At 62.6% G+C, this 57,671-nt stretch carries 46 protein-coding genes (2 of these 46 only partly in view); 3 read left to right on the forward strand and 43 right to left on the reverse strand.

Features of this window, described 5'->3' with window-relative positions; genetic code table 11:
• The 38 genes from ileS to H582_RS0101230 all read right to left on the reverse strand — a co-directional run.
• Nucleotides 1-3,016 carry the 5' portion of an isoleucine--tRNA ligase gene (ileS, locus tag H582_RS0101040; protein WP_028596993.1) on the reverse strand. Its footprint begins 89 nt before the window's first position, so 3,016 of the gene's 3,105 nt are visible here — the first part of the coding sequence; its start codon is at nt 3,014-3,016; the stop codon falls past the left edge of the window.
• 455 nt (nt 3,017-3,471) lie between these two features.
• Complete coding sequence (locus tag H582_RS31545) at nt 3,472-8,859, reverse strand: PKD domain-containing protein (RefSeq protein ID WP_156876685.1); 5,388 nt, start codon at nt 8,857-8,859, stop codon at nt 3,472-3,474.
• 703 nt (nt 8,860-9,562) lie between these two features.
• Nucleotides 9,563-10,561, reverse strand: coding sequence for a copper amine oxidase N-terminal domain-containing protein (locus tag H582_RS29675; RefSeq protein WP_240478908.1), 999 nt, complete (start codon nt 10,559-10,561; stop codon nt 9,563-9,565).
• A 235-nt stretch (nt 10,562-10,796) separates the two neighbouring features.
• Nucleotides 10,797-11,294: a DivIVA domain-containing protein gene (locus H582_RS0101060; RefSeq protein WP_028596996.1), complete on the reverse strand. Its 498-nt coding sequence runs from the start codon at nt 11,292-11,294 to the stop codon at nt 10,797-10,799.
• 252 nt (nt 11,295-11,546) lie between these two features.
• Nucleotides 11,547-12,329 carry a YlmH family RNA-binding protein gene (locus H582_RS0101065; RefSeq protein WP_028596997.1) on the reverse strand — a complete coding sequence of 261 codons (783 nt, stop codon included), beginning with the start codon at nt 12,327-12,329 and terminating at the stop codon, nt 11,547-11,549.
• 1 nt (nt 12,330) lies between these two features.
• Nucleotides 12,331-12,606, reverse strand: coding sequence for a YggT family protein (locus H582_RS0101070; protein WP_028596998.1), 276 nt, complete (start codon nt 12,604-12,606; stop codon nt 12,331-12,333).
• Nucleotides 12,607-12,619: 13 nt separating this feature from the next.
• Nucleotides 12,620-13,063 (reverse strand): cell division protein SepF, encoded by a 444-nt coding sequence (locus H582_RS0101075; protein ID WP_028596999.1) that lies wholly within the window; start codon nt 13,061-13,063, stop codon nt 12,620-12,622.
• Nucleotides 13,060-13,782, reverse strand: a complete 723-nt coding sequence (locus H582_RS0101080; RefSeq protein ID WP_028597000.1) for a YggS family pyridoxal phosphate-dependent enzyme — start codon at nt 13,780-13,782, stop codon at nt 13,060-13,062. Before H582_RS0101080 ends, H582_RS0101075 begins: the two co-directional genes overlap by 4 nt.
• Before the next feature lie 5 nt (nt 13,783-13,787).
• On the reverse strand, nt 13,788-14,651 hold the full coding sequence (gene pgeF, locus H582_RS0101085; RefSeq protein ID WP_028597001.1) for a peptidoglycan editing factor PgeF: 864 nt from the start codon (nt 14,649-14,651) through the stop codon (nt 13,788-13,790).
• Between the two features lie 48 nt (nt 14,652-14,699).
• Nucleotides 14,700-14,999 carry a YlmC/YmxH family sporulation protein gene (locus tag H582_RS0101090; protein WP_028597002.1) on the reverse strand — a complete coding sequence of 100 codons (300 nt, stop codon included), beginning with the start codon at nt 14,997-14,999 and terminating at the stop codon, nt 14,700-14,702.
• Nucleotides 15,000-15,132: 133 nt separating this feature from the next.
• A complete protein-coding gene (gene sigG, locus H582_RS0101095; RefSeq protein ID WP_028597003.1) occupies nt 15,133-15,915 on the reverse strand; it encodes an RNA polymerase sporulation sigma factor SigG in 783 nt (260 codons plus the stop codon).
• Between the two features lie 201 nt (nt 15,916-16,116).
• Nucleotides 16,117-17,319, reverse strand: a complete 1,203-nt coding sequence (locus H582_RS0101100; RefSeq protein WP_028597004.1) for a hypothetical protein — start codon at nt 17,317-17,319, stop codon at nt 16,117-16,119.
• 9 nt (nt 17,320-17,328) lie between these two features.
• Nucleotides 17,329-18,174 carry a hypothetical protein gene (locus tag H582_RS0101105; protein ID WP_028597005.1) on the reverse strand — a complete coding sequence of 282 codons (846 nt, stop codon included), beginning with the start codon at nt 18,172-18,174 and terminating at the stop codon, nt 17,329-17,331.
• Entirely contained in the window at nt 18,171-18,860 is a 690-nt protein-coding gene (locus tag H582_RS0101110; RefSeq protein ID WP_028597006.1) for an ABC transporter ATP-binding protein, read from the reverse strand. Before H582_RS0101110 ends, H582_RS0101105 begins: the two co-directional genes overlap by 4 nt.
• The gene (locus tag H582_RS0101115) at nt 18,857-19,279 is read right to left on the reverse strand and encodes a GntR family transcriptional regulator (protein WP_028597007.1); all 423 of its coding nucleotides are present in this window, start codon (nt 19,277-19,279) and stop codon (nt 18,857-18,859) included. Before H582_RS0101115 ends, H582_RS0101110 begins: the two co-directional genes overlap by 4 nt.
• Nucleotides 19,280-19,430: 151 nt before the next feature.
• The gene (locus H582_RS0101120) at nt 19,431-21,149 is read right to left on the reverse strand and encodes an ABC transporter ATP-binding protein (RefSeq protein ID WP_028597008.1); all 1,719 of its coding nucleotides are present in this window, start codon (nt 21,147-21,149) and stop codon (nt 19,431-19,433) included.
• Between the two features lie 200 nt (nt 21,150-21,349).
• Complete coding sequence (gene sigE / locus H582_RS0101125) at nt 21,350-22,072, reverse strand: RNA polymerase sporulation sigma factor SigE (protein WP_028597009.1); 723 nt, start codon at nt 22,070-22,072, stop codon at nt 21,350-21,352.
• Nucleotides 22,073-22,107: 35 nt separating this feature from the next.
• On the reverse strand, nt 22,108-23,034 hold the full coding sequence (spoIIGA, locus tag H582_RS0101130; protein WP_028597010.1) for a sigma-E processing peptidase SpoIIGA: 927 nt from the start codon (nt 23,032-23,034) through the stop codon (nt 22,108-22,110).
• A 202-nt stretch (nt 23,035-23,236) separates the two neighbouring features.
• Nucleotides 23,237-24,355 (reverse strand): cell division protein FtsZ, encoded by a 1,119-nt coding sequence (gene ftsZ, locus H582_RS0101135; RefSeq protein WP_028597011.1) that lies wholly within the window; start codon nt 24,353-24,355, stop codon nt 23,237-23,239.
• Nucleotides 24,356-24,369: 14 nt separating this feature from the next.
• A complete protein-coding gene (gene ftsA, locus H582_RS0101140) occupies nt 24,370-25,611 on the reverse strand; it encodes a cell division protein FtsA (RefSeq protein WP_028597012.1) in 1,242 nt (413 codons plus the stop codon).
• A gap of 237 nt (nt 25,612-25,848) precedes the next feature.
• A complete protein-coding gene (locus H582_RS0101145; RefSeq protein WP_028597013.1) occupies nt 25,849-26,613 on the reverse strand; it encodes a cell division protein FtsQ/DivIB in 765 nt (254 codons plus the stop codon).
• Nucleotides 26,614-26,711: 98 nt separating this feature from the next.
• Complete coding sequence (gene murA / locus H582_RS32310) at nt 26,712-27,995, reverse strand: UDP-N-acetylglucosamine 1-carboxyvinyltransferase (protein WP_028597014.1); 1,284 nt, start codon at nt 27,993-27,995, stop codon at nt 26,712-26,714.
• Nucleotides 27,996-28,010: 15 nt separating this feature from the next.
• Complete coding sequence (murB, locus tag H582_RS32315) at nt 28,011-28,922, reverse strand: UDP-N-acetylmuramate dehydrogenase (RefSeq protein ID WP_028597015.1); 912 nt, start codon at nt 28,920-28,922, stop codon at nt 28,011-28,013.
• A 428-nt stretch (nt 28,923-29,350) separates the two neighbouring features.
• Entirely contained in the window at nt 29,351-30,448 is a 1,098-nt protein-coding gene (gene spoVE / locus H582_RS0101160; protein ID WP_028597016.1) for a stage V sporulation protein E, read from the reverse strand.
• Nucleotides 30,449-30,492: 44 nt separating this feature from the next.
• On the reverse strand, nt 30,493-31,929 hold the full coding sequence (gene murD, locus H582_RS0101165) for a UDP-N-acetylmuramoyl-L-alanine--D-glutamate ligase (protein ID WP_028597017.1): 1,437 nt from the start codon (nt 31,927-31,929) through the stop codon (nt 30,493-30,495).
• Nucleotides 31,930-32,003: 74 nt separating this feature from the next.
• On the reverse strand, nt 32,004-32,972 hold the full coding sequence (gene mraY / locus H582_RS0101170; RefSeq protein ID WP_028597018.1) for a phospho-N-acetylmuramoyl-pentapeptide-transferase: 969 nt from the start codon (nt 32,970-32,972) through the stop codon (nt 32,004-32,006).
• Nucleotides 32,973-32,990: 18 nt separating this feature from the next.
• On the reverse strand, nt 32,991-34,541 hold the full coding sequence (locus H582_RS25445; RefSeq protein WP_101809355.1) for a UDP-N-acetylmuramoyl-tripeptide--D-alanyl-D-alanine ligase: 1,551 nt from the start codon (nt 34,539-34,541) through the stop codon (nt 32,991-32,993).
• Nucleotides 34,538-36,019 (reverse strand): UDP-N-acetylmuramoyl-L-alanyl-D-glutamate--2,6-diaminopimelate ligase, encoded by a 1,482-nt coding sequence (locus H582_RS0101180; RefSeq protein ID WP_028597019.1) that lies wholly within the window; start codon nt 36,017-36,019, stop codon nt 34,538-34,540. The genes H582_RS25445 and H582_RS0101180 overlap by 4 nt, the downstream gene beginning before the upstream one ends.
• A gap of 25 nt (nt 36,020-36,044) precedes the next feature.
• Nucleotides 36,045-38,000 carry a stage V sporulation protein D gene (locus H582_RS0101185; protein WP_028597020.1) on the reverse strand — a complete coding sequence of 652 codons (1,956 nt, stop codon included), beginning with the start codon at nt 37,998-38,000 and terminating at the stop codon, nt 36,045-36,047.
• Nucleotides 38,001-38,138: 138 nt separating this feature from the next.
• On the reverse strand, nt 38,139-40,397 hold the full coding sequence (locus tag H582_RS0101190) for a penicillin-binding transpeptidase domain-containing protein (protein ID WP_240478897.1): 2,259 nt from the start codon (nt 40,395-40,397) through the stop codon (nt 38,139-38,141).
• A 45-nt stretch (nt 40,398-40,442) separates the two neighbouring features.
• Nucleotides 40,443-40,820 carry a septum formation initiator family protein gene (locus H582_RS30630; protein WP_164820119.1) on the reverse strand — a complete coding sequence of 126 codons (378 nt, stop codon included), beginning with the start codon at nt 40,818-40,820 and terminating at the stop codon, nt 40,443-40,445.
• Nucleotides 40,821-40,926: 106 nt separating this feature from the next.
• The gene (gene rsmH, locus H582_RS0101200; RefSeq protein ID WP_028597022.1) at nt 40,927-41,886 is read right to left on the reverse strand and encodes a 16S rRNA (cytosine(1402)-N(4))-methyltransferase RsmH; all 960 of its coding nucleotides are present in this window, start codon (nt 41,884-41,886) and stop codon (nt 40,927-40,929) included.
• Nucleotides 41,887-41,961: 75 nt separating this feature from the next.
• Nucleotides 41,962-42,399 (reverse strand): division/cell wall cluster transcriptional repressor MraZ, encoded by a 438-nt coding sequence (gene mraZ, locus H582_RS0101205; RefSeq protein ID WP_028597023.1) that lies wholly within the window; start codon nt 42,397-42,399, stop codon nt 41,962-41,964.
• A gap of 256 nt (nt 42,400-42,655) precedes the next feature.
• Nucleotides 42,656-43,921 (reverse strand): adenosylhomocysteinase, encoded by a 1,266-nt coding sequence (locus H582_RS0101210; protein ID WP_028597024.1) that lies wholly within the window; start codon nt 43,919-43,921, stop codon nt 42,656-42,658.
• A gap of 34 nt (nt 43,922-43,955) precedes the next feature.
• Nucleotides 43,956-45,605: a bacillithiol biosynthesis cysteine-adding enzyme BshC gene (gene bshC / locus H582_RS0101215; RefSeq protein ID WP_028597025.1), complete on the reverse strand. Its 1,650-nt coding sequence runs from the start codon at nt 45,603-45,605 to the stop codon at nt 43,956-43,958.
• Nucleotides 45,606-45,717: 112 nt separating this feature from the next.
• Complete coding sequence (locus tag H582_RS0101220) at nt 45,718-46,110, reverse strand: DUF3397 domain-containing protein (protein ID WP_028597026.1); 393 nt, start codon at nt 46,108-46,110, stop codon at nt 45,718-45,720.
• Between the two features lie 26 nt (nt 46,111-46,136).
• Nucleotides 46,137-47,237, reverse strand: a complete 1,101-nt coding sequence (locus tag H582_RS0101225) for a ketopantoate reductase family protein (RefSeq protein WP_028597027.1) — start codon at nt 47,235-47,237, stop codon at nt 46,137-46,139.
• 1,146 nt (nt 47,238-48,383) lie between these two features.
• Nucleotides 48,384-49,028, reverse strand: coding sequence for an RsfA family transcriptional regulator (locus H582_RS0101230; RefSeq protein ID WP_028597028.1), 645 nt, complete (start codon nt 49,026-49,028; stop codon nt 48,384-48,386).
• Between the two features lie 266 nt (nt 49,029-49,294).
• Here H582_RS0101230 and H582_RS0101235 point away from each other — a divergent pair, with 266 nt between their 5' ends.
• Together H582_RS0101235 and H582_RS0101240 are read left to right on the forward strand one after the other, a co-directional pair.
• Complete coding sequence (locus H582_RS0101235; protein ID WP_028597029.1) at nt 49,295-49,531, forward strand: DUF2626 family protein; 237 nt, start codon at nt 49,295-49,297, stop codon at nt 49,529-49,531.
• A gap of 121 nt (nt 49,532-49,652) precedes the next feature.
• Entirely contained in the window at nt 49,653-50,759 is a 1,107-nt protein-coding gene (locus H582_RS0101240; protein ID WP_028597030.1) for a hypothetical protein, read from the forward strand.
• 129 nt (nt 50,760-50,888) lie between these two features.
• Here the strand turns inward: H582_RS0101240 and H582_RS0101245 are convergent, their stop codons facing one another.
• Nucleotides 50,889-52,121: an extracellular solute-binding protein gene (locus H582_RS0101245; RefSeq protein ID WP_028597031.1), complete on the reverse strand. Its 1,233-nt coding sequence runs from the start codon at nt 52,119-52,121 to the stop codon at nt 50,889-50,891.
• 161 nt (nt 52,122-52,282) lie between these two features.
• Nucleotides 52,283-53,614 (reverse strand): PhoH family protein, encoded by a 1,332-nt coding sequence (locus H582_RS0101250; RefSeq protein WP_028597032.1) that lies wholly within the window; start codon nt 53,612-53,614, stop codon nt 52,283-52,285.
• Between the two features lie 121 nt (nt 53,615-53,735).
• On the opposite strand from H582_RS0101250, the gene H582_RS25455 reads away from it, so the two are divergent.
• Nucleotides 53,736-54,281 (forward strand): YhcN/YlaJ family sporulation lipoprotein, encoded by a 546-nt coding sequence (locus H582_RS25455; RefSeq protein WP_043110736.1) that lies wholly within the window; start codon nt 53,736-53,738, stop codon nt 54,279-54,281.
• A gap of 303 nt (nt 54,282-54,584) precedes the next feature.
• Here H582_RS25455 and H582_RS0101265 read toward each other — a convergent pair whose 3' ends face one another.
• From H582_RS0101265 to typA, 3 genes are all read right to left on the reverse strand, one after another.
• Entirely contained in the window at nt 54,585-55,652 is a 1,068-nt protein-coding gene (locus tag H582_RS0101265) for an LCP family protein (RefSeq protein ID WP_028597034.1), read from the reverse strand.
• Nucleotides 55,653-55,715: 63 nt separating this feature from the next.
• Entirely contained in the window at nt 55,716-56,018 is a 303-nt protein-coding gene (locus H582_RS0101270; protein WP_028597035.1) for a YlaH-like family protein, read from the reverse strand.
• A 130-nt stretch (nt 56,019-56,148) separates the two neighbouring features.
• Nucleotides 56,149-57,671, reverse strand: partial view of a translational GTPase TypA gene (gene typA, locus H582_RS0101275; protein ID WP_028597036.1) — the 3' portion only. It continues 319 nt past the right edge of the window; 1,523 of the gene's 1,842 nt are visible here — the last part of the coding sequence; its start codon lies off the right edge, out of view; its stop codon occupies nt 56,149-56,151.

A 57,671-nucleotide genomic window follows, 5' to 3' on the forward strand; every position in this document is an offset into this window, starting at 1 on the left:
GCACGCTGCTCTGAAGCAGCTCGTCGTTCTCCTGCAGCGCCGCCGTCAGCTCGGCGTCGGCGTCCAGCACGAGCTCGACCCGCTTCTCGATCGGCAGGTCGAGCTTTTTGCGGGTATCCTGCACGGCGCGGATGACCTCGCGTACCCAGCCTTCCCGCTCGAGCTCCGGCGTGATGTCGGTATTGAGCGCCACGGTCACGCCGCCGCCGGAAGCGGAGGCGAAGCCCGCCTTGGCCTGCTTCTCGACGAGCAGCTCTTCGAGCGCGACCGTCGCTTCCTCGCCGTCCGGCGAGGCGAAGACGAAGCTGCCGCCCGTCACGATCGCGCGAGCGCCATCGACGTCCAATCCTTTGAGGTAGGCTTGGATCGGACCGACGTTTTTGCCGAACTTCTTGCCCGCGACCTTGAGGTTCAGCTTGAGGGCGAAGTCGACGAAGCCGCTGTCGCTCGTCTCGACCCGGATCGCCTTGACGTTGATCTCGTCCTTGACGATCTCCTCGTAGTCCGTCAGCGCGAACTCGCCGCTCAGCGAGACGATGAGCTCGGACAGCGGCTGACGCGTCTTGATGCCGGTCTCGTTGCGCACGTTGCGCGCCAGCTCGACGATCGTGCGGGCCGTCTCCATGTCGCGCTCGAGCTCGGCGTCGATCGCCGATTCGTCGACAGTCGGATAGTCGGCCAGATGGACGCTGCCTTTGCCGCCGAGGTTGCCGTAAACATCCTCCGCCAGCAGCGGCGCATACGGCGCGATGAGGCGGGAGAGCGTCAGCAGCACGTCGCGCAGCGTCGCGTACGCGTTCAGCTTGTCGTCGGTCAGGCCGCTGCCCCAGAAGCGGTCGCGCGAGCGGCGGATGTACCAGTTGCTGAGCTCGTCGACGAACGCCTCGATCGCTTTGGCCGAGTTGAGGAAGTCCCAGCTTTCCAGGCCGGTCACGACCGTGCGGACGAGCGTGTTGAGGCGGGAGACGATCCAGCGGTCCAGCTTGGCCGCGGAGACGCGTCCTTGATGCTCGGACGGATCGAAGCCGTCGATGCTCGCGTACAGCGCGAAGAACGCATGCGTGTTGACGATCGTATCGATGACCTTGGACTTCGCTTCGCCGACGATGCCGCGCGAGAACTTCTTGCTGTTCCACGGCGCGCTGTCCGCGAGCAGCGCCCAGCGGAACGCGTCGGTGCCGTACTCGTCGATGATTTCCCAAGGGTCGATGACATTGCCCTTGGACTTGCTCATCTTCTGGCCGTTCTCGTCGAGCACATGGCCGGTCGAGATGACCGCCTTGTACGGAGCTTGCCCGTTGTACAGCGTCGAGACCGCCAGCAGGCTGAAGAACCAGCCGCGCGTCTGGTCGATGCCCTCGCAGATGATGTCGGCCGGATACTGCTCGGCGAAGCGGCCTTCGTTCTCAAACGGATAATGCTGCTGCGCGAACGGCATCGAGCCGCTGTCGAACCAGACGTCGATGACCTCCGGCGTGCGGGTCATGACCGCGCCTTCGGCGAACGGACTGCGCAGCTTCACTTCGTCCACATACGGCTTGTGCAGCTCGAAGTCCTCCGGCAGCTCCGTCACGGAGCGCTCGCGCAGGTCGGCCAGGCTGGACGGCGCGTACTCCTTGCCCGTCGCCTCGCACACCCAGACGTTGAGCGGCGTGCCCCAGTAGCGGTTGCGGCTGATGTTCCAGTCGACGAGGTCCTCGAGGAACTTGCCGAAGCGGCCCTCGCGGATATGGCCCGGGTACCAGTCGACGCCGCTGTTGTTCGCGATCAGCTGCTCCTTGACGGCGGTCGTCTCGATGAACCAGCTCTCGGTCGCGTAATAGATGAGCGGCGATTTGCAGCGCCAGCAGAACGGATAGCTATGCTCGTATTTCTCTTTGGAGAAGAGCAGCCCTTTCTCGCTCAGCATCTTGACGATCTCGATGTCGACCTCGCCGTCCTTGACGAAGCGTCCGGCCAGATCCGTCACCTCGTCGACATAGCGGCCCTGGTTGTTGACGACGGCCAGCAGGCTGATGCCGTTTTTGCGGGCGGTCTTATAGTCGTCGTCGCCGTGCGCCGGCGCGATGTGGACCATGCCCGTGCCGCTCGTGTCGCTGACGAAGTCCGCGCCGATGACGACATGGCCCTTATCGACCGGAACATAGTCGAACGGAGCGCGGTAGGCGAGGCCGACAAGCTCGGCGCCCTTCACGCTGCCGACGATTTCCGGCTTGTCGTCGCCCTTGAACACGCTGTCCACGAGCGCCTCGGCGACGAAGTATACCTCGCCGTCTTTTTTCGCCTTGACGTAGGTCAAATCCGGGTTGACCGCGATCGCCGTATTGGCCGGCAGCGTCCATGGCGTCGTCGTCCAGGCGAGCAGATGGCCTTCGCCGTTCTCCAGCGGGAACTTGACCGTGGCGCTGAGATCCTTGACGTCCTCGTAGCCTTGGGCGACCTCATGCGAGCTGAGCGTCGTCTGGCAGCACGGGCAGTACGGACTGACGCGGTGGCCGCGGTACAGCAGCCCTTTGCCATGGATCGTCGAGAGGATATGCCAGACGCTCTCGATATAGCTGTTCTTGAGCGTGATGTACGGATCGTCCATGTCGGTCCAGTAGCCGATCGCTTCGGTCAGCTCGCGCCATTGGCGCTCGTATTCGAACACGCTCGCCTGGCACTTTTTGACGAATGCCTCGACGCCGTAGTTCTCGATCTCCTGCTTGCCGGAGATGCCGAGCTCCTTCTCCACGCCGAGCTCGACCGGGAGGCCGTGCGTATCCCAGCCGGCCTTGCGCACGACGCGGTAGCCGGACATCGTCTTGTAGCGGCCGATGAAGTCCTTGATGACGCGGCCGAGCACATGCCCGATATGCGGCTTGCCGTTCGCCGTCGGCGGTCCCTCGTAGAACACGAAGTTCGGCTTGCCTGCGCGGTTGTCGATGGAAGCCTTGAACGTCTCCTCCGTCTTCCACTTGTCCAGCACGCGCAGCTCGCGCGCGCGGGCCTTCTCCTTCACATCCACTCTTTGCATCGCTCAACACTCCTCTTGGAAAATAAGCTCTTGAAAATAAAAAAGCCCGCCCCTTGGAAAGGGACGAGCGTAAACTCGCGATACCACCCTGATTCGAACGCATCGACAGCGGCCTGTCGATCCCGACAGCCGTCAGCGCGAGCGCTCCTCGGCAGCGGATCGAACCTGCGCAATCCGCGTTCCCTGTAACGGAGGACATCCGGCGGCGCTTACTGGGACCGTCCAGCCCTGGGGGCCGAAGCGGCCGATTCGGCGGCGCTTCTCGGAGAGGATGCACGTCTGGGTTCCGAACGCCGGCTTGCAGCTCTGGGCCGGCTCTCTGGGGATCTTCCCCGCAGGGCGCGTGTTCTCGTCAATGAAGTTGCTATAGTTACGGTCGGTCTATCATCGGCATTTCTATACTAGGTTATACCTCATACCGGCAAAAGGTGTCAACCGTCCGTCTGCGGCTGCCGCTATTGCTTGCGGTGCACGCCCGCGGCGCCGAGCGCCGAGCCGATGATGCGGATCGGCACGTCCGCCGTCTTGCGGGTGCCGTTGCGGTACACAACCTCGAAGCGGATCGTATAGTCGCCCTTGGACAGTCCATCCGTCAGATGCGCCCACCGCTCGTGATGCAGCTCGCCCGCATAATGGCGATCGGCCGTCACCGGCTTCAGGATGGAGCGTGCGTCCAGCCCGCCTCCGGCCGTCAAGCTTGCCGTCACCTGCAGCACCGGAGCCGGGACCGGATAGCCTTGCACGATCAGCTTCTCCCCGGCATAAAACTCCTTCGGATGCTGCGCCGTCTCGTGGCCGAGCCGGTCATGGATTTCCTTCCAGTCCGCCGTATGGCCGACATCGGCGCTCAGTCCAAGCGGCACGACCGGGATCGGCTTCGCCGCCGTCGCTTCCGCCTTGCCGTCGCTGACCGTCAGCGTCACCTGATAGGTGCCGGGCAAGGACCGTTCAAGGAGCGGCGGAGCCGCATGCAAGCTCGTCCGGCCCGACGGGTCGAGCACGGTCCATTTCGCCGTAAGCGCGTCTCCGTCCGGATCGGACGAGCGGTCGAGCAGCTGGATCGGGTCGCCTTCGTAGACCGGCTTCGGCGTCCAGTCGAAGTCCGCTGCCGGCGGGCGGTTCGTCTCGATGTAGAAGAACTTCGGCGCGCTCTCCCCCCAATCGAAGCCGTCCAAAACTTTGACCACGATGTAAAGATTCGTGTACTCCGGAAGATCGGCTGCGGGAATGTAGGTTTCGTCGCTCCCGTTCTTGATGCCCGAATCGTGGACGATGACGCCCCCATAGCGGTAAATCTTCACCTGGTACTTTGCTTGCGGATCGCTGTCCGCATCGCCATAGGTCCATTTGAATTTCGGGCGGAACTCAGTCAGCTTTTCCGGCTTCGTCTGATCGGCAGACGAAGGAGCGAAGATGTCCGCGGTCGGGATCCGATTGACGACTTGGACCGTTTTTGAAACCGTATCGGTCTGGCCCAGCTTGTCCTCCACCACCTGACGGATTCGGAAAGTTCCCATCGTGCTGAACGTCTTGGTCCAAATCGTTCGGCTTTGGCTGGCCATCATTTCCGTCCCGCCGTCCAAATTGCGGATGAAGTAGTCATGGGGAAGATTTTGCCGCGCCCCGTCTTCCTTGTCCCAGGCCGTTGAATCCATGCTGATCTCGACGCCTCGATACGTCGTCGTGCGGCTCAGGTTGAAGCCGGCGTGCGGAGGCTCGTCCGGCTGCGGCAGCGTGCCGACGTAGACGGTTTTCTCCGTGTAATCGCTCCAGGCTTCGTATTCATCCTTCACCGCCAGGCCAACCGTATATTCTCCGATTTCATCCGGGGTAACCAACTTGGTTCGAACGAATTTGCCCGATGGAGAGATATAATAAAACTTCTTCTCCAGCACGCCTTTTGTCCGGAAGTAGTCGATGCCCGTCGCTTCGGTCGAGTAATGGCTGCTCGACAAATACCGATCGGGGTCCCGGCTGCGGTCCGTCCACAAGACAGTCCCGTTCGATGCGAGCGAGACATCGAAATCGGAAATTGGCGGCCGGTGGATGATGACATCGCGTACCGACTCGTTGCTCTCCTTGCGGTATTCGTCGAAGTCCATCTTCGGATAGAAATAGTCAGGATGCGGATCATCCTTGGACTTGTAGCTGATTCGATACAAGCCCACCTTGTCGATGATAGCAGCAGGCGCTGTAAACCATTTCCCGCTCAAGGCAGAAGCTCCTGATTTGCCGTCCTGGGCATCGAGGAATTTCTGGGACAGCTGGACGTACTTCCATGAGGTCAGGTCCTTGATTAACGGATCGTTCTCCGTGTCCGTGTTCCGGATCGTATAGATCAGCGGTTTCCCGACGAGGCCGACGCCGTTCAGCACGGTCGCCGTACTGATTGGGGTCAGGTCCGTATAGCTCACCTGGAAAAATTCCGTTTTGGGAATCTCGGCGAACGGCCCAAACTTTCCTTCTGTGTACGTAGTCTCGTTGATGTCAATGACAGGCGTGCCGTCTACATAGACCTTGATCTTTCCGTCGAGAACTTGAATCTTAAACGTGTACTTTTGGGCCAGATTGATTGGATAGGATGCGCTTTGAAGCACCTTCCTCGTTCCTCCGGCGACCTGGACCAGGCTGACTGAGTCATGATTGACCTCGACGCGGTACATGTTCCGGTTATCCTGCGCGTGGAACGAATAGCCCGAATAGAGATACGACGGAGCTGACATGTTAAGCTTCATCTTGAAACTGTACGAGACATTCTTCATCTTTGCTTGACCGAGCAGTTGGTTGTGGGAAGAGATATAGGCTCCTTCCGGCCGACTTTCGCGAGGCGCATAGACTTCTGTTCGCCGGTCGTTGGTTGCCACCGTAAAAGCACCGTTGTTGATCGGCACGGCGAAATTGCCTACGGCCGCCAGCTGCGTGAGCGAGAAGTCGGACGTGCTGATCTTGTATAGCGTCTCCCGGTCTTGGAAGACGAAGTTGTTCTGATTATCAATCCGTATGTTTCTATAAATGGACTGCAGCTGAGGATAATCTCGGATGGTCGTTATCGTTCCGTTATCTTGAATTCGGATCAGCTTTGCCCCTCGCTCGTAGTTGTCCAGCAAAGCGTAGTTCGTATCGGTCACGTGCATGACTCGGGTCCCATAGTCAAAGCTGGAGATTGGATCCGCGTAGGAGTAGGGATGGTTCCGATCATAAACACCCGTGTTGGTTACGACCCATTTTCCATCAAACGTGACAAAGATACGGTCGTCTGGTGTACGAATAAGGTTCTGGTACCGGTCCGTGTCATCCTCCAGATTCCGGCTAAAATAGACTTTCGATGAACTGGAGAAGGTACGGTACGACGAGGTGACATAGTTCATGTCTTTATCGACGCTGCCGGCGACAATGGACTCGGCTCCGAGAATATAGTTATGCTCATATTCGGTGTTGTTGTACCATTGCTTTTCGCTCTTCACTCCGTCCCATGTGAACGATGTTTTTAGTGGAGTTCCGTTGCTGCTGTTCTGGTACTCCGCATAGTAGTAGAGATGGTCGGAAAAAGCTGTCGGCACGCTGCCTGCATTCAGGTTCGGCGTCGTTCCCAGTACCGTAGGGTAATCGACTTTGATCCATTTGCCGTTGGCATACACTTCTCCCCGTATGGCAAACGGGGTTCCGGCAGGATTAAGGAAGGAATCGGCGTAGTAACTTCTGATTTTGCTGGCATCGCCATACAGCCGGGTGTGCACAATCCCCGTGTACAGATCAACTGCAACGATGCCTTCTAGTCCCGTTCGGCTGCCGATTTTCACTCCATCCCGATAAAAATCGTACGTGTAGACGTACGTATTTTTATCGTAGTTGGAGATGGCCGTGACGCCGCCAGATAAAAGGGCTGACTGCATGAAACCGGTAAAGGAACGATCATCGACCGGATTGCTGCGTACGGTCCGAGGATATCCGTCGTTTCCAACCATGAAGAGCTCCGCGCGGTTGAACGTCGCCCACGGGGCAGCCAAGGCTCCATTTGCTGGATTGTAGACCCAGGAAGAAATTTTTGTCTCGGCTCCAAAGTTGCTGTTTCCCCACTTGGTGCGATCTTCTGCCATTGTTTTCGTGCTGATCGGTACCGACACAAGGGGTTCAGGCTCCAGGCTTTCGGAAGTGACGTCGAATGATACCTGCGGGGCGTCGTTGATGACCTCAAAGTCAAAGTAGCCTGTAGCCTCCTTGCCGTAGTCTTCTTTTACATACACTTTGAATCGATACCGGCCGACTTTGGCTCCTTTGAAGTCAAACGTCTTGTCTGCTCGCATGGTGATGGTGACTTCGGGTTCGGAGTAGTTGCCGTCATTATTCGCATCGTAGCGATACGCCACCTGGTTCAGGACGATATTGTCTCCGTCCGGAGAGTAGCTGGTGTTTTTGAACGCGACGCTTGCATTCCGTAGCGCTGGACTCGGAAACTCCAGCTTGGGAACCGGCGGCATGTCTTCGAGGACAGTAAGCATCTTTTCGGCCGGCTGAAGCGATTTCAAGCCTAAGCTGTCATAGACATCCAGCTTGATCTTGTACTCGCCCGGCGTGTCGTAGATTTCTCTGATGCCAGACCACTCGTCGCGAGCGTGGTCAATGGTCCGCCCTTTGATTGGACTGTAGCTGCTGTTAGCGTCAAATTTAGGGGAGTAGGGCCGGTCTTCCCGGATTTGAGATGGACCATTGATGATCGGAATCGGGTTGGGCGGCACGACATTGATGCTGGTGCATCCGCTGCCGGTGGCTCCCCACTGGTCCCGGACGGTGGCGCAGATGGAATAAAATCCATTCTGATCCATCGTGACGTTTGGATACTCCCACATCATCGTCTCGCCGCCGAATCGATTCGGAAGATTGCGAATCCATTCGCTGGAACTCCCGGAGAAGTCATAGCCTTCAAATGTTACGCTGTCCCCTGGATCGGGATCCGAAATGCTGAGCACGTTCAAGGTCAGACGCTCATTCTGCGGCGTTGAAGAGACCGGTTTCGTCGGATCACCGGACGGATCGATCCATCCGATTTTGATGACCGGCGGGCTGTTCTTGGACGGGCCGGTAATGGTCAACATCTTGGGGCCGACCTCGGCTTCCCCGCAGCTTGTCTTAAGGATCATGTACACCTGGAAGGTGCCGACGCCTAGAAGAGAAGGCCATCTCTCGAACGAATACGACGTCTCCGTGGAATAGTTGTAATACGCCGGGCTTGTATAGGTGTACGGCCCCTGCTTGATTTGCCAGGTATGAGAAACATAGGTGCACTGGTTCAGGACAAAATCTTTGGGTTTTAAAGAGAAGGTGTCCCGATAGGCGATAACCGGTTTTATGACGTCAAAATCGCCCGTGAAGCTTTTAGGCGCTTCCTCGTAAAAAAAGGATAAGTAAGCTTTAGGAACAGCTTTCGTCAGTTGTACTTGTTGATCCGGCTTGCTCGTCGGTATAGAGTCGAATGTTGTATACGAAAGATTAGATCCGATCAGGGTGCCGTAGCTCGTCGTTGCAGTATACGTCTTTGAGTAAGGAAGTGGGGATGCTTCCAAGCTTTCTTCGTTTTTATTGACGTAAGCTCCGGTCGGACCGGCTCGAACCATGTGACGGATATTCACTTCTCCTGCTGCTGGGTCTCCGCCTGATGTCTTTTTCTTGTAGTAAAGATTCAAGTTATAGGTGTCAAATAGTCCATTATAGGTAAACTTGCTCGGATTGCCCGATACAATTCCTCCTTCAGGCGCACCTCCAGTCGTGCTTTTCTTGTGTCCCACATATTCGTACTCTGCATGTGACTGAGGATTTCCCGTAGGGTATTGATTTCCTACCGTCATCCGATAGCTCTGAGCTGGGAAAACTTCATTAATCTTCGTGCCGTCCGTCAAATAATGATTTACGTTTACTTGTCCGTCTAGCTCAAATTCGAAGAGAACGGGGAAAAAGTATTTATAAGCTTTTACACCACTATTACAGGTACTGCAAGATCCATCGTTAGTCCTAGAGTCGTAGTTCTCTGGAGAATCCAGATCCCCCACGATTTTTAGATGGAATGTTACCGTACTTGTTCCAATTCCTCCTCGGTTAGTCACCTGAGGAGTTCCGTTCTTATCTCGAGTATTTGGGACATACCGTACATAATCAGGCCATGTCTTCTTATCTGGTTTATTTGAAGCGATGTCCATCCTTGAATTATTAAAATAGTCTATATTTTCTCCGGTATAAGAAAAGCTCAATACATTGACAGTTTTAATCGACCTTCCGGGAAATGAGAATCTATAATCGTCTTCCATAACTCGATTTGCACCACCGGGTTTGTCTTGACCACTCCAGCTTCCTCCAGAATTAGACATGATCTCGTAAGACATAAATCCTACCCCGTACCACTTGTTTTTACTCGAATTATACACTGGCTGTATATTAGCACTACCGTCAACATCGGCACTAGCTTTCTGAATCGGGTAGAAAGGTAACGCAGTCATTAATAGAAAGAATATTAAAATTCGCGTTAGATTTTTCACCTTCTATGCACCCCGCAACTTATTTCCAAGGATTTTTTGAAATTACTGCCACATCACTAAATGCCGTTAAATAAACGTAGGAAGGTTTAGAGGGATCAAATCTCTCCCAATCCTTATCATCATAATTTTCCATATCCACACTTGCAATTTTGGGGAAATAGTTTATTACCGAAGTATTCCCTAGTGATCGCATTGCTCTTATCTCGGTTCTTGTTCTAGGTTTTTTATCGGTTTCCAGAAAACTGATACTCATTGGGAATGAACCCCTATAAGAAGTATAAAGAGCAAGGTAATCCTCGTTTTTCGAGTTAACCGTCTTTTCTGCACGATAGAACACCCTTCCGTCAGCATTAAACGGGTAATCACTTCTATCGACTAAATAAACCTTTACATACTCGCCTTCCTTTAGTGGGTTATTAATCATGAACGGGTATTTGTACAAGTAGGAATAGAATTCCTTTCCCGATTTCAACTCTCCGACTGCATCTATCTGAGGGATATCTTTATTCCCAATCCAAACAAACTGATTCGTACTGTCCCACTCCACGACTTCCCCGAAGCTCTCCGAAATCACCCGAATTGGGACCATCGTCGAACCTGCAGAGGTGAACGACGCCCCGATGTCTGTCAGTGCCTTATCGTTTACAAGGACCCGCTTCGTTCCAATCGTAAGCTGAATTTTCTTGCCCTCTTTGGTGATTGTCACTTCTTTCCCGGAATAAGCCACCTTGGCACCCAGCGTCTCGGATACGGCCCGGATCGGAACGAAAACGGAACCATCTTTGAGCTGCGCTTTGCCTCCTGGCGTTTCGATCTTCCTCGCGTTATACAAGACCTCTACCTGCACCTTCGGCTTGATGACCGTATAGTCGAATCCCGCATAGGCAGGATCAGCAAAAATGAATCCGCTTCCTGCCACGACTGATAATGAAATTACGCTCGAAATGGCTTTAAGCACTGCATTGTTGGCACCTCTAACCGCTCCGGTCCGTCCTGCCTTAACAACTGTCTTTTTCATCTTCTTCACTCACCCTTCTCCACCTTTTGTATATGCGGCCGCTTGCCTTCCGCCGGCTATTCTTTATGCTCCAAAACTCTTGAATCCCCTTCGCTCATCCTCCTTTATCGGCAGCTCGGAGACGCCTGGACATAATTCCAAGGAAGTTTAACCCAGAAAAAAGGCAAAAAGCACCCGTTCGCGTGTTGCTCGTGCGAACGGGTGCTTCCCGTAGCGGATGGCTATGCGGTTGAACTCAGCGGCTCGAATGCTCGATCGACAGCGTGCTCGATGCGCTCTCAAGCTTGTCCCAGCCGTCTTGGGACAGCAGCTCCAGCTGCGCCTCGACGAGCGTGCGGAACCGCGTGCGGTAGATGGAGGCCTGCTTCTTAAGCTCCTCGACCTCTAGGCTCACCTTGCGGGACTTCATCAGCGAATCGTTGACGATGCGGTCCGCATTCTTCTCCGCTTCCTTGATGATGAGCTGGGCTTCCTTCTTGGCGTTGCCCTTGACTTCGTCGGCCGCTTCCTGCGCCACGATGATAGTCTTGCTGAGCGTTTCCTCAATATTGGCGAAATGATTCAGCTTCTCCTGCAGGTTGAGAATTTGGTTTTGCAGGTCCTTGTTTTCCCGGATCAGCGCCTCGTAATCCTTGATGACCTGATCGAGGAACTCGTTGACCTCATCCTCGTCATACCCGCGAAGTCTCCGGCCGAACTCCTTGTTATGTATGTCCAATGGCGTCAGCGGCATTGGGGCACCTCCTGCTTGGTTGGATTCCTGATGTCTTGGCCGTCCATGGTGTGGCTTATTAATTTCGACAGGTAAAGGCATTTTCCTGCAAAATCCACACGCCGCGAAAAAAAAGACGTCCTTTTTACTATCGGCAAAAACAGACCCCTTCAACAGAGCCTTCGCCCTGTAAAAAAAAGGATGACCCCGGCCTGTCCTGCATTCGCGGCGGCGGGTCATCCAGCGCGCCATCCGGCGACGCTTCCTGCTTTGCTAAACGTATTTGCCCGCGCGCACGCGGATGCGGCCTTTTTTGGTGACGCCGTCGACCTCAAGCAGCTTGAATCGCCCCAGCCCCTTGATGGAGACGACGTCCCCTTCGCGCAGCGGCTTGGACGGGTCCTCCTCGGTGCGCCAGTTGACGCGGCAGCGGCCGGCGCGGATCGGATCGACGATCTTCGTCCGGCTGATCCGGAAGACGTCGCTGGCGACGCCGTCCAGCCGCAGCGAGGCGACGGTGAACGTCATCTCGTCCATCTCCACGGCGACGGGGCGCAGCGCCTCCAACGGCTTGGCGGAGGTCAGCACGTTCACCCGGTGGACTTGACGCAGATGGACGTTAAGAAAATCGGCGATGTCCGACGCCACGAGCAGCTGCGCGCCCTCGTCGCCGACGTGGATGTCGCCGATGCGGTCGCGCTTGATGCCGAGGCCGAGCACCGCGCCCAGATAATCGCCGTGATCGAGCTCCAGCCGCCCGCCGGACGGCGCTTCGATGTCGAGCACGACGATGGCGATGTCCTCCGCATCGAGGTATCGGTACTCGGGCGCGATGAGCGCTCTCCGGCGCTCCGCGCCCTCGTAGCCTCCGTCGAGCCGAACCGTCACCGCCGGCTCGCGATTGGCCAGAGACAGCAGGATGCTCTGCTGGCGCGGATCTAAAAAATCGGTCCGCTTGAGCTCATGGAGCTCCGCGGACCGCTCGATCCATTCCAGCACGCGATCCACGAAGGGCCGCTCTTCCGGAAGGAAATGATCGTAAAACCCCGACATCATCCTAGCGTCCGATCAGGAAATCCAGAACTCCGATCAGCCCGTACGCGACGAAGCGAAGCGCGAACAGGGCGACGATCGGGCTGATGTCGAGCATGCCGCCGATCGGCGGGATGAAGCGGCGGAAAATGCTCAGGTAGGGCTCGACCAGCTTGCCCAGAAACTCGCCGATAAAGCTCTCGCGCGCGTTGGGCAGCCAGGAGAGCAGAATATAGCCGATGATCATGAAGCTGTAGATCGTCTCAAGCGTATTGATGAGACGGACGTAGTCGAATCCCAACGGTTAGGTCACCTCATCTTTTTCTGAAGTCTTCTTCTGCCAGCATTTCCGTTATGGTGCCCTGAACATCGACTGAATCCGGCGTGCACAAGAAAATATTTGGACCGAGCTTGGAAATATGCCCGTTCAGCGCATAGACCGTGCCGCTCAGGAAATCGACGATGCGGACGGCGAGGTCCGTGCGGACGCGCTGCAGGTTCACGATGACCGAGCGCCGGTTGCGCAGATGGTCCGCGATTTCCTGAGCCTCGTCGTAGGAACGCGGCTCGTTCAGCACGACCCGCATGTTCTTCTGGGAATGGATGCTGACGATGTTGCTGCCTTTGGATTGCTTACGCGTTTCGGCCGGTGAGGTTTCAACTTCCTGCTCGTCATGCGCCTGTACGGTCTCGCGCTCGATGATCTCCTCCTCGTCCTGCAGGCCGAGGAAATTCATGAACCGGTTCATCACCTTCACACACGCTCCTCCTCATGGCCCACCAGGACGGTTCCAAGCCTCACCCGGGTGGCGCCTTCCTCAATCGCGATCTCGAAATCGTTGGACATGCCCATCGACAGCTCTCTCAGCGGCTCCGCGAACCAGCCCTTGGCGTTGGCCTCGTCGCGCAGCTCGCGCAGCCGGCGGAATACCGGCCGAGTCGCCTCCGGGTCCTCCTCATGCGGAGCCATCGTCATCAGCCCGACCGGGAGGACGGACGGATAATCCCGCAGCCCCCTCGCCAGCTCCTCCAGATCCGCCGGCTCCAGGCCGTGCTTGGACAGCTCGCCGGAGACGTTCACCTGGATGAAGCAGGGCACCTGGATGCCGAGCGCGGCCGCCTTGCGGTGTATCGCCTCCGCCAGCGGGAGCCTGTCCAGCGAATGGATGTATGTAAACTTGCCTACGACGTCCTTGGCCTTGTTGGTCTGCAGCGAGCCGATGAAATGCCACTCGACAGATTCTCCCGTCCGGTCCGCTCCGTACTCCTCCGCCAGCGCCTCCCACTTGGCGCGGGCGTCCTGCCAGCGGTTCTCGCCGAGCTGGCGGCAGCCCGCCGCCAGCGCCTCGCGCGTCCGTTCCAGCGAGACATACTTGGTGACCGCGATGACGCTCACCTCGCGGGGATCGCGCCCCGCACGGCGGCACGCCTCCGCGATCCTCCGGTCTACTTGCGCCTTGCGCTCCAAGAGCGGCATCGGCGTCACCTGCCCTTCATGCCGATCCAGCTCGCCATCCTTCCCGTACGCCCTCCCTCCATGCGGTGGGAGAAGAACAGGTCGCGGCGGCAGCCGGTGCACCACTCCGAACATTCGATACGGGTCGGCAAAATTCCTGCTTTTATCATAATCTGTCGGTTCAGCTCTTTCAAGTTCAGGCGGCCGTGCCCTGGCGACGACGGCTCGATCGTCTCGGCCAGCCGGACGATGCCCGCCTCCGCCAGCTCTGCGAGCAGCGGCCGGACGCGCTCGAGCACCGGCTCATCCACCTCGTAGCAGCACGGACCGATGGACGGACCGATCGCCGCGCGGATGTCCGCCGGCACGCTGCCGTAACGCTCCGCCATCGCCTCGACCGTGCGGCGGGCGATCTCGAGCACGGTGCCTTTCCAGCCGGCATGGGCCAGCGCGACCGCCTCTCGGACGGGGTCCCAGAAATAAAGCGGCACGCAGTCGGCATACAAGGAGACGAGCAGCACGCCGGGCTCATCCGTCATGAGCGCGTCGGTGTCCGGCACGGCCGTCGCACGGCTCGACAAGCCCCGCCCCGCGTCCGCCGCACCGACCGCCTGCACCGCGCAGCCGTGCACCTGCTCGCCGCAGACGAACGCCTCCGCCGGCCAGCCGAGAGCCTCCGTCAGCCGGCGGCGGTTGTCGACGACGTCCGCATCGCGGTCGCCGACATGCAGGCCGAGGTTGAGCGACGCCCACGGCTCCCCGCTCTTCCCGCCGCCTCGTCCCGTGAAGCCGGCCGTAAGTCCGTCCTTTTCCTTTACCCATGATTCCAACAAAAAAAGCGAAGCTTCCTTCGCCTCATCCCGTCTATGTCGCTGAACGAACGGCTCCATCCGATCCTCACCTCGTCGTCTAGTGTAGCACGAGCCGCTCCGTCCCCGCTACGGCTCCCGCCGCTGCAGCGGCTTCACCTGAATGTCGTCGTCCTCCAGATACGTCTTCGCGCCGGCATTCTCCATGCGCACGAGCACGACGTCGGCTCCGATCTTGACGATGTTGCGCCATGGGATGACGAGCTCGCTGCCGTTGCCGAACATGCCGAAAAACTTCGTGTAATGCGGCACGACGATCGATTCGATCCGCCCCTGCCGAAGGTCGATCTCCATGTCGGTGATCTGGCCCAGACGCTTGCCGTCGATGATATTGATGACATCCTTCGTCTGAAAGTCGGAGATTTTCATGATCATGAGGCGCACTTCCCGTCCTAGGATGGTTTCGGTCCCTTCCATGTATATGTTCCGGACGAGGCGAACAGCCCTCCGGACGCGGAAAAAAAGGCGCCGATCGGCGCCCTTTGAGTTCTGAATCCGCTATTCAGGTCTTCACATGCTTCTGCAGCTGCTGGATGGCCGACTTCTCGAGGCGCGACACCTGAGCCTGGCTGATGCCGATCTCGTCCGCGACCTCCATCTGCGTCTTGCCCTCGAAAAACCTCATGGAGAGGATCATCTTCTCGCGCTGGGCGAGCTTGTGCATCGCCTCGCGCAGCGCGATCTCCTCGATCCAGCCGACATCCTTGTTGCGGTCGTCGCTGATCTGGTCCATGACGTAGATCGGATCGCCGCCGTCGTGGTAGATCGGCTCGAACAGCGAGACCGGATCCTGGATCGCGTCCAGCGCGAACACGACATCCTCCTTGGGCACGCCGAGCGCCTCGGAAATCTCGAAAATCGTCGGCTCGCGGGAATTCTGGTTCGTCAGCGCGTCGCGCACCTGCAGCGCCTTGTAGGCGATGTCGCGCAGGGAGCGGGAGACGCGGATCGGATTGTTGTCCCGCAAATAGCGCCGGATCTCGCCGATGATCATCGGCACGGCGTAGGTCGAGAACTTGACGTTCTGACCGAGATCAAAGTTATCGATGGCCTTCATCAGCCCGATGCAGCCGACCTGGAACAGATCGTCCACGAACTCTCCGCGATTGTTGAACCGCTGGATGACGCTGAGCACCAGCCGCAGGTTTCCATTCACCAGCTTCTCTCTGGCCGACCACTCGTTTTTCGTCTGAAGAGCGGTGAACAGCTCTCTCATTTCAACATTGGTAAGGACGGGGAGTTTGGCGGTATCCACTCCACAGATCTCGACTTTATTTCGGGTCAACGTGACTACCTCCCAAGGAGAAACATTAATAAGCATTATCTCCTCGGGCTTCATTTTTATTCCTGCCGGAAGCTCCGTCCGCATCCCCCGAGAGCATCCGGTAAGCGCCTTCAGGCAGGCGCCGGAAGGGTTTCCCCATCGCCAGCGCGAGATAAAAAAAAACGGGGCAGGATTGCCCCGGCTTGGGCCGGCATAGACGGTTCATTTCCCATAGAAATTCAAGGAGAAATACTTGTAGTCGACCGGCTCCGCGCGCGGATCGGCCTGCTCCACGCTGCCCCGGTACAGGACGCGGCGCGAAGCTTCGTCGTAGACGACGACGGTCGGTTTTTTGCCGGCCAAGAAGTTGTCGTAGATCCGGCCGTCCTGCAGCCTGACGCTCCGTTGCGGAATGTCGGACTCTTCGAGCGGAAGCGGCTCCGCAGCCGCCTCTCCCGAGCGCGGGTCGAGGAAGTGGATGACCGGCTTTTCAATGTGCTCCTTGAAAGCATAGAGAATTCCGCCGTGCAGGCGCGGCTCCAGCCCTTGCTTGAGCCGATCCATGCCCGCCTTGGGCAGCTCCCAGGTCTCGCCGCTGGCATAATCGTAGCCGACGAGGCGCCACTCCTGCAGCAATGGCGGCGACGGCTGTTCCTGGTTCGTCCCATCATCATGCTTGAGCCGCTTCACGTTCAGCATGACGATGCCGGAGGCGTCCATTTGCCGCACTTCCTCGATGAGCTCCACAGTCGTTTCGCGAGGCAGCTCCGTTTCAGGCGCATTACGGAAAACCTCGACCGTGCCGACACGCTCTCCGGAGGCGCTGTCTACAATGTGGTCCTCGTAAACCCACAGACGCTGCCCCTCCGTCAACGGCGAGTAGTCGCCGCGGACCAAAAGATGGATCCGTCCGTTCTCCAGCTGCACGTCCACGATGCTGCGGTTGTAAGAATGAAAATCAGACTGCTTCGTTCCTGCCGGAAGCTCGATCGGAACCTCGAGCTCGCGGACGCCGCCGCTCGCCCGGTCAAGCAGGCGGACGTCGATCGTCGAGCGCTCGTCGTCCAGATCGGCTCCGATGACCGTAGCGTCATCCCGATAGTACGAATCATCCATCCGATGGCCCCTCATGAACGAGCGATGGGCGAGAATGAGCTCGTTCCGCTCCGAGTAGTAGTGGTCCGGCTCCATCAAGTCATGGAACGGCGCGGAAAGGAACCTGCTGCCGGTCCGCTCTCTGCCGCCGTCAGCCGTCAATCGGGAGCCGAGGCCGTCCAGGACGAAGCCGTTCATGACCGCTGCGTCCCCCTCCTCCGTCGTCAGCCGGTAAGGAGGCTTGCGATCCGCTGACGCCGCGGCAACGTAACCGATCAGGACGAGCGCGCTGAGCGCCGCCAGTCCGATGCTGTATCCGTATTTTTTCATAAGTCCTCCTTAGACCGAGACCTTGCCGCGCAGCAGACGCCAGCCGAGCCAGAGGGCCGCTGCCGCGCTGACGAGCAGCACGCCGATGAAGAGCGCCAGCAGCTCGGTAGGGTAAAGAAAGCTGCCCCTGTCCTCCGCCCCTGCCCATAGCCAGACGAGCAGCACGAACGCCGCCGCGCTGAGCGCCAAGCCTCCGAGCAGTCCTTTGAGCCGGTAGCTGCGCTCGAGCAGCGCCGTCGTGAACAGCAGCAGCACGATGACGAGGCCGAGGCCGTACACGAGCAGGAATTCCGTCAGCCGCACCGGAATGAAGATGACGAGATCCGTGCTTCGGATCGTATCGATGAACGTTCGTTCGATGCGCAGCTGGTGCGGAATCTGGACGTGGTACAGCAGCATCTGTCCGGCGACGATGACGATCTGCCAAGCGAACAGGCTGAAGACGAACGTCAGGATCGCCGCCAGCTTGGACAGATAGAGCAGGAAACGGGGATGAGGCAGCATGAGCAGCCGGTAGGCGAAGCTCGCCCGGCCGAACCAATCCCGGTACCAGATGATCAGCGTGTAGGCGGCGACGACGACGATGCAGCAGGCGATCGCGACGCCCGTAACGCCGTCCAGCTCTCCAAGCAGCTCCAGCAGGGAAAGGCCGCTGTTTTGGAGCTTGAATTCGGCGAGCGTCATGCCGCTCCGCTCGATCTGGCTTTCGATCTGGCTGAGCCGGGTTCGGGTCACCATCGACAGCCCGCCAAGCTGGATCAGCGCGACGAGCGCCATCAAGCCGAGGAGAATGCCGCGGAACCGGCGGATTTCCAGATCCGCCAGCTTGAGCAGCGCAATCAGATTCGTCTTCATCCCCGGTACACCTCCCTCATGACGTCGATGACCGACTTGCCGTGCTCCTCGCGCATCTGCTCGCAGTCGAAGTCGCGGACGACGCGGCCTTGATCCAGCAGCACCGCATGGTCGATCAGATGCTCGATGTCGCCGATCTCATGCGTCGTGATGAGCACGCCCCGGTCCTCGACGAGCTGGCTCGTGAACACCTCGGCGATCAGCTCGCGGCTGAACAGGTCGATGCCGGAGAAGGGCTCGTCCATGAGCACGTAGTCGACGTCCTGCGCCATGCCGAGCACGAGGTTGAACTTCATCGCCGTGCCCTTGGACAGGCGGCCGATCTTCTCTCCCCGCTCCAGGCGGAAAAAGCTCATCAGATCCTCGGCTCGCGCCGGATTCCAGCGCGGATAGAAGTCGGCCATGAACTGCAGGCCGTCGCGCAGCCGCATCGAGCCCGGCATCGTCAGCCGGTCGGGGATGAAGGCGATCGTATTGTATGCCGCGGGCGAGATCGCCTGGCCGCCGATGCGGATGCTCCCGCCGTCGATCGGCGTCAGCCCCATGATCGCCTTCAGCACCGTCGACTTGCCGGCGCCGTTCAGTCCGATCAGGCTGGTGATCTGCCCCTTCTGCGCCTGGAACGAGACGCCGCCGAGCACTTGCTTGCGCCGGTATTTCTTGCGGATGTCGCTGACCTCGATCATGGCAGCGGCCCTCCCTCGCTCGGCTCAGCCGCTGCTTCGCCCCGCCCGTATTTCTCGCGCACGAGCTCGACCAGCTCCTCGACCGGAGCGTCCAGACGGCGCACCGATTCGACGAATGCCTGAACCGCCTCGCCGAGCAGCTCGGAGCGGATGCTTCTCAGCGTGGCCGCGTCGCTGGTGATCCGGCTGGGAGAATTGCCTTCCGTGACGATCAATTGCTGTTCCTCCATTTCCTTGTACGCCTTCTGGGCCGTATTGGGGTTGATCTTCATCCGCGCCGCGAGCTCCCTGCGGGAAGGCACATGCTGTCCCGCCTCCAGCCAGCCGGTCGCGATCAGCTCCTTGAAGTGCCGGACGACCTGCAGGTAGACCGGATCGCGGCTGTTCATGGCCAGCTCCGGCCATTCGTCGATGCCCATCTCACACCTCGCTTCTAAGTGTGTGTACTACTTGGTTCATACACGATCTATGTGTATTATGCGCATCATACACCTGACTGTCAATGGCTTGCAAAAAAATAGCCGCCCTCCACGATGGGAAGGCGGCGTTTCGAACTTGCCGAGATTCGTCTTACGCCTGGCTCATCTGGGCGACATGCAGGCGGCTGTAGATGCCTCCGGCCGCGACCAGTTCCTGATGCCGGCCTTCCTCGGCGATGCCGCTGCTGTTGACGACGAGGATGCGGTCGGCGCTCCGCACCGTGCTGAGGCGATGCGCGATGACCAGCGTCGTGCGGCCGACGGACAGCTCCGCCAGCGCCGCCTGGATCGCCGCCTCCGTCTCGGTGTCGAGCGCGGAGGTCGCCTCGTCGAGGATGAGGATCGGCGGGTTTTTGAGGAACATGCGGGCGATGCTCATCCGCTGCTTCTGCCCGCCGGACAGCTTGACGCCGCGCTCGCCGATGACCGTGTCCATGCCGTCCGGCAGCGAGCGGATCAGCTCGTCGAGCGACGCCCGGCGCGCGGCGTCCCATACCTGCTCGTCGGTCGCGCCCAGGTCGCCGTAGGCGATGTTCTCGCGGATCGTGCCCGAGAACAGGAACACGTCCTGCTGCACGATGCCGATGTTGCGACGCAGCGACTCCACCGTCACGTCGCGGATGTCATGGCCGTCGACGGTGATCGAGCCGCCGTCGACCTCGTAGAAGCGCGGCAGCAGGCTGCAGATCGTCGTCTTGCCGGCTCCGGAGGGACCGACGAAGGCGACCGTCTCGCCCGGCCGGATCGTCAGGTCGATGCCCTTCAGGATCGGGCGGCCCGGCTCGTAGCTGAAGCTTACGTTCTTGAACTCGATCGCGCCCTTCGCCCGCTCGAGGACGGCGGCGTCCGGCTTGTCCTTGATGTCCGGATCGGTGTCCATGATCTCGCAGTAGCGGCCGAAGCCGGCGATGCCCTTGGGATAGCTCTCGATGATGGCGTTGATCTTCTCGATCGGACGGAAGAACACGTTGGAGAGCAGCAGGAACGCCAGGAACTCGCCCATCTCGATGCGGCCATCGATATAGAACCAGGCTCCGAACAGCAGGATCAGCACCGTGATGAGCCGCATCATCACGTAGTTGAGCGTCATGCTGGCGGACAGCGTCTTGTAGGCGATCAGCTTGGTCTGGCGGTAGTTCGCGTTCTCGACCGCGAACAGCTTGTTCTCATGCTCCTCGTTGGCGAACGACTGCACGACGCGGATGCCGCCGACGTTGTCCTCGATACGGGCGTTGAAGTTGCCGACGTTGCCGAACATCCGGCCGTACGTCTGCCCCATCCGCTTGCCGAAGTAGATGATCATCCAGGCGAGCACCGGCACGATGATGAAGCTGATGATCGCCAGCTCCAGGTTGAGGTACGCCATCAGGCCGAACGCCCCGACGAGCGTCATGACGGCGATGAACGCATCCTCCGGACCGTGATGCGCGAGCTCGCCGATGTCGTTGAGGTCGTTGGTCATGCGGCCGATCAGATGCCCGGTCTTGTTGTTGTCGAAAAAGCGGAAGCTGAGCTTCTGCACATGGCCGAACAGGTTGCGCCGCATGTCGGTCTCGATGTTGATGCCGAGCATATGGCCCCAGTAGGTGACGATGTAGTTCAGCAGCGCCGTGACGCCATAGACGGCCAGCAGGCCGACCGACGCCCAGACGATGAGGCTCCAGTTGCCGGTAGGCAGCAGGTCGTCCGTGAAGCGGCCGACGGCGATCGGGAACGCGAGCTCCAGCAGGCCGGCGATGACGGCGCAGGTGAAGTCGAGGATGAACAGTCCTTTGTACGGACGATAGTACGAGAAGAATCGGCGGAGCATTTCTTCACTCATTTCTGCGTTGAATTATGAAAGGAAAACCTATACAAACATTGTAGTGAGACTCGTTCTCAAAATCAAAGCTTTTTTTCATTAAAGTTGTTTTTTCCGAAAAAGCCGCGAAAAAACCGGCATCTGCAGCGATGCCGGCCGTCCTCATTCCGTCTGCCCTCCGCCTCGAGCCGCTTGGCGCCGGGCCGGGCTCAGACCATCTTGTTGAACTCCTTGCGCAGCCGCTTGATGATCCGCTTCTCCAGCCGCGAGATGTACGACTGCGAGATGCCGAGCTGGTCGGCGACGTCCTTCTGCGTCTTCTCTTCCCCGTCGGCAAGGCCGAAGCGCAGCTCCATGATGATGCGCTCGCGCTCGGTGAGCTTGTCAAGCGCCTTGTGCAGCAGCTTGCGGTCGACCTGCTCCTCGATGTTGCGGTAGATCGTGTCGTTCTCCGTGCCGAGCACGTCCGACAGCAGCAGCTCGTTGCCGTCCCAGTCGATGTTGAGCGGCTCGTCGAAGCTGACTTCCGTCCGCGTCTTGCTGTTGCGCCGCAGGAACATGAGGATCTCGTTCTCGATGCAGCGGGAGGCGTACGTCGCGAGCTTGATCTTCTTCTCGGGATCGAACGTATTGACCGCCTTGATCAGTCCGATCGCTCCGATCGACACGAGATCCTCGATGTGGATGCCGGTGTTCTCGAATTTGCGCGCGATGTAGACGACGAGCCGCAAATTGCGCTCGATGAGCATCGCCCGGATCGCGCTGTCGCCGGACGGCAGCCGCTCCAGCAAATACTCCTCCTCTTCCCGGGTGAGCGGGGGAGGCAGCGCCTCGCTGCCTCCGATGTAGTAGATTTCCTGGCTTTTCAGCCCGAGCAGGAACAGCAGCCGGTAATAGTACAGATGCAGGTTCAAGCGCAGCTTCACCATCATGGGGTCTCCATCTCCTTCGATTCTGGGATCGTCGTTCAGCCCGCCTGGCTCTCGACCAGGGAGGGATGTATGATGGCGCGGTACGAGCCGTCCGCGACCAGCCTGCCTCCGTCCAGCCCGATCAGCACCTTGCTCGACTCGCTCCGGCTGCCTTCCCGTTCGATGACGACGCCGTCGGGCTTGAGCGCGAGCATGAACTGGGTGCCCTTGTTGATGCCGCGATAAGGAACGAGCCGGATCCGGTCCTGCCATTTGAATTCTTCCTCGCCAAGCTCGGCCACCAGCCGGTCGACCTGGCCGTCCCGGATGCCCTTCATCCATCCGGGCGGGATCTCGTCCTCCCAGAGCGACGCCTCCATGACCATGACCGGCGTTCTCGACAACGGATCGTACAGCTGGTTGCCCGTATCGACGAGGCCGGTGCAGCGATGCTCCGACTCCCCGATGCGGACGGTCACCTCGGCCAGATGGGAAAGCACCAGCTCCTTCTGCCGCCTGCCGGCGACGACCGAGCGCATGAGATACAGGCCGATCGCCGCGACGCTGACGACGAACCATAGGCTCGTCTGCAGCTCGACCGCCATGCCGTCCTGCAGGAAGCGCATCGTCCGCCACACCTCGTCCGATCCGGACATCAGCATGTAGTGGATGCCGAGCACGGCTCCGGCCGCGACGAAGTTGACGGCGTAGAACGCGCCGATGAAGCGCAGAAAGCTCCGCGTATCGCGGAACCCGAAGGCGACGTACAGCATCGCAAGCGAGATGCCGGCCTTGATCGCGATCGTATAGAGGAAGGACAGCGGCGGAAACAGCATCAGCACGACATAGGCCGCGCCGATCGACGCCGCGGCCAGCACGCGGACCGGCCTCGCCTTCACTCCCCGGATCCAGGCGGTCAGTAGCAGCATCGAGCCGTCTACGAGCAGCTCTCTCAAAAAAAGGACGTCGACGTAAACGGCCAGCGAAGCTCACCTTCCTTGGTCCGCGGCGTAGCTTGAACCCGGAGAACGAATGAACCCAGTATAGTCCAGCCCCCCTCTCGATGTCTGTCTAATCCTGCCGCTTCGGCCGCTCTAGTTTTGTCGGATCGGGCGGATGCCGCGACGACAAAAAACCGCCCCTTCCGGTTGGAAGGGGCGGCTGTTCGGCCTGGTTCGAATGGCCCTAGCGGTCGCCGCGCGGGCGGTTGCGCAGGAAGGCCGGAATTTCCAGCTGATCGCTGGAAGCGTTGTTGAACGGCTTCGGCGAGGCAGACGTCTGGCGAGGCTCGGCAGCCTCCGGAGCCGGAGCATGGCTGACGGGACGGCGTACCGGAGCGGGACTCGCCGCCTTGTGCTCGAAGCCGGTGGCGATGACCGTCACCTTGATCTCGTCCTTGAGGTCCTCGTTGATGCTCGCGCCGAAGATCATGTTCACCTCGGGATCGGATGCCTCGATGACGATCTCGGCCGCTTCGTTGACCTCGTACAGCGACAGGTTGTTGCCGCCGGTGATGTTCATGATGACGCCGCGAGCGCCGTCGATCGACGTCTCGAGCAGCGGGCTCTGGATCGCCTTGCGCGCCGCTTCGGCGGCGCGGTTCTCGCCGGTCGCGATGCCGATGCCCATCAGCGCGGAGCCGCGCTCGGTCATGATCGTCTTCACGTCGGCGAAGTCAAGGTTGATGAGCGCCGGCTCCGCGATCAGGTCGGAGATGCCCTGCACCGCCTGCCGCAGCACGTTGTCGGCCTCGCGGAACGCCTCGAGCATCGGCGTCTTTTTGTCGACGATCTCGAGCAGGCGGTCGTTCGGGATGATGATCAGCGTGTCGACCTTTTCCTTGAGCGCCTCGATGCCGAGCTCGGCCTGGTTGGAGCGCTTGCGTCCTTCGAACGTGAACGGACGCGTCACGACGCCGACGGTCAGCGCGCCGCATTCGCGGGCGATCTCGGCGATGACGGGAGCCGCGCCCGTGCCGGTGCCGCCGCCCATGCCCGCCGTGACGAACACCATGTCGGAGCCCTTGAGCGTGCCGGCGACGAGGTCGCGGGACTCCTCGGCGGCTTTTTTGCCGACCTCCGGATTGGCGCCGGCGCCGAGGCCGCGCGTCAGCTTCTCGCCGATCTGCAGCTTATGCTCCGACTTCGCCAGATGGAGCGCCTGGGCGTCGGTGTTCACGGTGATGAACTCCACTCCCTTGACGCCGTTGTCGATCATCCGGTTGACCGCGTTGCTGCCGCCGCCTCCGACACCGATGACTTTGATCTGAGCCAGTTGTTCCAGGTCAATATCGAATTCCAACATTCTATTTCCCCCGATCAGATGAATTCACTGAACATATTCTTGATTCGTTCAATCATGCCGGGTTTAGCGGGGGCGGCGGTTCCCGTCTTGCGGCTTGCCTGCTTCTTGACCGCTCCCGAGTTGCGAATCGTCATGTGCTTGCTGACGTACTGGATCATGCCGACACCGCTGCCGAATGCCGGATCCCGCACGCCGATGAAGTCCGGCACGGCGATGCGCACCGTGGACTCCAGCTCTTGCTGGGCGACCGTGAGGGTGCCCGGCATGTTGACGGATCCGCCCGTCAACACATAGCCTTGGACCTTGGCGCCGTATCCGAGGCGGCGCACTTCCTGCCGGATCAGATAGAAGATCTCCGCCATCCGCGGCTCGACGATGTTGGCGAGATCCACCTGGGAGAACTCCTTCTCGACGTTGGAGCCGAGGCGCGTGATCTTGAAGCGCTGATCCTCCGCGGAGTCGGTCACGGACGCGCAGCCGTACTTGAGCTTGATCTTCTCCGCCTGGTCGGTCTGCGTCCGCAGGCCGTACGAGATGTCGTTCGTGACGAACTCGCCGCCGACCGGCAGCGTCGACGTCGCGACGAGCCCGCCCTGCTCGAAGATCGCGAGCGTCGTCGAGCCCGCTCCGATGTCCACCAGCACGGTGCCCATCGTCTTCTCGTCCTTGCTCAGCGACATCATGCCGGAGGCGAGGGACATGAGGATGATGCCCGAGATGTGGAGGCCGGCCTTCTCGACGCAGCGGATCAGATTATGTATGGCCGTCTTGGCGCCGGTCACGATCGTCGCTTCCACCTCGAGGCGGACGCCGATCATCCCGCGAGGGTCGGAGATGCCTTCCAGCCCGTCGACGAGAAACTGCTTGGGCACGAGATTGATGATCTCGCGCTCCGGCGGCAGCGCGACGACCTTGGCCGCCTGCAGCACGCGCTCGATGTCCTCGTCGCCGATCTCGCGGTCCTCGTTCGACACCGCGACGACGCCGTGGTTGCTCTGGAGGGCGATATGGTTGCCCTGCACGCCTACGTAGATCTCGGAAATCTCGATATCGACCATGCGCTCGGCATGCTCGACCGCGCTGCGGATCGACTTGACCGTCTGGTCGATGTCGACGATCGCTCCTTTGCGAATGCCTTCCGAGTCGGCGGATCCAACTCCAATTATATTAATGGCTCCGTTGGCCACTTCGCCAATAATAACTCGAACCTTGGATGTACCGATGTCCAAACTGACGATGATGTCGTTGCTGCTCAATTGCGCGGCACCTCCGTTCCGGGTCGCTAGTTTCTATCGCCTGTCGTGAATATATCTGTCGTACATATTCCACGCTTCTGATATTTTCCCTCTTTTTTCTACATTTTTTTCACGAGGAAATTCATCCCAGCGCTGGCATTTTGCATGAAAGGCGCCTTCTCCAACTTGAAAAAAAGCCTATCTTAAATTCTACCATTCTTTGAAGCGAAATAAAAGGGCGGGCTTGCTCGGCGAGCGTCAGCGGGAGCCGCCCGCGCTCCCTTCGTCCGCGCTCTCCTCGGCCGATCCGAACGGCATGTACGTATCGGCGAGCAGCAGCGTCGCGCGCCCCGGCGAGCGCTCCTCGACGACCGAGTTGATCGTCGGCAGCTTGTCCTTCAGCAGCGAGACGGCGGTGACGATCTCGAAGCCGGAGCGGGTATAGATGCGGATGCGGTCCGGATAAGACTCGGTCGGGCTCGGACTGATCTCCGACAGATGGTCCAGGTCCTCGGCGCGGATGTCGGCGAGCGCCTCGCACAGCTTCTTCTTGACCGGATCGTCCTTGCGCCAGCCGGACAGCACGGGCTTGTCCACGACGGCGCTGCCGGCGTCGGCCTCCAGAATCTTGCCGCTGGCGAGAATGGCGCTCAGCTTGCCCGCATCGTCCATCTCGAACGCGACGGGCGGGTACTCCTCCACGATGATCCGCACCTCGCCGGGAAACTTCTTCTCGACCGTCGTCCGCTTGATCGAGCCGAGCGCGTCGACGCGCTTCTCCACCGTGCCGGCCACCGTGCCGAAAAACGCATCCCCGGGGCGCACGCTCGCCGCCTCCTTGATGACGGCCTCCGGCGTGAACTGCTCGCCCGAGACGGTGACGGCGGAAACCTTGCTGATCGCGGAATTAAAGAAAAGAATGGACAATAGAATAAGGAAAAGAAGCACCAGGATCAGGATCAGCTTGCGGCTGCCCCGTTTTTTCGGCGGCGGCTCCTTCAGAAGCGGTATGAGTTCGGCCACGCTTGTCCCTCCTCAAGCTGTAAAGCCGGCCCATCCCCGCAAAAGCGGCGGATGGACCGTCGATGAATCGCCTGCCGGTGCTACCGTCCGCGGCCGGTTCAGCCCGGCACCGCCCCGTTGTCCGGCACCGGCGCGCTGCGCGCGATGCGGGCTCCGAGACGGCTCAGCATCGATTCGATGCTGTCGTAGCCGCGGTCGATATGGTGCACCTGCTCGACGATCGTCCGTCCTTGGGCGGCGAGCCCCGCGATGACGAGCGCGGCTCCGGCCCGCAGGTCCGTCGCCTCCACCGTCGCCCCGTACAGGCGCGGCACGCCCCGGATGATCGCCGCTCCGAGATCGACGCGGATATCCGCTCCCATCCGGCTCAGCTCGCCGACATGCTTGAAGCGGCCTTCGAAAATCGTCTCCTTCATGATGCTGACGCCGTCGGCCAGCGCGAGCAGCACCATGACCGGCGACTGCAGGTCCGTCGGAAAAGCGGGATAAGGCGACGTGACGATGCGCTCCACCGCCTTCGGACGAGACGAGGCGCTGACGGTCATGACGTCGCCGTCGATGGCGACGTTCGTGCCGGCGCGCCGCAGCACATGCACGAGCGAGGACAGATGCGCCGGACGCGTGTTCGTCAGCGTCACCTTGCCCTTCGTCGCCGCGGCGGCCACGAGCAGCGTGCCCGCGACGATGCGGTCCGGGATGACGCGGTAGGAGCACGGGCTCAGCGACTCGACGCCGTCGATCGTGATCGTGTCCGTGCCGGCGCCCATGATGCGGGCTCCCATCGCGTTCAGGAAGCTCTGCAGGTCCTGGATCTCCGGCTCGCGCGCCGCGCCGACGATCGTCGTGCGGCCTTCGGCCAGCGCGGCCGCCATCATGATGTTCTCCGTCGCGCCTACGCTCGGGAAGCTCAGATGGATGTCCGCTCCGATCAGCTTGTCGGCCCGGCAGGAGATCCGATCTCCATTCTCTTCAAATTCGGCGCCGAGCGCGCGAAGCCCTTCCAGATGGAGATCGAATTTGCGCTCGCCGATGGCGCAGCCGCCCGGCTGGTAGATATGCACCTCGCCGAAACGGGCTAGCAGCGGCCCCATTAGGAAAATCGAGGAGCGCATCTGGCTCATCAGCTTCTCCGGAATTTGGACATGATAGGCGGTCGCCGTATTCAGCGTGACCGTTTCTCCCTCATGCTCGGCGCGGCAGCCGAGCTCGCGCAGAATTTGCAGCATGACTTCGATATCGAGCAGCTGCGGCACGGATTCGATCGTCACTGTGCCGCAGGCGAGCACGCTGGCTGCCAAAATCGGCAGGGCCGCGTTTTTCGCCCCTTGGATAGCAATGGTTCCTGAGAGAGGTTGCCCGCCTTCAATCACCAATTTGTCCAAACCTACACCTCCAAGTTACCGCTCACCCACCACCAATACTTCGGGCATCAGTTCAATTCCCGTGCGGTTCTTGACCGTGCTGCGGATATGGGCGATCAGGGTGAGGACGTCTTCTGCCGTCGCCTGCCCGGTGTTGACAATGAAATTGGCGTGCATGGGCGATACTTGCGCGCCGCCGATCGAGAAGCCCTTGAGGCCGCTCTCCTCGATCAGCTTGGCGGCATGATGGCCCGGCGGGTTGCGGAACACGCTGCCGCAGCTCGGCTGCTGCAGCGGCTGGGTGCGCCGGCGGCGCTCCTTGTGCGTCGCCAGCGCCGCGGCGATCTCCTTGCGGTCGCCATGCGCGAGCTGCAGCGTCGCTTCCAGCACGACGCCCCGGCTGCCCGGATCCTGCAGGCGCGAGTGGCGATAGCGGAACGCCATCTCCTCCGGCCCCCATACGGCCAATTCCCCTGTCTCCAGCACGATTTCGGCGGAGTTGAATATATGCGACATGTCAGACCCGTGGGCACCCGCATTCATATAGACGGCGCCTCCGACCGTGCCCGGAATTCCCCCGGCGAACTCCAGTCCGGTCAGTCCCTGCTTGCCGGCCATCACTGTCAGCTTGATGATCGAATACGCGGCGCCGGCGCGCACGAGCGTGCCGTCGAATTCCGCGTAGTCCAGCGCTTCTCCCGCCTTGATGACGACGCCCCGGATGCCTTTGTCGCTCACCAGCATGTTGGAGCCTTTGCCGATGATCGTCCACGGCACGCCGCGGCGGTTCAGGATCGCCATCGTCCGGATCATTTCCGGCTTGCCTGACGGAGTCAGCAGGACGTCCGCCGGGCCTCCGATCTTCCAGGTGGTGTGCCTGGCAAGCGGCACATGCTTCTGGATGCCGCCGATCGCGGCGTCCTCCAGCTCTGCCATCCATGCCTCCATGGTCGTTCCTCCTTTATGTCGGGGACTCGCGGCAAGCCATCCTCAAGCTGCAGCCCGGAGCCGCTCTCCGGCTCCGACGAATGCCACTCTCCCTTGCGGAAAAGGTAACCGGCCGCCCTCAAGCTGACGGACACGATTATGCAGTATCCTATGCCCAGCCGGACGCCGTGGTGACAGCCGCCCGGCGCCGCGAGTCCCTTGCTGCTTGCCGGCAGGGCTTGGCAGCCCGCCGGCGATGAGGCCGCGCCCCAGCCCCGGCATGCCGGGGCTGGGGCGCGGCCTGATTCATGCGGCGCAGCCGCGCCGCCTTACCTATCGCATCGATCCGCTTCGGCCGAAGCGGATCGCGATGTTCGAATTGGAGTCCGCCCGAAAGCCGCTGCGGCCGCGCAGCCGCGCCCGCAGCGACCGGGAATGCCCGGCCCGCCTCATCGGGAATAGCGGGACAGGCTCAGCAGGATGCCGAGCGCGGTGAGCAGCAGCGTCAGCGACGAGCCGCCGTAGCTGACGAGCGGGAGCGTGATGCCCGTCACGGGCATGAGCCCGATGACGACGCCGATATTGATCAGCACCTGGACGGCGACGATGCCGGTAATGCCCGCGCCGAGCAGGCTGCCGAACGTGTCCGGCGCGTAGATCGCCGCGCGCATCCCTCTCCAGATCAGGATGAGGAACAGCAGGATCAGCAGCGCGCCGCCGATGAAGCCGAGCTCCTCCGCCAGAATCGAGAAGATGAAGTCGGTCTGCGGCTCCGGCAGGTAGCTGTACTTCTGCCGGCTCATGCCGAGGCCGAGCCCGACCAGCCCGCCCGGCGCGATCGCGTACAGCGACTGGATGATCTGGTAGCCCGCGCCGAGCGGGTCGGACCAAGGGTCCATGAACGAGGTGATCCTCGCCAGCCGGTACGGCGCCGCCAGGATGAGGCCGACGAGGCCGATCGCCCCGACGGCGGCCAAGCCGCCCAGATGCTTCATCCGCGCTCCCGCAACGAACAGCACGAGCAGCGAGGCGCCCATCATGACGGAGCCCGTCCCGAGGTCGGGCTGCAGCATGATGAGGCCGAAAGCCGCTCCCATCAAGGCAAGCGGCGGCAGCAGTCCGCGGGCGAACTGCGTCACCCGCTGCTGGTTGTCGGAGAGCATCTTGGCGAGGAACAGGATCATGCCGAGCTTCATGAACTCCGACGGCTGGATGCCCAGCGAGCTGATGCCGAGCCAGCTGCGCGCGCCGCCCCGCACCGCGCCGATGCCGGGCACCAGCACGAGCACGAGCAGCGCGAAGCAGACCAGCAGCAGCGGCTTGGCGTATTTCTTCCATACATGGTAGTCCGTATTGGCCGTGAACACCATCGCGCCGATGCCGAGAGCGGCGAACAGCGACTGGCGCTTCACGTAGTAGAACTTGTCGCCGAAGTCCTGAAACGCCCGCACCGCGCTCGCGCTGTAGACCATGATCAGACCGATGGCGAGGATAAGGGCGATGGAACCGATCAGCCATGCGTCCGGAGCGGACCGGGCTTTGGGCATGACGCAACACCTCTGGCATGGGAAAGTAGGGACGAGCCCCCTACTTACAAGGTATGCGCCGAATCCTTAAACATGTCCCCGCGGACTTCGTACGAGGGGAACATATCCCAGCTCGCGCAGGCCGGCGACAGCAGCACGGCGTCGCCCGGCTCCGCCAGCGACGCGGCGAGCCGCACCGCCTGGGCGACCGAGGATTCGGCGTCCTCCCCAGCATCGGCCACGCGCGAGCCCGGCATACCCGCCAGCTCCGCGACGCGCGCCAGCTTGGCTCTCGTCTGGCCGAGCACGACGAGCCCCTTGAGCCGCGAGCGGAACAGCGGCAGCAGCTCCATGTAGTCGGAGCCGCGGTCGAGGCCGCCGGCGATCAGCACGATCGGCCGGTCGAGCGAGCGGACCGCCGTCGTCGTCGCCGTCGGGTTCGTCGCCTTGGAGTCGTTGTAATAGCGGACGCCGTCCGCCTCGCGAACGAATTCCAGCCGGTGCTCGACGCCGCTGAAGCGGCGCAGCGGCTGCGCCAGCGCCTGCGGATCGGCGCCGATGGCGATGCAGGCGGCCGCAGCGGCCAGCGCGTTGGCCAGGTTGTGGCGGCCCGGTAGGATGACTTCCGCTGCCGGCAGCAGCGGCAGCTCTCCCCCGCTGCCGTCGCGGTAGACGATCATGCGCTGCGGCTCGGCCGCGGCCTCGTCCGCCTGACCGTCAGCCGGGAACGGCGGCTCGACGCAGACGCCCCGCTCCAGCCGCTGCTTCAGCGAGAACGGCAGCAGCCGCGCGCGCAGGCGCGGAGCGAGCTCGGCGCAGAACGGATCGTCGGCGTTCAGCACCGCGACGTCCTCCTCCGTCTGATGGGCGAACAGCTTCGCCTTGGAGGCGGCGTAGTCGTCCATCGAGCCGTGGTAGTCCAGATGCGTCTCGGCCAGATTGAGCAGCAGCGCCACGCGCGGGCGGAACGAGGTCGTGCCCTTGAGCTGGAAGCTGCTCAGCTCGGCGACGAGCACGTCGTCCGCGGATACCTCCTGCGCCGCCTCGCAGAGCGGGCGGCCGATATTGCCGGCGACGACCGGCTTGCGCCCTGCCGCCTTCAGCATCTCGCCGATCCAGGTCGTCGTCGTCGTCTTGCCGTTGGAGCCGGTGATGCCGATGATCGGCGCCGCCGACAGATGCCCGGCGACCTCGACCTCGGTGACGACCTCGACGCCGAGCTCCAGCGCCGCCGCCACCGGAGGCGCGCTATACGGAATCCCCGGATTCTTCACCAGCAGCGCCGTTGTTGAACCAACCAATTCCTGGGGATGGCTGCCGCAGACGACCGGGATGCCGAGCGCCTCGAGCTCTCCCGCCTCCGGACTGTCCTCCCGCGGCTTGCGGTCGTTCACGACGACGTCCGCTCCGAGCCGGTGGAACAGCTTGGCGACGGCGACGCCGCTGCGCGCCAGGCCAAGCACGACGACCTTGCGATCGCGGTATGCAGATGGATGATCCATCCAAATCCTCTCCTTATGCAGCAAAACGGCTTGCCGTCCCTTCGGACGGCTGCCGTTTGCGTGGAATATGCCGATCAGCCTCCGCCGATCCGGTACAGCGCGAGGCCGGCGGTCGCCAGCGCGAGGCCGACCGCCCAGAACACCGTGACGACCTTCCATTCCGACCAGCCGGACAGCTCGAAATGGTGGTGGATCGGACTCATCTTGAAGATGCGCTTGCCGCGCAGCTTGAACGAGCCGACCTGCAGGATGACGGAGATCATCTCGACGACGAACACGCCGCCGATCAGGACGAGCAGAATTTCCGTCTTGGTGAGGATCGCCGCCGCGGCCAGTCCGCCGCCGATGCCGAGCGAGCCGGAATCCCCCATGAACACCTTGGCCGGGTGCGCGTTGAAGATCAGGAAGCCGAGCACCGCGCCGACAAGCGCCGCCGTGAACACCGCGCTCTCATGCTCGGTCGCCTGCATGGCGATGATCGTGAACGCCCCCGCGGCGATCGCGCTCGTGCCGGACAGCAGGCCGTCCACGCCGTCGGTGAAGTTGACCGCGTTGGTCGTGCCGAAAAAGATGATGATGACGAACGGATAGTAGAACCAGCCGAAGTCCAGGCTGAAGCTCGTGCCCGGAACGGACACCGCCGTGCTGTGTCCCATCTGGTAGAGCAAGACGCAGACGATGAGGCTGAACAGCAGCTGCCCGAACAGCTTCTGCTTGGCCGTCAGGCCGAGCGAGCGCTTGAGGGCGATCTTGATGTAGTCGTCGAGGAAGCCGACGAGCCCGAAGCCGAGCGCGCCGACGAGCAGCACCCAGAACTCCGTCGTCTTCTCCGAGAAGCGGAGGAACGCGACAGTGACCGCCAGCAGGATGATGATGCCGCCCATCGTCGGAGTGCCGGATTTTTTGAGATGGCTCTGCGGTCCGTCCGTGCGCACCTGCTGCCCGAATTTGAGCCGCCGGAGCAGCGGGATGCACAGCGGTCCGAGAATGACCGCGAGCAGGAACGAGACGCCGATTGTCATGAGTATCGCGAGCATGTCCATGCCTTCCACCCTGCCGCCTCAGCGCTGAAGCGCTTCGACGACCCTTTCCATATGCATCGTGCGGGAGCCCTTGACCAGCACCAGATCCCGCGGATCGAGCTCCTCGCGTATCGCTAGAATGAGAGACTCCTGGGAGTCGAAATGGCGCACCGCCTCCGCGGCCCGCTCGCCGAAAGCCTCCGCGGCCCCGGCCGACGTGTAGGCCGACAGCTCTCCCCACGTCAGGACGGCGTCCGCCTTGTCCGGCGTAATGTAGGCGCCGGTCTCGCGATGCAGCTCCTGCTCCGTCTCGCCGAGCTCGCGCATGTCCGACAGCACGATCCACTTGCGGCGATAGCCGGTCAGGCCGGCGACGAGGTCGACGGCGGCGCGCACCGCGGTCGGATTGGCATTGTAGGCGTCGTTGAGGATCATCGCGCCGCATGCCGCCGCGACCGGCTGGATGCGCATGCCGGTCAGCTGCATCGCGCGCAGCCCGGAGGCGACGGCCTCCGCCGGCACGCCGACGGCGGTCGCCGCGGCGATCGCCGCCAGCGCGTTGTGCACGTTATGCACGCCCGGCACGGGAATTTCGATGCGCACCTGCGGGAAGCAGCTTTCGCAAGCCTCTTCCGCAGGCGCAGCGGTCTCGTCCGCAGCAGGGCGCGGACCGGGCGCCGCGGCCAGCCGGAAGCCGGCGGCCGGACCGGCCTTGACCGTGAAGGCGCAGGACTGCGCGCCGACCTCGATGCCGGCCGCTCGCCAGTCGCTGCGCGGCGAGGCGCCGAACGTGCGCACCTGCGCGCCGCGCGGCAGCGTCGTCCGCCCCAGCTCGGCGGCGATGAGCGGCTCGTCGGCGCTGACGAGCAGCAGTCCGCCCGGACGCAGCCCCTCGACGATCTCCAGCTTGGCGCGGGCGATCATCTCGCGCGAGCCGAGCTGGAGCAGATGGGCGTCGCCGATGTTCGTGATGATGGCGATGTCCGGACGGGCGATATTCGTGAGCAGCGCGATCTCGCGCAGGCCGCTCATGCCCATCTCGAGCACGGCCGCCTCCGCGTCCTCCGGCAGCTCCAGCACGGTCAGCGGCAGCCCGATGTGGTTGTTGAGGTTGCCGGCGGTCTTGTGCACGCGCATGACGGAGCCGAGCGCGGCCGCCGTCATGTCCTTCGTCGTCGTCTTGCCGTTGCTGCCGGTGATGCCGACGATGAGCGTGCGCAGCTCGGCGCGGTAGGCGGCGGCGAGGTTTTGCAGCGCCTCCAGCGGATCCTCGACGAGCACGAGCGGCTTGCCGGCCAGCGACGCCGGCAGCTCGCGGTCGAGGCTCCAAAGCGCGGCGGCCGCTCCTTGGCGGAACGCCGCCTCCACGTAATCGTGGCCGTCGAACGAATCGCCCGTCAGCGGCACGAACAGCTGGCCCTCGCCGATGCGGCGGGAATCCGTCGTCACGCCCTGGACGAGCAGGTCGGTCCAGCCGCCCGCGGGCAGCTCCAGGCTGGAGGGCTCCGCGCCCTCCGGAACGTCTATGTAACCGGGCCCCAGGCGGCCCGAGCTCATTTCAGCGATCGTGCTGAGCTTGCGTCTGATCAATTGCGTATTCCCCTTATCGCGTCTTGGGCGGCCAGCCGATCATCGAAGTCATGCGACGTCTTTCCGATGATCTGATAGGTCTCATGGCCCTTCCCCGCAATCAATACTACATCCCCCGGGCTTGCCATTTCAACCGCTTTTTCAATGGCCTCGCGGCGGTCGACGAGCAGCTCGTAGCGGTCCTGGGGAACATCCGCCTTCTGCAGTCCGACCTCGATGTCGAGCAGGATCGTCTCCGGATTCTCGGTGCGCGGATTGTCGGAGGTGACGATCGTATAGTCCGAGTAGCGCGAGGCGATCTCGCCCATGATCGGCCGCTTCGTGCGGTCGCGGTCGCCGCCGCAGCCGAACACGGTGATGATCCGCTTCGCGGCGAATTCCTTGACCGCCCGCAGCACGTTCTCCAGTCCGTCCGGCGTATGGGCGTAGTCGACGATGACGGCGAAGTCCTGGCCCGCGTCGACGGATTCGACCCGGCCCGGCACGCCCGGCACGCCTTCGAGGCTTGCCTTGGCCTGCGCCAGCGTGACGCCCTCGAGCAGCCCGGCGCACAGCGCCGCCAGCGCGTTGTAGACGTTGAACTTGCCGACCATCCGCAGCGTGATATCGGCCTCGCCGGCGAAGCTGCTCACATGGAAGGAGGTGCCGCCTGCGTCGATGCGGATGTTCGAAGCGCGCACGTCCGCCTCGGCGTCGACGCCGTAGGTGACGACCTCCGCCGCGGTCAGCTGGCGGAACCGCTCCGCCGCCGGATCGTCGGCATTGAGCACGGCATAACGCGTCTCGCCGTCGCCGTAGCCGTTGCCGAGGCGGGCGAACAGCAGCCCTTTCGCCTCGCGGTACACGTCCATCGTGCCGTGATAGTCCAGATGGTCCTGCGTCAGGTTGGTGAACACCGCCGTGCGGTACTCGACGCCCTTTACGCGGCCCTGCTCCAGCGCATGGGAGGAAACCTCCATCGCCACATGCGTCGTGCCGGCCTCGCGCATCGCGGCGAGGTCCCGGTGCAGGTCGAGCGCCTCCGGCGTCGTGCCGCTCATCGGGAACGAGCGTCCGCCGTAGCGCATCTCGATCGTGCCGATGACGCCCGGCGCGCGGCCGGCGTCGGCGAGGATGCGCTCGATCAGGTACGTCGTCGTCGTCTTGCCGTTCGTGCCGGTCACGCCGATGACGCGCAGGTCCCGGCTCGGATGGCCGTAAAAAGCGTCCGCCAGCACCGCCATCGCGTGGCGGCTGCTGCGTACGATCAGCTGCGGCACGGCCAGCGGCAGCGGGCGCTCGACGACGAGCGCCGCCGCTCCGGCCGACACCGCTTGCGGCGCGAAGTCATGCCCGTCCACCGTATGTCCGGGCAGGCAGAGGAACAGATCCCCGGGCTTTACGGCCCGGGAGTCCCTTTCCACCCCTGTGATCTCCGTCGCTCCGTCTCCTGCGAGGCGGGCGGTCTTAAGCTGCGATGCCAGTTGCTCCAAGCGCATCGTTCTCTCTCCTCTCTGTCATGCGTCAATGGCTATGCCCGTCCCCGGTCGGCTGCGGCAGATCCGCGTCGCTGCCGAGATAGATGCGGATCGTCGAGCCTTTGTCCACGCGGGCCCCGGCCTCCGGCGCCTGCCGGATGACGGTGCTGCCGCTGCCGGCGGAGACGAGATTGAAGTTCATGTTCATATCCTCGTAGATGTCCGAAACGGTCTTGCCGACGAGATTCGGGACGGTGACCGTCGCCGTCTCGCCGTATTTGTACTTCTTGCCGATCTGATCGGCGCTCTTGGGCACGCCCATGTACTGCAGCGAGTCCTCGAGGATGCCCTTGACGATCGGCGCGGCGACGACGCCGCCGAACTGGATGCCCTGCGGATTGTCGACGGCGACGTAGACGACGATGCGCGGATTGTCGGCCGGCGCGATGCCGATGAACGAGACGATGTGCTCGTTGGCCGAATAACGGCCATTGATGACCTTCTGCGCGGTGCCCGTCTTGCCGCCGACGCGGTAGCCGTCGAGGAAGGCGTTGCCGCCGGTGCCGAGCGCGACGACGCTCTCGAGCGCCTCGCGCACTTGCGCGCTGGTCTTTTCGGAAATGACCTTGCGCACCGCCTCCGGCTCGATCCGCTCGACCACCTCGCCCGTCTCGGGCTTGATCCACGCCTTGGCCAGATGAGGCTTGTAGAGCGTGCCGCCGTTGACCGCCGCGGACACCGCCGCGATCTGCTGGATCGGCGTCACCGATACGCCCTGCCCGAACGCGGTCGTCGCCAGCTCCACCGGTCCGACCTGACTGGGCTTGAACAGGATGCCGTTCTCCTCGCCGCCGATGTCGATGCCGGTCTTCTTCCCGAAGCCGAAGTCCTTAATATACTTGAATAGCGTCTCTTTGCCAAGCCGGTTGCCGAGCGCGACGAAGCCGGGGTTGCAGGAGTTCTGCACGACCTCGAGGAACGTCTGGCTGCCGTGGCCGCCCTTTTTCCAGCAGCGCAGCCTCGCGCCGCCGATCTCGACCGCTCCGGGGTCGTAGAAATGCTCGTTCTTCAGGTTGACCTTGCCTTCCTCCAGCGCCGCCGACAAGGTGATGATCTTGAACGTCGAGCCCGGCTCGTACGTCATCCAGATCGGCAGGATGCGGTTGTACACCTCCGCCGGATAGGCGTTGTAGTTGCCCGGCTCGAACGTCGGACGGCTGGCCATGCCGAGCACCTCGCCGTTGTTCGGATCCATGGCGATCGCAATCGCGCTGTTCGGCTTGTACTTGGCCATCGCCTGGTCAAGCTCGCGCTCCATGATGCTCTGGATCTGCCGGTCGATCGTCAGCTGCAGGTTCAGCCCGTCCTGGGGCTCGTCGAGCTTGTCGGTCGAGCCGGGCATGAGATGGCCGCTCGCGTCCGACAGGTAGGAGACGCTTCCCTTTACTCCCTTGAGGTAGGAATCGTATTTCTTCTCGACGCCGGTCAGGCCGCCGTCGATGCCGGTGATGCCGAGCACGCTGGCGGCCAGCTCGCCGAACGGATAGTAGCGCTTGTTGTCCTCCGCCACGACGATGCCCGGCAGCTCCAGCTTGCGCACCTCCATCGCCTTCTCCAGCGTGATCTTGCGTCCCTCGGGCTTGATGAACACGCTGCTCGCCCGCTTCTTGAGCAAGCCGAGCAGCTTCTGCTCGTCGATGCCGAGCACGGGGGCCAGCTTGCGGGCGGTGCCCTCCTTGTCCTTGATCTGGACCGGGATGGCCACGATCGTAGGCGAGCTGACGTTGTAGGCGAGCTGCTCGCCGCTGCGGTCGAGGATATCGCCGCGGCGCGGCGCGAAGTCGACCTCGCGGCGCCAGTTGTCCTCCGCCTTGGCCGACAGCTCGCCTCCGCGCGCCAGCTGGACATAGGCAAGGCGCGCGATGAGCGCGCCGAATCCGATGATGACGATGACCAGCGCCAGGAACAGGCGCCGGCGCAAGGTGACGTGGGACACCTTCATCCGCTCGTTCCCCTCTCCGTTCGAACTTGGGAGGACAGCCAGAGTCTGTCCGTACACGTTACCCTATTCGATGAAGAGAGGTTGTAGAACAAGCCCGGAGGCCGGGCCCGACCTCGCGAGCCGCAGAGCCGCGGCCGCTCAGCCTCCTGGCGACCGGTCCGGCCCGCTGCCGGCTGTTTCCGTATCCGCAGAGCCTTCCTTCGGCTTCTTCTCGCCGTCCGCTGCCGCGTCTGCGGCGCTTCCGTCGGCGGACTCGGCCGCCGCCTCGCCCGGAGGCTTCAACGTCAGCTTGACGACCGGCTCGCCGTTCAGGCGCGCATCGCTCTGAGCGACGACATAGCCTTCGCCCTCGGTGACGCAGCGCTTGCCGGCCGAGGAGCAGAGCTGCAGCGCGTCCCGCAGCGACAGTCCGGCGAGCGACGGCAGCGCCAGCTCGCTCTCCTTCTCGGTGAGCAGGTAGACGCGCTGCTTTTCCGCCAGCACCGCTCCGGCCGGCGGCATCTGCTGCAGCACCTTCGCACCTTTGCCGACCAGCTTCGACTCGAGGCCGCGCTTCTTCAGCTCCGCCTGCGCCTCGGCCGCTCCGAGCCCTTTCAGGTCGGGCACGGTCAGCGCCGCCTGCCCGGAGGAGGCCGTCGTCTCGACCGACGGCTTGACGCCCATGTAGCGCAGGCTGTTGCCGACGATTTCCTTGAACACCGGCGCCGCGACGGTGCCGCCGCCGACCATCGGGTTGTTCGGCGAGTCGACGAGCACGTAGACGACGATGCGCGGATTTTCGACCGGCGCGTAGCCGATGAAGGAGACGACGTATTTATCCGACGAGTAGCCTTTGCCGACGACCTTCTGCGCGGTGCCGGTCTTGCCGGCGATGCGGTAGCCGGCGATCGCGGCGTTTTTGCCGCTGCCGATCTCCTTGTCGGAGACGACCTGCTCGAGGTACTCGCCGACCTTGCGCGACGTCTCGGCGCTGATGACCTGCCGCACGACCTCCGGCTTCGTCTCCGTCACCTTGCCGGTCTTGGGATCCTCGACCGACTTGACGATATGCGGCTTCATCAGCTTGCCGCCGTTGGCGACGGCCGCGACGGCCGTGACCTGCTGGATCGGCGTCACCGCCACCGGTCCCTGGCCGAATGTCGCGCGGGCGACGTCGGACGGATAGATGATGTTGAGCACGCCCCTGGACTCGTTGCCGAGCTCGACGCCGGTGCGCTTGCCGAAGCCGAAGTTCTCGATGTAGTCGACGAGCTTCTCCTTGCCGAGCATCTCGTAGCCGAGCTTGACGAAGGCGACGTTGGAGGAGCGCTTGAGCCCTTCCAGATAGCTGATCTCGCCCCATCCGCCGCGGCGGATGTCGCGCACCGTGTTGCCCGGCACTTTGATCGAGCCGGACTTATAGGTGGCGTTCGGGTTGAACACGCCTTCCTGCACCGCGCTCGCCAGCGTCACGATCTTGAACGTCGAGCCCGGCTCGTACAGCGAGCTGACCGCATGGTTGTAGAAATTGCCGACCTTGTACTTGGAGTAGTCGTTCGGATCGTAGGAAGGCAGGCTGCCCATGCCGAGGATCTCCATCGTGTTCGGATCGGCGGCGATCGCCGTGACGCTCTCCGGCTTGTACTCGTCGTACACTTTCTGGATCGCGTCCTGCAGGAAGTTCTGGATCTCGGCATCGAGCGTCAGCTTCAGCTTGCCGCCGTTCACCGCCGGCTGCACCTCGGCCCTGCCGCTCGCCACCTGGACGCGGTTGCCGTCCTTCTCGTAGACGATCTTGCCGTCCTGGCCCTTGAGCAGGTCGTTAAAGCCCGCCTCGAGGCCGGTGACCGGCTGGCCTTCCTTGTTCATATAGCCGAGCACATGCGCCGCGAGAAAATTGTTCGGGTAGTAGCGCTTCGAGCTTTCCTCGAGCACGATGCCGACCGAGCCCTCGCGCAGCGTCTTGCCCGTGCGCTTCTTGTAGCTCTCGGCGAGCGCCTTGCGCAGCGCCAGCACCTCGTCGGCCTTCGCCTTGTCGATCTGATAGCCCTGCGGACGGAGCATGCGGTACTGCACGAGCTCGCCCTTGTCATTGCGGTAGGTCGCTTGCTGCAGCACCTCCGCCTCCGGCTTGCCGAGCACCTTGGCCAGCCCTTGAGACGCTTCCGCGGCCAGTCCGACCTTGTCCAGCATCTTCGGATCGACGACGACGGAATAGGCCGGGATGTTCATCGCCAGCAGCGTGCCGTTGCGGTCGCTGATCGTGCCCCGCTCGGCCGGAATCGTGTCCTGGGCCGTCCAGATCTTTTTCGCCTCGTCCAGCCAGAAGTCCGCTTTCACGACCTGGACCCAGAACAACCGGCTCAGCAGAATAAGAAAAAGGAGGGTAATAAGCCCTCCGACAACGACGGTACGCATTTTGATCCGCTTTACGGTTTGAAAAGCATGGTTCGCCTTCATCGCTTACCGCCCTGTTTCTTGGCCTTCGTCCGCCTTGTCCGCTCCGGCCGGAGTCATGCCGAGCTCTTTCGCTTTTTTGGCGATGACGGCGGGATCGGACAGCTTGGCCACTTCGCCCTGCAGCACTTTGACTTCGACGGCCGCTTGCTTGTAGCTGGAGTTCAGCTCCTTGATCTGGAGCTCCATCCGGTAATCCTGCGCGTAGCGGAACAGGATCAGCACGAGCACGCCGACGACCGCCAGCACAGACGCCATGTAGCGCAGCATTTCCCTCGGCGGGATCGTCCTCCGGACCTTGACGACTCGTTTCGTTTCCTTTACCGGCTGCTGCTGCGGTTTTCGTTTGGGCTGCAAAGCCAAATTGCCATTCGTGTAAGCCAAAGCGGGCTCCCCTCCTGCGGTTTCATCTGATCTGCCGGCATGATGATCGGGCATCGAATTTTTGTTGGGTCGGTTCCAGGTTCGAGATTTCTTGCTTGGGGCAGCCTCAGGCGTCAAGCTTCTCCGCCACCCTCAGCTTCGCCGAGCGGGAGCGGGGATTCGCCTCCAGCTCCTCCTCCGACGGCAGCACCGGCTTGCGCGTCACGAGCTTCAGCTCGCCTTTGTTGCCGCAGACGCATTGGGGAAAATCGGGCGGGCATGTGCAGCGGGCGAGATGCCCGGCGAACAGCTGCTTGCAGATCCGGTCCTCGAGCGAATGGAACGTGATGACCGATATCCTGCCGCCCGGCGCCGTGCAGGCGACGGCCTGCTCCAGCGCTTCCTCCTCCGCGCCGAGCTCGTCGTTGACCGCGATCCGCAGCGCCTGGAAGCTGCGCTTGGCCGGATGGCCGCCCGTGCGCCTCGCCGCCGCGGGGATGCCGGACTTGACCAGCTCCGCCAGCTCTCCTGTCGTCGAGATGTCGCCCTCGGCGCGCTTCTTCACGATGGCGCGCGCGATCTGCCGGGAGAACTTTTCCTCGCCGTACACGAACAGAATGCGGGCAAGCTCCTTCTCGTCCCAGGTGTTGACGACTTCATGCGCGGTCAGCTCCGACTCCCGGTCCATCCGCATGTCGAGCGGAGCGTCATGGTTGTAGCTGAAGCCTCTCTCGGCCTCGTCCAGCTGCGGGCTGGACACGCCGAGATCGAACAGGATGCCGTCGACCTGCGGAACGCCGTTCGTCTTGGGCACCTCGGGCAGCAGCATCAGCTGCTCCTGCAGGTAGCGGAAGTTGCTGCGCACGAGCGTCACGCGATCGAGATAGGGAGCGAGCCGGACGCGGGCATTTTCATGCGCCCAATCGTCCTGGTCGAACGCGATCAGCCGGCCGCCCGGGCCGAGCCTCGAGGCGATCAGCTCGCTGTGCCCGGCTCCGCCGAGCGTGCAGTCGACATAGATGCCGTCCGGCTTGATCGCCAAGCCGTCCACGGCTTCTTCTCTCAATACCGTAATGTGATGAAACAATGTCTGTTCCTCCTGATCCCTTGGTGACTGACCTTGGTGACTGTTCGATCCTTAATCCAAATTGAATGATGTGAATCAGAATTGAATGTCGAAATCCACCAGCTTCTCCGCGATCTCGTTGAAAGTTTCCTCCGACTGCTCGTAGTAGCCTTCCCACAGCGGCTTGCTCCAGATTTCGACCCGGCTCGACACGCCGAGCACCATGCAATCCTTTTCCAGCTTCGCATACTCCGTCAAGTGATTGGGCAAATTTACCCTTCCCTGTTTGTCGAGCTCCAATTCGACCGCCCCCGAAAAGAAAAAACGGCTGAACGCTCGCGCGTCCGCCTTCATGAGGGGGAGCTGGCGAATTTTCTGCTCAAGCTGCTTCCACTCTTCCATCGGATACACAAACAGGCAGTTGTCCAAGCCGCGGGTCGCGATGAAAGCCGGGCCGAGATGCTCGCGGAACTTGGCAGGAATCGTAAGGCGGCCTTTGTCGTCCAAGCTGTGCTGATGCTCTCCCAGAAACATAGGCTTGCCCCACTCCCTTCCCCCAACGCTCCACTTTGCCCCACTTTCTCCCACTCGGGAATTGGTATTCGGCGTATCGCGTCCTTTTCCTGCTAGATGAGGACGTTTTTCATAATCTTTTTGTCCCTTTTTTCACGGGTCCGATAAAACTTTCTGCGGCCGCGAGTCGTCTATCGGCATCGCAAATTCAAATGTCGGAAAAGCGCGAAAAAGCCAGACGGCTAAGCCGTCTGGCTTCACGTTCGGCAGGTTCCTCTTACGACGACCAGCTGTCCAGGTACTGCTTCTGCTCTTCGGTGAGCGCGTCGATGTGGATGCCGAGCGCCTCCAGCTTCGTGCGCGCCACGCGCTCGTCGAGCTCATACGGGACGCTGACGACGCCCGGGCCGAGCTCCTTGTAGCTGTCGTTGACATACTTGAGCGCGACCGCCTGGAGCGCGAACGTCATGTCCATGATCTCGGCCGGATGGCCGTCGCCGGCCGCGAGATTGACGAGACGGCCTTCGGCGAGCACGTAGATCGAGCGGCCGTCATGCAGCCGGTATTCCTCGATGTTTTTGCGCACCGTGCGGATCTCCTTGGTGAGCGCGGCCAGATCCGGCTTGCTGAACTCGACGTCGAAATGGCCCGCATTGGCGAGGATCGCGCCGTTTTTCATCTGCGGATAGTGCTCGCCGTTGATGACGTACTTGTTGCCGGTCACGGTGATGAACATGTCGCCGTGCTTGGCGGCCTCGGCCATCGGCATCACCTGGAAGCCGTCCATATGGGCTTCGACGGCCTTGATCGCGTCGACCTCGGTGACGATGACGTTCGCGCCGAGTCCTTTGGCCCGCATCGCGACCCCTTTGCCGCACCAGCCGTAGCCGACGACGACGACCGTCTTGCCGGTCACGATCAGGTTCGTCGTGCGGATGAGGCCGTCCCAGGCCGACTGTCCGGTGCCGTAGCGGTTGTCGAACAGATGCTTGCAGTAGGCGTCGTTGACGGCGACCATCGGGAATTTGAGCGCGCCTTCCTTTTGCAGCGCCTTGAGCTTGATGATGCCGGTCGTCGTCTCCTCCGCGCCGCCGCGCAGATTCTCCATCAGATCCGGGCGCTCGGCATGCAGGATCGTCGCGAAGTCGCCGCCGTCGTCGATGATGAGGTCCGGCTTGCTCTCCAGCGCGCGCACCATGAGCTGCTTGAACTCCTGCGGATCCGGGTTGTACTTGGCGAACACCGTGATGCCGTCCTCGACGAGAGCCGCGCACACGTCGTCCTGCGTGGACAGCGGGTTGCTGCCGGTGATCGTCACTTCCGCTCCGCCGGCCTGTACGACCTTGGCCAGATAGGCCGTCTTCGCCTCCAGATGAAGGCAGATCGACACCTTCAGTCCCTTGAACGGCTGCTCCTTCTCGAACTGCTCGCGGATCTGGTTCAGCACCGGCATATGCGCCTGCACCCAGTCGATTTTCAGCTTGCCTTCCGCAGCGAGGCTCCTATCGGCCACGATGCTCGTTTCCTTCGCTTTCACGCTCATTGATCTGCCTCTTTTCTTCAGTGGTTTCCCTCGATCAGAGCCGCATGACGCCGTGCTTGGCGCAGGGCTCGTACGGCTCCGCCAGCAGCCGGTCCAGCCAGCCTCTTCCATAGCGGTTCATGAAATAGACCGCCGCCAGCACCCGCTCCTGCGGACGGCCTTCCGGCACGGCCGACAGCTCGAGCCCGGCCAGCCGCTCCAGCTCCGTCCGCTCGCGGCTTTCGAGCGCCTGCAGCGTTTTGGCCTGCATGTAGCCGATTTCCCGCGCGATCCGCTCCCAATTCGTCCGGCCGAGCTCCTCCAGGCCGCGCTCCTGTCCGGCCGCCAGCGCCAGCGCGGGCCGATACGCCTCGCGCATCGCCTGCAGCGCCTGCTCGAAGCCGCCGCGGATGTCCGCCGCTCCCTGCCGGTCGAGCAGCTCCGCCTTGACGCCGCCGAGACCGGCGAGCACCTGCTCCAGCTGCAGCGAATGCCGCGCCATCGTCTTGACGGCATGCGGCTCCAGCAGCGTGAAGCTCAGGCGCGGCGTGACGATCGGCATCTGCATGCCGAGCCGTCCGAACGCTTCGGCCGTCTGCGCCCAGTAGGCGATCTCGCCCGGTCCGAGCACGGTGGAAAGGACGGGGAACAAATAATCCTGCATGAGCGGACGGGTAAGCACGTTATTGCTCAGCCGCTCCGGATGCGCCTCGGCCAGCTCCAGCAGCTCGGCCTCGCTCAGCGACACGAGGCCGCGGCGGTCGCGGAAGCGTCCGCCGGCGCGCTGCAGCAGCAGCCGCTCGCCGGCGCGCGGCTCCTCCGCGAACAAGAACAGGTTGGCGGCGTCCTCCGCCGCCTCGGCCTGCGCCTTGTAGCCGAGCGCCTCGACCCGGCGGGTCGAGGCGGCGTACGCTGCGGCAAGCTCGCCGGACGATTCCGCCAGCCGCCGGAACATCGGCCCTTCCAGCCGGCGAAGCGCCGGATGGTCGGCGTCGGCAAGCAGCAAGCCGGACTCTCCGAGCCAGTCCGTCAGCAGCGCCGCGAACAGCTCGGTCAGCGTCGCGCAGCCGGCCGCCCGGGCGCGGAGCGAGCGCAGCAGCTCCGGCTTGAACGGCGTGTCGGCGAGCCCCGCTTCCAGCTCGGCCAGCGCCGCCTCGAGGTCGGAGCCGCCGAGCCGGGTGCGGCTGACCGACGTCGCTGGGCCGGGCGGACGCGGCATGGAGAGCCGCCGGAGTTCCGGCGCGTCCACCGGCGAGGGCAGGCAGGCGAGGCAAGCCTCGTCCCAGTCATGGTCCTCGCCCGCGATCCAGAATACCGGCACGACCGGCACCCCGAGCCTTTTGGAAGCGGCTTCGGCGGCCTGCAGGATCGTCACCGCCTTATAAAGGATCATGAGCGGCCCGGTCCATAGGATGGCCTGCTGGCCGCCGACGACGACGGGAGCGCCGTCCGCGAGCCGCTCCAAATTCCGCTCGGCCGCCTCCGAGATGCCGAGCGGCTGCTGGAAAGCGCGCAGCGCGCCGGCCAGCTCGCGGCTGCCGGCGCGCCGATCGGCCGAGCCGTTCAAATAATCGAGCCGCCTGCGCCAGGAGGAGCCGTCGGCCGGATGATGGCCGAACAGCTCTTCCAGCGCAGGGTCGCGGCGCTGTATGTATGCATCTGCAAGGGGCTGCCCGAAAGGCAGCTCCATTCGAACGATGTCCATGACCCGAATCGGCCTCCCCGAGATCCTACCATTCTTTCGCTACGATTGTACACAATGACGGTACGACCGTCAAAACCGTAACTGAAAGTATAACAGATTGGCGCCGGCCGGGCTACAGCCTCAGCAGATGCTGCGTGATGCCGGTCGCCATCAGCACCACATAGAGGAAGCCCATAACGAAAAAGCCCGCTCTCCAGACGGCTCGGAACGCCTTGGCCGCGTCGATTTCGCCGCGCTTGCGATGCTGGAGATTGCCGATGAGGCCGCCTCCGAGCAGCATCAGGAGCAGGATGCCGTACAAGCCGAAAGAGTTGGAGAAGACGCGGTTGAACAGCACCGCCACGCAGCCGATGAGCAGCAGCGTCGTGACATCCATCGCCAGCCGGAACGACCGGCCCTTGTCGCCCGTCAGCATGCGGCTGCCGAGATAGACGGCCGCGAACGGGAGGAACGGCGCCGCGGCCAGCACGGCGTAGATCGTCTTCAACAGGTCCCAAAGAAACATAGGCTTCACCTGACCTCTCTGGAGCGTCATTCGAGCGCATGCACCAGCGCCGCGGCCGCCTCGTTCAGCGGCGCCGGCACGCCGTGCCGTGCCGCCAGGCGCGCCAGCTCCCCGTTGATGCTGGCGATCTCCGTCGGGCGGCCGGCCCGGACGTCGGCCAGCATCGACGACGTATTGGCGGCCGTCCTGCGGCATACGTCCAGCAGCCGCTCCCACTCCTCGCCCGTCGCAGCGAAGCCAGCGCTCACGAGGATCGAGAGGCTCTCCTCATGCAGCGCCTTCATGAGGCGGCTGCCCTGCGGATGCTCGGGCAGCCGGCCGTTCGGAACGTCGAGCAGCGCGGTGAGCGGGTTGATGACGGCGTTCAGGAGAAGCTTCCGGTAGATGCGGTCTTCCACGTCATTCGACAAAAAAGCGGCGATTCCTGCCCGTTGCAGCGCTTGCCTCCAACCGGCGAGCAGCGGGTCCGCGGAGGCGCTTCCATCCGCTCCCGGCGCCGGGCCGTAATGCAGCTCGCCCGCCCCGGCATGGACAACCTCGCGCGCGCCGACGCGCAGCGCCCCCTCGCTCGTCATGCCGGCATAAAGGCGGATTCCCGGCAGCGTCCGCGCCAGCTGCTCGAGATGCCCGATTCCGTTCTGCAGGCAGAGCAGGCTGTCTCCGGGCCGCAGGAGCGCCGCCAGCTGCCGCAGCAGCTCCGGGCCGAGCGCCGTCTGCTTGACCGCCAGCACATGCCAGCGCCCTTCGCGCTCGTTCCGGCCTGCTTCAGCCTTTGCCGCGTCTTGCAGTGCGGACGCTTCGCCTCTAGCCATTGCCACCTTATGCAGCGCGGACGCCTCAGCCTCTGCCGTTGCCGCGTCATGCAGCGCGGACGCCTCAGCCTCTGCCGTTGCCGCATCATTCAGCGCGGACGCCTCGGCCTCTGCCGTTGCCGCGTCATGCAGCGTGGACGCCTCGACCGCGACGTCAAGCGCCTCCCCGCCTCGGCTGAGGCGGATGCCATCCCGCGCCAGCAGCTCCGCCTGTTCCTTGCCGCGCGTCAGCATCCGCACCTGCGCGCCGCCGAGCGCCAGCCTCGCCCCGTGCAGCAGCCCGACGGCTCCGGCTCCGATGATCTCGATCTTCATCGTCATCCTCCTTCTTCACAGGGGCATTTTAGCAGAAGGACGGGAGGCTTGGACAGCACAAAATGGGACGCTTGACCGGAAAGCGGGATTGAAACGGCCCCGCTTCGCGGAGCCGACATCGCAGGCCGGGACCGCAACCCGCTTTTCGGGGCGGCAGGCCGGAGATCGCCCCCCGCTTCACGGGGCCGGGGATCGTTCCGATCTCCTTGGGTCCAGATCCCTTAAATCGCATTCTCCAGAACTCTCAAAAGCTTCTTGATCCCGCTGAACCCTGAGTTACTCGGTTTTTCCGCGCAACTCCGCCTGTTTCTCCTGCTCCGTACCTGAGTTACTCGGTTTATCCGCGCAACTCTGCCCGCTCCCCCTTCTGCGTACCCGAGTTACTCGGTTTTTCCGCGCAACTCTGCCCGTTTCTCCTTCTGCGTACCTGAGTTACTCGGTTTTTCCGCGCAACTCTGCCCGCTCCCCCTTCTGCGTACCTGAGTTACTCGGTTTATCCGCGCAACTCCGCCCGCTCCCCCTTCTGCGTACCTGAGTTACTCGGTTTCTCCGCGCAACTCTGCCCGCTCCCCCTTCTGCGTACCCGAGTTACTCGGTTTTTCCGCGCAACTCCGCCCGTTCCCCCTTCTGCGTACCCAAGTTACTCGGTTTTTCCGCGCAACTCCGAGCGTTGCGACGCTAGCGCCTTCCAACTAACTCGATTTTTCGACTTGTTGGCTTTACTTCATAGCGTGGTCAGGCGATGAGCGCGAATGAGCATTGCCGTCTCCCGGGTATGCGGGAGACGCTCCCCTCCCCCCAAAAAAAGGGGGGGAGGCGGGCGCCGGGACGAAGGGAGCGAAGCGAGACGATGCCTTTCGGAGAAGCGGCAGCGGTCCTCTTGGAAGACGGATGGCCTCCGCATAGGAGGTCAGAAAATCAGGGCATCCGGCTTCCAGTGGAATCGGAGAAAGGCTCGGCTCGCGCAGCGGCCTATTCGTCCCATAAGACTCGGCTCGCGGCTAGGCTCGCGCAGCGCCTTGTTCGTCCTCTTGACAGCTTGGCTAGGCTCGCGCAGCGCAGCAGCCTGCTCCCCGCCGGCAATGCTCAAACAAGGCGCAAAAAAGCGGCAGCCGCCTTCTTCCGAAGTCGACTGCCGCCCCGCTCTCATTCGATCCGCTCCAAGTTTCCGCTCGCATCCATCTTGAACCGGGGACGAGTCTCCTCTTCTTCGTTCAAGACCGTCATCCGACGCGCCCGGTCCATGATCTGGATCAGCATCTTGTAATCGTCGTTCACCGACTGGTAGTCGAGCTGCGCGTGGTTCGCGTCGGTCGACAGCTTGTCGTTCAGCTCCCTCAACCCGGAGAGCTCGTCGTCCCGAAGCTTGAGCTCCTTCTCGAGCCGGCTGATCTGCCGCTGCAGGTCGCTGTAGGTCGCTTTCCACTGCTTCAGGTACCGGATGACGGCCTCGATGGCGACCGTCTCTTCGCCGAACCCGGATTCCTCCGAGCGGCTCGAGCGGACGTCCTGCTCCGCCACGGCCGAGACATGCGAGGCGACCGCCGTCTGCTTCTTCAAATAATTCCGTTTCTGCCGCTGCTGCTTGGCGAGCTGGATCGCCTCCTCGTACCGCTTGCGCACGCAGCTGTTCCAGCGGAAGCCGCATGCCGCGGGGGTGCGGGATATCCGCTCTCCGACCTCCTCGAAGGCTCCGAGCTGGGTTCCCCCTTCCCGAATATGTCTCAGCGTCACCTCGGCGAGGATCAAGTCGTCCTCCGGGCTCCATGCATCTTGCCTGACTGCTGTCATTCTCGCTACAACCTCCTCGCGATAACGCGCTTTCTTCCACTCTATGCCCTCCCAGGAGTTCATAGAATCTATTGATACTAAAATGTATATCCAATAAAGGTGCGCCTCATACATAAGATCCTCCTCCCGGGGCAAGGATAAGGGCGAAGAACGGAATGGCGAATTTCAGTCCGGGTTGTCCGGGAAAGCGGTTTACAGTATTTGACCAAAACGCTATAATGTTCTTTAGCATATTATCTGGTCGTAACGAGAGGGGGATTCGTCTCATGGCGCGCATGTTTCGCGTACTCGGCTTCTGGTGTCTGGTGATCGCCCTCATGGCATTTGCAGGACATATGACCGAGTTTTCGCTTCTGTTTTTCTTCCAGGCTATCGCCTTCTTCTTCCTGGGCTACCTGAACTTTACGGAGCGTACGTACATACTGATGTTCTGGGCTTACATGATCTTGACCTTCCTGGGCTTCAGCTACTGGACCATCTTCAAGATGGACCTTCCGTTCTGATCCGACATGCTTCAAGCGATCGACCGCCGGGCCTTGCGCCCGGCGGTTGTTTGCATTCCGGGAGCTGCCGGGGCATAGGGTAGAAGACAACCGGACAAGAGGGGAGGGCCGTCTGACACCAATGCCGAAATCATTCCCTGCCCGTCTGGCGAGCCTGCTCGTCTTGCTGATCGCGCTCGCGCAGCTGCCGGCGCTTGCGCTTGCCTCCGCCCCGGCCGCTTCCTCCGGCGGCGGCAGCGCCGACGCCCAGCGGCAGCTGCTTGAGATGAGCCTGCGCATCGTCGAGATCGACCAGGAGCTGGGCCGCATCCAGACGAACCGGCTTCAGCTCCAGCAGCGGATCGACGACTCGTCGGGACAGCTTCAGCGGCAGGAAGCACAGCTCCAGGAGCGGAAGCGGCAGGCGGGCGAGTCGCTGGCAAGCTACTATATGGGCAAGCAGGAAAAGCTGCTCGGAGCGCTGCTGCATGTGCGCAGCCTGGGCGACCTGCTGCGTACGCTCGATCTGATCGAGCTGGTCGTGAGCGGCGACCGCGTCAAAATCGCCGACTACCGCGAGCGCTCCGAGCGGCTGCGCGCGGATCTCGCCCGGCTGGGCCGGGAACGGAGCGGGCTGGCGGCCCTGGAGCGGCAGCTGACGGAGCGGCGGAGCCAGATGGACGGCCTGCGGCAGCAGCTGGAGCGGGAAATCGCGGCGAGCGACGATCCGGAGGCGACGCGCAGCCGGATCGGCACGGTCCAGCAGCTGTGGGAGTCCGAGGGACGGGAAAAGCTGCGCTCCTATTTCAAGGCGCTCGCGAAGGCGATGAACCGGCTGCCCGACTGGCTGAAGGAGCATCCGGAGCATTTGAAGCTCGACGCCGGTGGCTATACGCTGACGCTGCCCGACGAAACGCTTAACCGGTTCCTGCAGGAGCAAGACCCCGCGCTCGCCTCGTTCCGCTTCGCCTTCGAGGACGGACGGGTCGTCGCCAGCGGCAGCGAGGGACAGCTCGAGCTGGAGGCGATCGGCCGCTACGAGCTTGTCGAGAAGCCGAAAAACGGCATCCGCTTCCGCATTGACGGACTGCGCTTCAATGGCCTGGACCTGCCGCAGTCGACGATCGACGAGCTGGAGCAGTCGTTCAATCTCGGCTTTTATCCAAGCAAGTTCATCTCGTTCGTGCGCGTCGATTCCGTTCAGATTCAAGAGCATGAGCTGCTCCTTCGCTTCAAGTTTTCCCTATAGCTCAAAACAACGCCAAAAAGGCCGTTTCCGCAAGCGTCTGCGACGCCGGAAACGGCCTTTTTATTGAGATGGGCATGCCTGTGCCGCTCCGGCCTGGCCGCAGCCTGCCTGCCGCTCCGGCAGGCAGGCTCACGACGCCTCCAGCGACTGCCTCCAGGCGTTCGCCAGCTGCTGCGGGCTCATCGCGCCGGCAGATGTCCCGTAAGCCGACCAGAGCGGCCCGAACGGCAGCAGGCGGCCGCTCTCCGGCCCTGCGCCCGCGCTTCCTTGCGGGAAGAGCGCCTGCTTCCAGACGGAGAGCGGCGTCTCCGCCGCCGCGCCGGCGCCCGCGTACAAGCTCGGATCGGCCGGCAGCAGCCCGGCCTCCTCCCGCAGCCGCTCTTGGGCGCTCCTGCCCGCCGCGGCAGCGATCCAGGAGCCGGCGGCAGCCGGGAATTCCGTGTCGGAAGAGATCACGTAGCCGTACCCGCCCAGAGCGGACGGAGCGGCGGCGGCGGCGAGGCTCGCATCGGCGATGAATTCGACGTGCAGGCCATGGCTGCGATAATAGGACAGCGGCACGACGGTCGCATAGCTGCCGCCCCGGCGCGCCAGCTCGACGGCAGCGTCCGCGCTCCCGGCAGCCGCCAGATCCGCCGCTTGCAAGGGAGCCGTCCGCGGCAGCACGGACGCCTCCAGCAGCGCGGGATCAAGCGTCGCGCCGCCGCCATGCCAGCGCGCCAGCCAGGACAGCGCCTGGATGCCGTCCGCGGCGGGGATCGCCGCCGCCGCCCTCTCCGGCGCCTGCGCCCGCAGCCGCTCCAGCTCCGCCCAGGTTTCGGGCGGCTTGCTCCAGCCGGCAGCCTGCAGCGCTTCGCGGCTCCAGATCAGCACGGGAGGATCCGCATAAGCCGGCGTCCCCCACGCATAGCCCCGCCAACGAAGCTCCTGGACGATCGGGCTTGCCTCGGAGACGGAACCCGAGCCGCTGTCCTGCGGGACGAGCCCGTCCGCCGGCAGCAGCTTGCCCGCCGAAGCCCAGCGCAAGACGTCGCGGCTCGATAGAAGCGCGATGTCGGCCCGCTGCCCGTCCACGCCCGTTCCCCGATCGGCCTCGGCGTCCGCCGGCACGAGCTCGGCCTGCCAATAGGGATGGCGGCTTTCCCATTCCTCGGTGATCCGCTCGAGGGCTTCAAGCGCCTCCGGCCCTAAGGAAACGCTTACACGGAGCCTTGCCTCCCGACTGTCGTCGCTGCCGTCCTGCGGGCGCTCGGCGCCTCCCGACGGCTGATCCGCCGGCTGCGGCAGCAGCGAGACGGGGGAAGGTCCTTCCTGGACGAGCAGCAGCAGCGCGCATACGACGACGGCGCCGGGTAGAATCATCCACTTTTTGCGTTCCAGGGTCCAGTCCTCCTCGGTCTCCCCTTCTCTTCTCTATTCTTCTATCCTATCAAAAGAATCGGGACTTGTCTTCCTTGCCTTCGCAAAAAAACAGGCCGAAAGCTTCAGCGATCTGAAGCCTTCGGCCTATCCCGTCGCCGTCCTTAGAGCAGGTCCGCCGCCAGCTGGGCCAGCTTGGAGCGCTCGCCCTTCTCCAGGTTGATATGCCCGCTCAGCCCTTCCTTCTTGAAGCTTTCCACGATGTAGGACAGGCCGTTGCTCATCGAGTCGAGGTAAGGATGGTCGATCTGCTCGGGATCGCCCATGAGCACGATCTTGCTGCCTTCGCCGACGCGCGAGACGATCGTCTTGACCTCATGCCGGCTCAGGTTCTGCGCTTCGTCGATAATGATGAACTGGCCCGGAATCGAGCGCCCGCGGATGTAGGTGAGCGCTTCGACCTGGATGCTGCCGAGCCCCATCAGAATCTTGTCGATGTCGCCGGACTTTTTGGTATCGAACAGGAATTCCAGGTTGTCGTAGATCGGCTGCATCCACGGACGCAGCTTCTCGTCCTTCTCGCCGGGCAGATAGCCGATATCCTTGCCCATCGGCACGACGGGGCGGGCGATGAGCAGCTTCTTGTATTTATGCTCGTCTTCGATCTTGAGCAGCCCGGCGGCCAGCGCGAGCAGCGTCTTGCCGGTGCCGGCCTTGCCGGTGAGGGTGACGAGCGGGATGTCGTCGTTCAGCAGCAGCTCGAGCGCCATCCGCTGCTGGGCGTTGCGCGCCGTGATGCCCCAGACGGGATCGTTGCTCATATAGAGCGGCTCCAGCCTTGCTCCGTCCTGGCTCACCTTGAGCAGCGCGCTCTTGGACGTGCCCAGCTCGTCGCGCAGGATGATGAACTCGTTCGGATGGAGCCTCGAGCTCAGCTGCAGGCTCTTGACGCTGAGGAAGCGATAGGAGTAGAACTCGTCGATGACCGATGGATGGACGAACAGCGTCGCCGTGCCGGTATAGACGTCGGAAGGCTCCGCGACGCGATCGGACATATAGTCCTCCGCCTGCAGCCCCAGCACGTCGGCCTTGATGCGCACCAGCACGTCCTTGCTCACGAGCACGACGTCCCGCTTCGAGCCCTTTTCTTCCTCTTCCATATCGTAATTCAGGGCGACCGCGAGAATGCGGTTGTCGTTCGACATCTCCCCGAACATTTCCTGGACGCGGACGAAGCTCCGATGGTTGAGCTCGACGCGCAGCACGCCGCCGCGCGGGGTCGCGATTCCTTCATGGAGGCGCCCGTTCTCCCTCAAGCCGTCGAGCAGCCTCGAGACATGCCGGGCGTTGCGGCCCAGCTCGTCGGCCAGCCTCTTCTTGGAGTCGATCTCTTCGAGCACGACGGCCGGGATGATGACCTCGTTGTCGTCGAACGAGAAGATCGCCTGCGGATCATGAAGCAGCACATTCGTATCCAATACGAAGATTTTAGTCATGAAGAACCCCTCCTGGCGCCGGATGGTTCCGAAAGGCGGGAAGCATAATCCTTCCGGAACAGGGACAAACTAGGGTCGGTTGCAGAGTCCAAAGTACGAGGAAAGGTCTGGTGTCCCGCAAATGAGAAAATGGCTGCTTTCAGCTGCTGCTGTGCTTTGCTTGGCGACTGCCGGCTGCGGGACGTCCGCACGCCGCGATGCCGCTCCCCCGCCTGCCGGCGATGCGGCGATGCGCTCCCAGCAGACCCATGCCGACGACGGCAAGAAGCTCGATTCCGCGCAAGCCGCCAAGCGGCTTGAGGAACTGGCGACCCGGGTGGAAGGCGTCGAGAAGGCGCATGCCGTCGTAGCCGGAACTACGGCTGTCGTCGGCATCGACGTCGGCGGCAGCGTCGAGCGCTCCAAGGTCGGAACGATCAAGTATGCCGTCGCGCAGGCGCTTCGCGAGGATCCGCTCGGCGTGAATGCCGTCGTCACGGCCGACATGGACGTGAGCCGCAGGCTCGCCGAGCTCGGAGAGGACATCCGCGCCGGCCGGCCGATCCAGGGCTTCGCCGAGGAGATGGCCGATCTGATCGGTCGCGTCATGCCGCAGCTGCCGAGCGAGGTCATGCCGCTGCCGGAATCGAACGTCAAGGAGCCCGCTGCCTCTCCCGCCCGGCCTTAGCCCGGAGGCGAATGCCGGGCGCGGGGGACAAGCCCCCGAGCGCGCAAGAAGCCTGGCGACCCGTTGAGGTCGCCAGGCTTCTTTTTCATGTCGCCGCGGAGAAGACGAGCGAGCGCCGCGCCGCCGAAGCGGACGGGCTGTCGGCGCGAAACGGCGCCGCTGCAGCCGGATGCGACGGCGCGTCCAGGCGAATCTTAGAGCAAGACCCAGCGCGCTCTCTCATCGGCCTACCTCCCGCGAGTCAGATTTTCATGATGAGCATCTTAGCTGTAGTATAACATACGTATGCCGCACCCACTACCGTCATTCGCCCAGTTTGGCCTGCAGCGCTTTTTTGGCTTTGGCCAGCGAGGCGTCGTCGACACAGACGTAGGGGCTCCGCCAGTCGCCCGTCAGCGCGATGAACTCGATGTCGCCGCCGCCGATGCCAAAGTAGGCCATGAGCATCGCCCGAATCTCCGACTCCGGCATGTCGGTCCTCATGTTGTCGCCGACAGCGCCGAATACTTTGCCGAGCCTCAGGATGCCGGAAACCGACTTCAGCCTGGATGTCATCGCCCCGATCACCTGCTCCTGGCGCTGATTGCGCTCGAAGTCGCTGCTCATGTTCGTGCCGTCGTTGGACTTGCGGTAACGGACGAAGCCCAGCGCGTCCTCGCCGTAGAGCTTCTGCGCGCCTTTCTTCAAGTGGATGCTCGTGCCTCCCGGCTGTCCCGCGTGGTCGTCGTAATCCATGTCCATGTCGACGTCCACCTCGACGCCGCCGAGCGCGTCCACGACATCCGCGAAGCCTTGAAAATTGATCGTTGCGGCGTAGTCGATCGGGATGCCGAGGTAGCTGCCGATCGCATCCTTCATGCCGAGCTTGCCTTGACGCTCTGCCTCTTCCCGGCTCAGGTCCTTGTTCTTGGATCTGGCGTTGGCGATGAACGCCGCATAATAGCTGTTCACCTTGCGCTGCTTGTAGCCTTGGACCGGCACGCGAGCGTCGCGCGGAATCGACACGACGACGGCGCTTTTGGTGCGCGGATTGAACGCCGCCGCCATTAGCACGTCGGTATTGAGCAGGCCGCTCTCTCCACGGGTATCGAGCCCCATCAGCAGCATCGCGGTCGGCTGCGTGCGCACCGATCCGGCCGAAGGCACGGCCGGGGCGCCGCTGCTGATCTGGCCGAGCGCCTTGTTGGCGTCGTAGAGCAGATAAGCCGCGAAGCCCGCCCCCGCGAGCAGGACGAGCGCCAGCAGCGTCATCAGCCTGCGCAGCCAATACACCCGCTTCGGCTTGCGCCTGCCGGGCCGTCCCTTCCGGCTTCCGGCGGGAGCGCCGGATTTCCCCTGCCCGCGGGCCGGGTATTCATTTCCCCTGTTCATAGCTGTCTCCTTGTTCGCAAGCCTGATTTCGGACGCTTCCTCCCGGACGCCAGGAGAGGCGGATCAGCTCTGGCCGGCGTCGCTTTGGCGCTGCTCGCGCTTCGCCGTCCGCCGGTCGTTGAACTGGCGGATGCGCAGCATCAGCATCATCGCGACGGCGACGGCCATGCATTGGATGATCGGCAGCTTGTCGATCTGGAATACGAGCAGCACGGTCGAGCCGATCGCCATCATCAGATAGACCAGAACCTCCTTCAGCAACGGCAGCCGCTGCTGAGGACGGAATACTTTGTTGAAAATATAGATGACGCTGGCCAGAATCAGAATATACGATACAAGCGGATGGTCGCTGAGCCAGTCCTGCATCCGAGTTCACTCCTCCGGTTGGTTGTACAAGCGGTCCGATATGGATACAACGAGCAAGCGGCGCATTTGGCTGTCCGGCTGTTCGCCGGCGCCAAACCGCCGCTTGCTCGCTTCATGGGTTCGGCTGGAATCAGACTCCGGCCTGGGACGTCTTGCGCTGCTTCTCCGCCCGCTCGCGTTCGCTCTTGTTGAGCAGCTTCTTGCGCATGCGGATCGATTTCGGCGTGATCTCGCAGTATTCGTCGTCGTTCAGGTACTCCAGCGCCGCCTCCAGCGAGTACGTGCGAGGCGTCTTGAGGCGGACCGTCTCATCCTTGGAGGCCGACCGGATGTTGGTCAGCTGCTTCTCCTTGCAGATGTTGACGACGATGTCCTGGTCGCGGTTATGCTCGCCGACGATCATGCCCTCGTAGATCTCCGTGCCCGGCTCGAGGAACAGGATGCCGCGATCCTCGACGCCCATCATGCCGTAGAACGTCGAGACGCCGTTCTCGGTCGCGACAAGCACGCCCTGATGGCGTCCGCCGACGTTGCCGCCGACGGTCGGGCCGTAGCTGTCGAACGCATGGTTCATGATGCCGTAGCCGCGCGTCAGCGTCAGGAACTGCGTGCGGTAGCCGATCAGGCCGCGCGCCGGAATGATGAATTCCAGGCGGACCTGGCCGTTGCCGTTGTTGATCATGTTGACCATCTCGGCCTTGCGCGTGCCGAGGCTCTCCATGACCGCGCCCATGCTCTCCTCCGGCACGTCGATCAGCAGGCGCTCGTACGGCTCCATCTTCTGGCCGTCGATCTCCTTGACGATGACTTCCGGCATCGATACTTGCAGCTCGTAGCCTTCGCGGCGCATGTTCTCGATCAGGATGCCGAGGTGAAGCTCGCCGCGGCCGGATACGATGAACACGTCAGGGCTGTCGGTGTCCTGCACGCGCAGGGCGACGTCCGTCTCCAGCTCCTTGTACAGGCGCTCGCGCAGCTTGCGGGAGGTGACCCACTTGCCTTCGCGGCCGGCGAACGGGCTGTTGTTGACGAGGAACGTCATCTGCAGCGTCGGCTCGTCGATCTCGAGCACCGGCAGCGCCTCCGGCTTGGCCGGATCGGCGATCGTCTCGCCGATGTTGATCTCCTTGATGCCGGCGATGGCGACGATGTCGCCTGCCGCCGCTTCTTCGATCTCGATCCGCTTGAGCCCCTGGAAGCCGAACAGCTTCTCGATGCGGGCCTGCTTGATCGCGCCTTCGCGCGTCATGACGGCGACCGGCTGGCCTTGGCGGATGACGCCGCGGTTGACGCGGCCGATCGCGATGCGGCCCATGTATTCATTGTAGTCGAGCAGCGTCACCAGGAACTGCAGCGGCTCCTCGACGTTCTCGGTCGGATGCGGGATGCGCTCGATGATCGTCTCGTAGAGGGCTTCCATGTTCTCGTCCTGCTTCTCCACGTTGCGGCTGGACGTGCCCATCAGCGCCGATGCGTACACGACCGGGAATTCCAGCTGCTGGTCGTTCGCGCCGAGCTCGATGAACAGGTCGAGCACCTCGTCGACGACGCCTTCCGGATTCGCGTTCGGGCGGTCGATCTTGTTGAGGACGACGATCGGCGTCAGATTGTGCTCCAGCGCCTTGCGCAGGACGAACTTCGTCTGCGGCATGC

Source organism: Paenibacillus pasadenensis DSM 19293 (genome assembly GCF_000422485.1).
GTDB classification, from domain to species: Bacteria; Bacillota; Bacilli; order Paenibacillales; family Paenibacillaceae; genus Paenibacillus_O; species Paenibacillus_O pasadenensis.

Coding starts and splice junctions, on each gene's coding strand:
- H582_RS31545 (WP_156876685.1), bottom strand. CDS start 8,859: ATGACGGTAGGAAATCAATACCCTACGGGAAATCCTCAGTCACATGCA.
- H582_RS0101060 (WP_028596996.1), bottom strand. CDS start 11,294: ATGCCGCTGACGCCATTGGACATACATAACAAGGAGTTCGGCCGGAGA.
- murB (WP_028597015.1), bottom strand. CDS start 28,922: ATGGAGGCATGGATGGCAGAGCTGGAGGACGCCGCGATCGGCGGCATC.
- H582_RS0101225 (WP_028597027.1), bottom strand. CDS start 47,237: ATGAAGATCGAGATCATCGGAGCCGGAGCCGTCGGGCTGCTGCACGGG.
- H582_RS0101240 (WP_028597030.1), top strand. CDS start 49,653: ATGCCGAAATCATTCCCTGCCCGTCTGGCGAGCCTGCTCGTCTTGCTG.
- H582_RS25455 (WP_043110736.1), top strand. CDS start 53,736: ATGAGAAAATGGCTGCTTTCAGCTGCTGCTGTGCTTTGCTTGGCGACT.
- H582_RS29675 (WP_240478908.1), bottom strand. CDS start 10,561: ATGAAAAAGACAGTTGTTAAGGCAGGACGGACCGGAGCGGTTAGAGGT.
- H582_RS0101245 (WP_028597031.1), bottom strand. CDS start 52,121: ATGATTCTACCCGGCGCCGTCGTCGTATGCGCGCTGCTGCTGCTCGTC.
- H582_RS0101080 (WP_028597000.1), bottom strand. CDS start 13,782: ATGCCGCTCTTGGAGCGCAAGGCGCAAGTAGACCGGAGGATCGCGGAG.
- H582_RS0101100 (WP_028597004.1), bottom strand. CDS start 17,319: ATGAAAAAATACGGATACAGCATCGGACTGGCGGCGCTCAGCGCGCTC.
- H582_RS0101065 (WP_028596997.1), bottom strand. CDS start 12,329: ATGATGTCGGGGTTTTACGATCATTTCCTTCCGGAAGAGCGGCCCTTC.
- H582_RS0101235 (WP_028597029.1), top strand. CDS start 49,295: ATGGCGCGCATGTTTCGCGTACTCGGCTTCTGGTGTCTGGTGATCGCC.
- murD (WP_028597017.1), bottom strand. CDS start 31,929: ATGGATCATCCATCTGCATACCGCGATCGCAAGGTCGTCGTGCTTGGC.
- H582_RS0101265 (WP_028597034.1), bottom strand. CDS start 55,652: ATGAACAGGGGAAATGAATACCCGGCCCGCGGGCAGGGGAAATCCGGC.
- H582_RS0101185 (WP_028597020.1), bottom strand. CDS start 38,000: ATGAAGGTGTCCCACGTCACCTTGCGCCGGCGCCTGTTCCTGGCGCTG.
- H582_RS0101230 (WP_028597028.1), bottom strand. CDS start 49,028: ATGACAGCAGTCAGGCAAGATGCATGGAGCCCGGAGGACGACTTGATC.
- H582_RS0101210 (WP_028597024.1), bottom strand. CDS start 43,921: ATGAGCGTGAAAGCGAAGGAAACGAGCATCGTGGCCGATAGGAGCCTC.
- H582_RS0101180 (WP_028597019.1), bottom strand. CDS start 36,019: ATGCGCTTGGAGCAACTGGCATCGCAGCTTAAGACCGCCCGCCTCGCA.
- pgeF (WP_028597001.1), bottom strand. CDS start 14,651: ATGGAGCCGTTCGTTCAGCGACATAGACGGGATGAGGCGAAGGAAGCT.
- mraY (WP_028597018.1), bottom strand. CDS start 32,972: ATGGACATGCTCGCGATACTCATGACAATCGGCGTCTCGTTCCTGCTC.
- H582_RS0101120 (WP_028597008.1), bottom strand. CDS start 21,149: ATGCTCCGCCGATTCTTCTCGTACTATCGTCCGTACAAAGGACTGTTC.
- mraZ (WP_028597023.1), bottom strand. CDS start 42,399: ATGTTTCTGGGAGAGCATCAGCACAGCTTGGACGACAAAGGCCGCCTT.
- H582_RS0101110 (WP_028597006.1), bottom strand. CDS start 18,860: ATGATCGAGGTCAGCGACATCCGCAAGAAATACCGGCGCAAGCAAGTG.
- bshC (WP_028597025.1), bottom strand. CDS start 45,605: ATGGACATCGTTCGAATGGAGCTGCCTTTCGGGCAGCCCCTTGCAGAT.
- H582_RS0101090 (WP_028597002.1), bottom strand. CDS start 14,999: ATGAAAATCTCCGACTTTCAGACGAAGGATGTCATCAATATCATCGAC.
- H582_RS0101190 (WP_240478897.1), bottom strand. CDS start 40,397: ATGCGTACCGTCGTTGTCGGAGGGCTTATTACCCTCCTTTTTCTTATT.
- sigE (WP_028597009.1), bottom strand. CDS start 22,072: ATGATGGTGAAGCTGCGCTTGAACCTGCATCTGTACTATTACCGGCTG.
- H582_RS0101115 (WP_028597007.1), bottom strand. CDS start 19,279: ATGGGCATCGACGAATGGCCGGAGCTGGCCATGAACAGCCGCGATCCG.
- spoVE (WP_028597016.1), bottom strand. CDS start 30,448: ATGCCCAAAGCCCGGTCCGCTCCGGACGCATGGCTGATCGGTTCCATC.
- ftsZ (WP_028597011.1), bottom strand. CDS start 24,355: ATGTTGGAATTCGATATTGACCTGGAACAACTGGCTCAGATCAAAGTC.
- H582_RS0101220 (WP_028597026.1), bottom strand. CDS start 46,110: ATGTTTCTTTGGGACCTGTTGAAGACGATCTACGCCGTGCTGGCCGCG.
- H582_RS0101270 (WP_028597035.1), bottom strand. CDS start 56,018: ATGCAGGACTGGCTCAGCGACCATCCGCTTGTATCGTATATTCTGATT.
- H582_RS0101250 (WP_028597032.1), bottom strand. CDS start 53,614: ATGACTAAAATCTTCGTATTGGATACGAATGTGCTGCTTCATGATCCG.
- H582_RS0101105 (WP_028597005.1), bottom strand. CDS start 18,174: ATGAAGACGAATCTGATTGCGCTGCTCAAGCTGGCGGATCTGGAAATC.